We start from the raw sequence: 57,671 nt of genomic DNA on the forward strand, positions 1-57,671 counted from the left end.
ATCATGATCTTCTTCGTAGCAATGGGTCTTGTAGTTGGCTTAATGAACGTAGCTGTACCGCTTCAAATCGGTGCACGTGACGTTGCCTTCCCATTATTGAACTCTCTAAGCTTTTGGCTATTTGCTGGTGCTGCGGGTCTGATGATGGTGTCTCTGGCTCTTGGGGAGTTCGCTGCAACTGGTTGGATGGCATACCCTCCACTATCAGGCATTGAATATTCTCCAGGTGTTGGTGTTGACTACTATATCTGGGCACTTCAGGTTTCAGGTCTAGGTACGCTTCTTACTGGTGTTAACTTCTTTGTTACCATCATCAAAATGCGTGCGCCTGGCATGAAGATGATGGATATGCCGATTTTCACTTGGACTTCGCTTGTAACAGTTGTATTAATCGTTGCAACCTTCCCGGTGTTAACTGCAACACTTGCAATGCTGTCTCTTGACCGTTACTTCGGCTTCCACTTCTTCACAAATGACATGGGTGGTAGCCCAATGTTGTACGTGAACTTGATTTGGACTTGGGGTCACCCAGAAGTTTATATCTTGGTATTACCAGCTTTTGGTATTTACTCAGAAGTAACTTCAGTGTTCTCACGCAAAGCATTGTTCGGCTACAAATCTATGGTGTACGCAACTGTAGCAATTGGTGTTCTTTCACTGGTTGTTTGGGTTCACCACTTCTTTACAATGGGTGCTGGTGCCAACGTTAACGCGTTCTTCGGTATCATGACCATGATTATTGCGATCCCGACTGGTGTAAAAATCTTCTCTTGGTTGTTCACCATGTACAAGGGCCGCATCACTTACACCACTCCAATGCTATGGACACTTGGCTTCCTTGTGACTTTCGGTATCGGTGGTTTAACAGGTGTATTGATGGCAGTTCCACCAGCGGACTTCCTGGTACATAACTCTTTATTCCTGATCGCTCACTTCCATAACGTAATTATTGGCGGTGTAGTATTCGCAATGTTCGCAGGTATCATTTACTACTGGCCAAAAATGTTTGGTTGGAAGCTAAATGAAACTTGGGGTAAAGCAGCGTTCTGGTTCTGGTTCTTCGGTTTCTACTTTGCATTCATGCCACTTTATATCCTTGGTTTCATGGGTATGACTCGTCGTCTGAATACATTTGACAACCCAGAATGGGACCCATATGTAAATATCGCGATGTTCGGTGCGATTCTTATTGCACTAGGTATTGCCTGCTTCGTTATGCAGATCGTTGTTGGTTTCTTGCAACGCGAACAAAATATGGACTATACAGGCGATATCTGGGATGGTCGTACACTTGAGTGGGCTACTTCGTCTCCATCTCCATTCTATAACTTTGCTTACCTTCCAAAGATCAATGGTATTGATACTTTCTGGACTGACAAAGAGAATGGTGTTGCATACGCAAAACCAACCAAGTACGAAGACATCCATATGCCGACTAACCGTGCTGCTGGTTTCGTTATCGCCATGTTCATCACTGTTATGGGCTTCGCGTTAATCTGGCACATCTGGTGGTTAGTAGTTGTTACTTTCGTTGCATCTATCATCAGCTTCATCGTTTCTTCTTTCACCAAGAAAGTGGATTACTATGTCCCAGCTGCTGAAGTTGAGCGTATCGAAAGTGAACGCTATGCGATCCTTGAAAAACACTTGAAGAAGGACTAAGACCATGGCTGAAGTACTTCATCACGACAACCACGGACACGATGAGCATCATCATCACGATGATACTGACATCACTGTCTTTGGTTTCTGGACTTACTTGATGAGTGACCTTGTCCTTTTCGGTACACTCTTCATTGCATTCGCTGTTTTGAGTAGCCACATTCCTGTGGGCACTCCAAGTGCGAAAGATCTGTTTGGCGATTCTTTAGGTTTCGTTCTTACTGAAACCTTCGCCCTTCTGATCTCTTCTGTAACCTTTGGTTTTGCAGTTCTTGCTGCATACAAAAAAGACGTTGCAAAAGTACTGACTTGGTTAGCGATTACTTGGGTATTCGGTGCTATCTTCATCGGCATGGAACTATATGAGTTCAATCACTTAGTTCATGCGGGTCACGGTCCAAGCACAAGTGCGTTCTTATCTGCGTTCTTTACTTTGGTAGGTACGCACGGTATTCACGTAACTTCTGGTCTGGTCTGGATGATCGTGCTTATGATTCAAATCAAGAAATATGGTTTGACTCTTGCAAACACGCGTCGTCTAGCTTGCCTAAGCTTGTTCTGGCACTTCCTTGACATCGTATGGATCTGTGTATTCAGCGTAGTTTACTTGATGGGAGTTCTGTAATGAGTCATGATCATAACGCTGCTGGCGAATCACACGGTAACGTGAAGCAATACACTATCGGCTTCATCCTGTCTGTTATCCTTACTGTAATTCCATTCGGTATGGTTATGGCGGGCGGTTTTGGCCGTGGTATCTTGATTACTGTCATCGCGATCACTGCGGTTGCTCAGATTCTTGTACAGCTGATTTACTTCCTGCACATGAACTCTTCTTCAGAGCAACGCTGGAACGTAATTGCATTTGTGTATACCATCTTAACCATTGCTATTCTTTTAGTAGGTTCTGTATGGATCATGAACTACCTTCACTACAACATGATGATCTAAACTGGTTGTCATGCTGAAAAAGTATTTATTCCTGACTAAGCCAGGAATTCTCTTTGGTAACTTTGTTACCACTTTGGGCGGCTACTTTGTAGCCGCTCAAGGTTCTGTAGATTTCCTTCTCCTGCTCCTTACCCTTTTTGGTACTACATTCGTTGTAGCATCAGGATGTGTGGTCAATAATGTAATTGACCAGGACATCGACCAGAAAATGCAGCGCACACAAAATCGTGCTCTTGTTAAAAAAACCATTTCTGAACCTGTCGCACTTGCCTTTGCTTTTGTATTAGGCCTGGTCGGTTTTAGTGTTCTCTGGTTTTGGGTAAATGCATACGCTTTCCTATTCGCAGTTATTGGTTTTGTCGTATACGTTGGTTTTTACAGCTTATGGACAAAACGAACAACTATTCACCAGACTCTGGTAGGCAGTATTTCCGGCGCAGCTCCGCCTGTGATTGGTTATACCGCAGTTGCAAATCAGTTTGACTTAGGTGCCCTGCTGATCTTCGTTGGGTATGCCTTCTGGCAAATGCCTCACTCGTGGGGAATTGCAGTTTACCGTTTTCAAGATTACAAAAATGCAGGTATTCCTATTCTACCTGTAGCACGTTCAATTCACCGCACCAAGGTCGAATCGCTGATTTATGTGATTCTGTTTGGGGTTGTCATGAATGGCCTATTTTTCTTTGGCTATGCCAACTGGCTCTATATGGCGGTGTTGAACATCTTAACCTTGTACTGGATTTATTTAAGTATTCAGGGCTTTAAGGCTAAAGATGATGAGGCGTGGGCCAAGCAGTATTTTATGTATTCTGTGAAGCTGATTACTGTGATCAGTATTCTGTTCTGCTTTACATCGACTGCTCCCCAAATGCCATACATCATTTTTTAAAAGATAGAGTTTTACTCTATCTTTTTTTATTTAAGCCTGTTATTTCCCTCGACTCTCTTTTAAATACTTCTACTCTTGCCTTTTAAAATCCTGTCTTTCTGAAACCAACTGCAAAAATACACTTCAATCTTTCTAAAGTGCATTTAACGCATAAAATAAGAATTCTACTTGAGTAAAAAGATACTCATTATGGCGAGATGGCGAGATGGCGAGATGGCGAGATGGCGAGATGGCGAGATTAGAATTATCTCATTACCAACCATCATTAAATCACCAATTAATTAATCTCAGTCAATTTTCTCTTCTCTTTTCTGTGCTACTCATTCCAGCCCGTACAAAACCGCTGTTTAATTATGCAATTCTTGCCAATCTGGTTGTATTTCTCCCCAAAACCCACTAAACTTCACGCTTCGCAAATATTGCGACACAACCTTGGTTGTGACTCCTTGCTTCAATTGACTTAAAAATTGGGGCTGTTTAAACCGTAAGGAGCTGACAATGCGTCACTACGAAATCGTACTATTGGTACATCCAGACCAAAGCGATCAAGTTGTGGGTATGGTAGAACGTTACCTAACTCACATCAAAGAAGCTGAAGGTCAAATCCACCGTCTTGAAGACTGGGGCCGTCGTCAATTGGCTTACCCAATCAACAAGATCCACAAAGCTCACTACATTCTTATGAATGTTGAGTGTGGTCAAACTACTCTTGATGAGCTTGAAGAATTATTCCGTTATAACGACGCAATCATTCGTAGCCTTATCATCCGTCGTGAAAACGCTATCACTGAAGAGTCACTATTGGCTAAGAGTGCTGAAGAAAAACGTGCGCGTAAAGCTCAACGTGAAGAAGCACAACACGCTCAAGACTCTGCTGAAGCATAAGGAGAACCTAACATGGCACGTTTTTACCGTCGTCGCAAGTTCTGCCGCTTTACAGCTGAGAACGTTACGTACATCGACTACAAAGATATCGACACTTTAAAACAGTACATCACTGAAAACGGCAAGATTGTTCCTAGCCGTATTACAGGTACTAAAGCTCGTTACCAACGTCAATTAGCGCTTGCTATCAAACAAGCTCGCTACTTGTCTTTGATCCCTTACACTGACAATCATAAGTGAGGTTGAGCTGTGGATATTATCTTATTACAACGCATTAAAAACCTTGGTAAACTTGGTGATAAAGTTTCAGTTAAAGCTGGTTACGGCCGTAACTTCTTGATCCCACAAGGTATGGCAGTTGCTGCTACTGAGTCAAACACTGCGGCTTTTGAAGCTCGTCGTGCTGAACTTGAGAAAGCTGAAGCTGATATTTTAGCTGCTGCTCAAGCACGTGCTGACCAATTGAACGAAGTAAATATCGTAATCACTGCGAAAGCTGGTGATGAAGGTAAACTGTTCGGTTCTATCGGTACTCGTGATATCGCTGACGCGTTGACAAATGCTGGTCTTACAGTTGACCGTGCAGAAGTACGTCTTCCAAATGGCGCACTTCGTAACACTGGTGAATTCAACATCGCAATCCAATTGCACCATGATGTTGTTGCAGAAGTTCTAGTTACTATCGTAGCTGAGTAATTTCTCACCAAGAAAAAGAGCATGCTTTGGCATGCTCTTTTTTTATCTAAAATAATTCGAAGATATGGTATATCTCACTTTCATTTTATTATTCGCGTAATTTTAAAAATACACTTCGCATTTTTTAACGGAACGCGTATTATTTCACTTCGTAGTTGATAGTTGCTATCCATCTCCGAGAATATTTAAATCATTGTATTAAAATTCAGGGCTTTATATGTCACAGGCGAATGCCAGCACTAAGCACAACAGCGCTAAACCAGAAATTGTTGCTGATACTCAGCTCAAGGAGTTTCGCACGCCTCCACACAATTTAGCGATTGAACAAGCTGTACTTGCTGCCTTAATGACGGTTGCCGAATCTTTTGAACAAGTCGGTGATGTGCTTACTGAGAACGATTTTTATGCAACCCGTCATAAATATATCTTCCGTGCGATTGATCAGCTGTCCAAGGACAACTCTCCTTACGATGCCGTACTGGTGCATGACTGGCTGATTAAACAGAATCTGCTGGATGCCATCGGGGGTGAAGAATACCTGATGCAGCTCATGGCTGACTCGCCATCAAGTTTCTACAACCTGGAAACCTACGCCAACAAGATCAAGGAATTCTCGACCTTACGCAGCATGATTAAAGTCAGTTCGGAAATCCTGCAAAATGCCTATGACACCAAAGGTCGTAGCGTCAGTGAAATTCTGGATCTGGCAGAAACCAATATTTTTTCGATTGCCGAGCAACATAATAATAATGCCAAGGCACAAGGGCCGAAGGCAATCAATACCGTCGTTGCAGATGTTTTTGATAAATTGAATGAACTTTCACAAATGGAAGGTTCGATTACTGGTCTCACCACCGGCTTTGTCGAACTCGACAATAAAACTTCCGGCATGCAATCCGGTGACCTAATTATTGTCGCAGCCCGTCCATCGATGGGCAAAACCACGTTTGCCATGAATCTGGTCGAAAGTGTACTGTTTAACAATAACCTGCCTGCCCTGGTTTACTCGATGGAGATGCCAGCCGATTCGATCGCGATGCGTTTGATTTCATCGTTTGGTCGTGTGCATCAGGGTCATTTACGTGCCGGTAAAATGGACAGTGATGAATGGTCTAAAGTCACCAGCACTATTGTGCATTTGCAGGAAAAGAACCTATATATTGATGACTCTTCTGCTCTACCACCAACGGAAGTTCGTGCGCGTGCGCGTCGTATTGCCAAAATGCATGGCGGTAAGCTCGGCTGTATCATGGTCGATTACTTGCAGCTCATGAAAGTCCCGGGCATGGGTGATAACCGTGTCGGCGAGATTTCGGAAATTTCCCGTAGCTTAAAAGCGCTCGCTAAAGAAATGCAGTGCCCTGTCATTGCCTTATCGCAGTTGAACCGTTCTCTGGAAAACCGTCCAAACAAACGTCCAGTTATGTCTGACTTGCGTGAATCTGGTGCGATCGAGCAGGATGCCGATTTGATCATGTTTATTTACCGTGATGAAGTCTATAACAAGGAATCTAAAGAAGCCGGGACTGCCGAAATTATTATCGGTAAACAGCGTAATGGTCCAATTGGTACTGTGCGTCTGGCTTTTGAAGGTCAATACACGCGCTTTAGTAACCTCTCTCCTGAGTTCTATGCGCAGTATGATGATGAAGAGTAAATATTCTGCTTAAACCTGATTAAAAAAAGAGACTCAAATGGTCTCTTTTTTATTGCTTAAGCATACCTTGGAGGAAATTATATAAATGAGCATGTCCATTTGTGGCGGATAGGACTACAATATTTACAATTTTGAAATGACTGATTTTGTTTTATCAATACAGTTATTTCTCTCCCTCTTTTGTGTATTTCACACAACATCATTTTGTCATCCCGAAGGAGTATCTAGGGTGCGCCAAGCAACAGTTTATATTGACAGTACAGCACTGCAATATAATTTAAACCGTGTCAAACAACTTGCCCCAACCGCTAAAATCGTCAGCATGGTTAAAGCCAATGCTTACGGACATGGAGTTAAAGACTGCTTAGCAGCCTTAAAAGATAGCGATGCCTTCGGTGTCGCCTGTCTTCAGGAAGCACTGGAAATTCGTGAACTCGGCTATCAGCAACCGATTACGCTGATTGAAGGTGTTTTCTCTGCTGATGAAATGCAGATCGTGATCAATCAGAATATCGAAGTTGTGGTGCATCATCAGGTGCAGCTTGACTGGCTACTGGCTCATAAAGATGCTTATATCACTAAAGGCCTTAAAGTCTGGGTGAAACTGAACAGTGGCATGAACCGTCTAGGCTTTAAAATTGATGTGATTAAACAGGTGATCAATCAACTCAAAGCTGAAGGTTTTACTTGTGTACTTGCGATGCATTTTGCCAATGCAGATGCTGATCACCCATTGAATGAACAGCAAATCCAGCAGTTCCTTGAAGTGAAAAATGACTGTGCCCCACTCATGGGTTCATGCTGCAACTCAGCTGCGATTTATAAATATCCTGAACTGCATTTTGACTTTGTCCGTCCAGGTATCATGCTCTATGGCGCGACTCCATTTGCAGATAAAACGATTCATGATCTGGATTTAAAACCAGTGATGACTTTCACAGCTGAAGTCATTACGCTGAATCATATTAAAGCGGGTGAACACGTCGGTTATGGTTCGACTTTCACCGCAGATCAGGACATGACATTGGCCATTGTTTCAATTGGCTATGGTGATGGTTATCCACGCGCCTTCCCGAAACAGAATTATGTCGCAATTAATGGACAACAGACTCGCGTGATTGGTCGTGTCGCAATGGATATGATCGCGATAGATGCAACTGATCTCAATCTGCAGCTTGGCACTGAAGTAGAACTATGGGGTAAAACCCGTCTGGTCGATGATGTCGCTGAAGCAAATGGCACTATCGGCTATGAATTGCTGTGTCGTATGTCTGCACGTCCAGTCCGAAAACTGGTTTAAAATACCGTGCATTAAAAAGCCCAATATTAATTGGGCTTTTTAATTTAATTTTCTGTAGTTTCTTCTTGGTCTTGAGTTTGTAGCTGAGTTAACAGCGCATCTACATGCACTTGTTCAAAACTATGTGGTGTAAAGTCATTAAAACCCATATTCGTACAAAAGTCCCGGATTTCATCGCATCGTGAAATATACTTCATCGACCAGCCGGCAAAATTAATCTGCTCAAGCGGACGCATTTCAAAACGTTTGATATTCTCATGCCGTGGATCTTTGCTCAGCTTTTCAAATAATACATTCAGATGTTCCAATTTGCCTTCAAGACATTGAAAAAAATAGCCATCTGCAAAATATAACGCCCCAGTAATATCGTGACGATAATTAAAATCTCGTGCCTCGGCCAGAATATCCGTTAAGTCATCGAGCAAATTCGACTTATCAGAGGTACTCTGACTGGCATAACAAAAATGATGCATGCTAACCTCTGTAATTTAAATTTTCTTAAATTTAGCATGCCACTGTAACGTGATATCAAACAGATAGATAGTTTTATTGAAAATAATCTAAAGTTGGCTTAGGTAATTCCTGTAAACCTTTCTTCAAAGTATCCGACCACTGCTTACTGATTTTGGTGAAATATTCATCATCTTCCTGAATGCGTTTACCTGCCGGAATTTCAAATGTGTCTTTATGATAAACCAGCACATCCAACGGCATACCTACGGAAACATTGGAACGTAAAGTCGAAGCGAAAGAAATCAGTGAACATCGCAGTGCTTCATCTAGCGGCATATCATAGCTGAGTGCCCGATCCAGAATCGGCTTGCCATATTTACTTTCCCCGATCTGGAAATATGGCGTATCACTGGTTGCACAGATAAAGTTGCCTTGTGGATAAATATGATAGAGCTGCATATCTTGTCCGGCAATCTGACCTCCCACCAATAAGCTGCAATAATAGTTGCTTTGCTCCATGGTATCTGTAGTTACACTTTCAATCACATGCTTCAAGGTACGGCCGACCAGTTCCGCGACTTCAAACATGGTATGCAAGCTGAGAATATTAGGTTCCTGATTCAGTTCCAGCTGATTTTTAATATGCCCGATCACCGCTTGTGTCGTAGCCAGATTTCCTGATGCCTGAATAACAATGACGCGCTCACCCGGAATACCAAAGGTATATAATTTGCGAAACACCGATATATGATCTACACCCGCATTTGTCCGAGTGTCACTAATGAACACCATCCCCTGCTCCAAACGAAGCGCACAACAATAAGTCATTTTTTGTCCTTACTAACAACTTAGAACCTGGACGATGGAATGCATGGATTCCACTCCGCCCTTTTCTCTTACCCCACGTACCGGCGCGACGTCCCAATAGTCGCGCCCAATGGCAACATAAATATGTGCACTAGGTACAAATAACTGATTACTTACATCAAAGCAATACCAAGCTTGGTCAATAAATACCTCTGCCCAGGCATGACTGGCCAGATGAGAAGTATTTTGAGCATACAAATAACCCGAAACATAACGTGCCGGTAAGCCCAGATATTTGCACATGGCAATGAAAATATGAGCATGATCCTGACAGACACCCTGTTTCGCCTCAAAAGCATCAATGGCGGATCCATGTACCGAGCTACTATTTGTTATATACGGTACATGCTCCAATACCGCCTGAGCCAATGCGATCAGATTTAGACGCGTTGGAACTGGCACATACTGTTTTACAAAGTCCTTCATCTCCTCATTACACTGAGTAGTTGAAGTTGGCTGCAAGAACAAGTTTGGATTGATCTGGTCATTCATTCCCTGATCATTATTCAAGGGATTTAAATCGACTATACCTTGCGCCATAATGGTTAAGTACTGATAAGGTGTGCGTTGAGTACTGGTAATCCACAAATTATGAAAGGCATCCCGGCTCAGCTCCCGACTGCCCGGCACGCTGACATCCCAGGAATGCACTTGCTGATGTACATTACTGGAAGGCATCATCTTAATGTACTGAATACTACTGGTGACAGTCTCGGTATAGCTATAATGCGTTTGGTGATTCACCATCAACTTCATACATTAATCTCGAACATATGATGAATATAATCACTGAATTGGTAAAAATTGATCAGGTCAGTATGGTCACGTAGCTGGTTCCAGTATTCATTCAGATCTGACCATCCCATCTCAACCAAGGATTCAATCACATAATCAATTTTTGCAATTGTAGTGGTGGTGTCTTCACCTAGACGTAGCTCCTGATCAAGCTTTTCCAGACATTGACCCAGACTAAAAAACAGAAACACATCCGGAGCTTCACCTTCCAGAATATCCTGACAATCTGTCACGACATCACAGATATAACCGGCATTCTGATCAGCAGTACGAATCAGGCGGTTCAGTTCTGCATAAGCTTTGGCAGACAGTACACCACGTAGTTCCTGAATATTGTCACGGGCCACTTTAAACTGTTGATGGAATGAATAAGGTTGAGCCGGATCCAGCACCAGTTCATTTAGCGAACTGGCATCAAAGGCTGGCAGGCAGAATGCATGCGCATACGCGACTGCCGCATCATCTTCTAAAAATGGAAAATGGGCACATAAAAACTGTGTTCTTGATAAGTAGCGACCCAACCAAAAAATATGTTGCGCATTGGAATTAAGTAAAAGCATGACAAATTCCTTCTTTGCTATTTTTATGAATGGAGATTATCGACAATCCAGGTATCCTTAATGCCACCGCCTTGGGAGGAATTCACGACCAGCGAACCTGCTTGCATTGCTACACGTGTCAGTCCACCCGGTACGATTTCAGTACGATAGGGTGAGCTGAGTACAAATGGACGCAAATCAATATGACGTTCTGCAATGCCATAATTGGTTAAAGTTGGGCTGACAGACAGATCCAGCGTTGGTTGGGCAATATATAAATGTGGCGCAGCCATGATTTTCTCTCTAAAGGTTTCAATCTGCTGTCTAGACGCCTGTGGACCGATCAGCATGCCATAGCCACCTGAACCTTGGGCTTCTTTCACAACCAGCTCATCAAGATGCGCCAATACATAACCAAGATCTTCAGCTTCACGGCATTGGTAAGTGGGAACATTCTTCAGAATGGGTTGTTCGCCAAGGTAGAAATTGATCATCTTATCCACATAAGGATAGATTGACTTGTCATCTGCTACACCGGTTCCCGGTGCATTCGCAATAACAACGTTGTGCTGCAAATAGGCAGACATCAGGCCTGGTACGCCAAGGGTACTATCAGGTTTAAAACAAAGCGGATCGATATAGGCATCATCGACACGTCTATAAATAACATCTACCTGCTGACGACCACGTATAGTTTTTACATAAACTTTCGCGTTCTCTACATAAAGGTCACGTGATGTCACTAATGGCACATCCATTTCCCTTGCCAGGAAAGCATGTTCATAGTAAGCACTATTGAAACGGCCCGGAGTCAGGACCACGATAAACGGATTATCGACAGCTGAGTTTTCTGCCAGAATTTCTTTGAGTAAATGTGGGTATTGCTCTACACCAGCAATAGGTGTCTGTTCAAACAGGCCTGGCATCAACTTTTCACTGATCTTACGGCTTTCCAGCATATAAGACACACCTGAAGGGGTCCTGAGGTTATCTTCAAGTACATAGAACTCACCCTTTGAGTCACGGATAATATCAATACCACTGATCTGACTATAAATGCTGCCTTTCAGACTATGCTGATACATGTGTGGCTGATAAGCCTCATGGGTCAGCACTTGCAGCTCAGGCACAATCCCAGCTTTGAGGATGTCCTGCTGATGATAGATGTCATGCAAAAACAGGTTCAGGGCTTTAACACGCTGTTCACAACCGAGTGCCACCATATTCCATTGCTTGCGTGCAATCACGCGTGGAATAATGTCAAAAGGGATGGTACGTTCGATGCCTTCTTCATCTCCATAAACCGTGAAGGTAATTCCTTCATAAAGAAAATGTTCTTTTGCCAATTTATTCAGGGTGTTAAGCTCATCTAAAGTATGCTTTGACAGCCACTCTTCGATTTTTTGCCCAGCCAGACCATTCATATTCTGGTCATCACGCATTTCATTAAAGAATTTAGATGCCATCTGCTGCAGCACTTGTAGAGGTTTGCCTGTGTGAGTTGCTACCGTGTCCTTCGATTCTGTAAAATTAGTGTTAATCGCCGTTGTTGTAAAATTTTCTATAGTCGTTGTGATATTTGTATCCTGGGTTTCTTTTAGCATACAAACCTCGTCGTATTGTAATCAAATTGTATATTTAACAAAGCAATATCCATGCCATGCGGTATTTTTGTACTTACCATTAATCCCTTTAATTCCAAGTGACTCAATGGCATTTTTGCACCAATGTGTATCTATTCTGCTATTCTCGATTACTTAAAATACTTGCGAAAAAAATAGAGATTTTTTATTGTGTTAATGATTTTTTCTCAATTTGCAGATCTTGATTTCAGCTTATGACCGCACAAGAAAAAGAAACTTCGAATAGCCTTTATCGCCAATGGCAGATTTTATCGCGCCTGACGACCGGGAAATGGATGGGCACTCGCGAATTGCAGGAAATCCTGGAACGTGAAGGTGTGGAAATCAGTTTGCGCACTATTCAGCGTGACCTGAATCAGATTGCGCAGCGTTTTCCCATTGAAAGCAGCAAGACTATTCCACAGGGCTGGCGTTGGCGTTCCGATGCACCGATTCAAAGTCTGCCGCACATGACCAGTTCACAAGCAGTGACGTTTATGATGGTTGAGGAACACCTCAAACATCTGTTACCACCCAGTCTGATTGAGGAAATGAATCCCTGGTTTGATCTGGCACGTCGCAGCCTGTCAACCCAGAACAATGTACGACAATGGATTAACCGGGTCCGTATCGTTCCTGCGACTCAGCCGCTGATTCCGCCTGTCGTAGACCGTCAGGCACAACAGGCGGTTTATGAAGGGCTGTTACAGGATAAGCAGCTGGAATGTATCTATCAGGGTCGCGGGCAAAATAGTGAAGAAAAAACCTATATTCTCAACCCACTGGCATTGGTACAAAAAGGTTCGATCATTTATCTGGTATGTACCCGGCATGACAAATCCGATATTCAGACCTTTGCCCTGCATCGCTTTAAATCTGCGAATGTTTTAAATACGCGTGCCCTGCATCCGGTGAACTTTGATATTGATGAATATATTGAATCCGGTGCTTTGGGCTTCCGGGTCAACTTTGACCAGCCTACTGAAAATGTCATGCTGAAGCTGCACATGCCTGAAGCAGATGCACACTATTTTGAAGAAAGCCAGCTCAGCCGCGATCAACAGATTGAAAAACTTGATCATGGTATGGCTCTCATTAGTGCAACGGTACCTTTTACTTCACAGCTGGTATGGTGGCTACGCAGCTTTGGTAACAAGATTCAAAAAATTGAACCTGAGCACGTTTCCCGAGCCGTATATCAAGAAGACGAAGCATAAAACAGACATAAAAAAAAGCCCCATTCCCGGGACTCATAATTTTTTATATTGTTTTTGTCATTGTTCTGATTAATCGGCTGCTGATCCTGCATATATCTGTGTTGTTCCCCCAGATATATGCAGTAAGGAAGTTTCATAGTTAAGGTCATTACATACATGAGCACGCCAGCTCTGCAGTATTGAACCGGATTGATTTCTTCGTCATACCTTCTCCTTCTCTACTAGATAAAATCACTTTAAGCCTGCTCTGCCTACATGTAAAATAAGAAGAAGCGATGCCTTTTGCAGATTTTTTCCATAGGATTTTTCCTGCTAAACATATCTATTCGGGTTAATTTTTAATCTAAACTATCTTTCCAAGTTAAACCTATAAAATCCAATAACAATTTTGTTCTTGTATAAAACCGCCAAGCCTTGAAAATCTGAAGGTCTGATAAGAACAACAGGGAATCAAGATTTTATGGCAAATCCAGCTCAACTTGTCCGGCATAAACTGCTAAATACCTTCTTTTCACGCTATTCCATCTGGTTCCTTTGTATCTTTATTGCGTTGGTATTTACCGGCTTTCATATCGGCTATTCGCCCCGCTATATTTACTATTTCATGCCTCAAACGCTGGTCAATACGCTGTGGATTATTAGCGCTGTCCTGAGTGTGGTGGGGCTCTATGATGTACTGCAACAACGGCATTCTATTCTCAGGAACTATCCGATTATGGGTCATTTCCGCTTCCTCTTTGAAGAGTTCCGTCCTGAAATTCGCCAGTACTTTATTGAAGCCGATCAGGATGCCCTGCCTTTTTCCCGTATGCAACGCAGTCTGGTTTATCAACGTGCCAAAAATGAAAATTCTGACAAACCTTTTGGTTCGATTATCGATGTCTATAACCATGACTATAAGTTTGTCACGCATTCGATTATCCCTTGCCCACCCGCAGATCCAGCAACTTTCAGGATTACGATTGGCAATGAACAATGCAAGCAGCCTTATAGTGCTTCAATCATGAATATCTCCGCCATGAGTTTTGGCAGTATGAGTGCCAATGCCATCCGCGCGCTTAATCTGGGTGCCAAAATGGGCAATTTCTACCATGATACGGGTGAAGGCAGTATTAGCCCTTATCATCTGGAAAATGGCGGAGACCTGGTTTGGGAAATTGGTAGTGCTTACTTTGGTTGTCGTACACTGGACGGCCAGTTTGATCCGGTCAAATTTGCGGAGAAAGCCAAAATTCCACAAGTGAAAATGATTGAAATCAAGTTGTCTCAAGGTGCGAAACCAGGACATGGTGGGATTCTTCCAAAAGCCAAGATTTCTGAGGAAATTGCGGAGATTCGCGGAGTTAGCCGCGAACATGACTGTGTTTCACCAGCCAGTCATCCTGCGTTTGGCACACCAATTGAAATGATGGAATTCATTCAGCAATTACGTGAGCTGTCTGGTGGCAAACCGGTTGGCTTTAAGCTATGTCTGGGGCAGCCCTGGCAATTTATGAGTATCGTCAAAGCGATGCTGCATACCAAAATCCTGCCGGACTTTATTGTGGTCGATGGTTCAGAAGGCGGTACAGGTGCAGCACCGATTGAGATGATTGATAATATTGGCGTTCCCCTGCGTGAAGGCTTATTGTTCGTTCATAACACATTAGTGGGTGCAGGATTACGCAAACAGATCAAAATTGGTGCAAGCGGCAAGATCATTAGTGCATTCGATATCGCCAGTACGATCGCCATTGGTGCAGACTGGGTCAATTCAGCACGTGGTTTTATGTTTGCTATTGGCTGTATTCAAGCACAAAGTTGTCATACCAACCAGTGTCCGGTTGGTGTCACTACTCAGGATAAGAGCCGCCAAAAGGCGCTACATGTGCCAAGCAAGGCGGAACGGGTCTATAATTATCATAAAAGCACCCTTAAAGCCCTCTCCGAAATGATTGCTTCTGCTGGTGTTTGTCATCCATCTGGTATTAAACCTCATCAGCTGGCTCAACGCATCAACAGCCATGAGATTAAAAACTATGCACAATTGCACTTCTGGATGAAAGAAAATGAGCTCCTTCACTGTGAAAATCGTGATGAAGAAAACTTTTATTATCGTATGTGGAATATCGCAACTGCAGAAAAATTTTAAATATATCTAAATGAAAAAGGCGATTCTTTAGAATCGCCTTATCTACTATTCATCATCTGAACTTAATAATAAGTTCGACCCCCCTGCGCATGCAGAAAGGCAGGAATCAGACCGGTCAGTGCCGCACGAATATCAGCTCGCTCATTAATCAGCTGATGCGAACCTTCCTCTAACATCAACAACGTCTGCAGGCGGAATTTACGCCGAATAAATTCGATGTTATAACGCCAATCCACCGTCTGATCCTGCGCCCCCTGCGCCAGCCATACCGGAATACGGCAAGCTGGCCGGTCTTCCATCTGCTGCATCCAGCGTGACATCGCCAGAATCCAGTCCATGCCCATCATACGGGGTTGTAATGGATCTTTTAAACGCACAAAGCGCAGGAATTCAGGGTTATGGTTATTACGTCTGAAATGGCGTGGTACTTCACGCTTAATCCGGCGAATAATCCCGAGACCTACAGAGTTATGCCACCATGCCGTTTTAGCTGGACGAATCAGTGGTGAAAGTAGCAGTACGCGATCTACAAATGGATTTTCACGACGTTCTGCAAACTCCAGCAAATGATGCATCCAGATTGCACCACCAGTACTTTGTCCGATACCTAACCATGGTTTTGGCAACTGCGATGCATGACGCACATAACGGTGTACTGCATGCAATACTTGCTGGTAATGGTCAAAGTTCTGAATATTGGCCGATGAACCATTACTCAGGCCGTGCCCCGGCAAATCAAAGGTGAGTACACTAAACCCTTCTTCCAGTAGCTCTTTGACAATTGGCTGATAGATCCCGCTATGTTCCAGATAGCCATGCAACAGAAACACCGTTCCCTGAATTTTATCAAAACGGCTTTCGGTCAGATCCGGCTCAAAGACTTGCACATGCAATTTAAACAATGGCATTTGCACATAACCTTGCCAGTGTTTCGCATTGAGCAGGTCAAAACCATACAGTTTCCGGTAAGCCTGTAATTCCAGCGTAGACTGCATGTCCCGATTCAGATTTAATGGTTGCAACAGCTGTGGCGTAATATCCCGGTTGGGGACTGGTAATTCCAGCTGTTTGAGAATTGTCGGGTTTAAAAATGGGATATCTGACATTAAGGTACCTCCCGACAGTCACTTGATCCAAACCACACATCCCGAAGTGTTGCTAAGAGTTCATAGTTAGCCCGTCGGCTATGATCATAGTTTTTAACACTTGGACGCCATGTAGTAAGTGAATTTGGCATTGGCGCTTCCACCGGAATGGTCTGAATACCGTTAAGTGCGAACAGACGGCGTGTACGCGGCATATGATAGCGGTCCGTGATCAGGATCACCGTAGGGGCTCCACCCTTCTTCTGTAACAGCAATGAGCTGAAACGGGAATTCTCACAGGTATTCATACTGCGGTCTTCAAGCAGTTTGGCATCCACATCATAGGCTTGTAACCAGCGTTGCATATACGGTGCTTCTACTCCACTCAAAACAATCGGCAGATCATACTGTTTTTCGGTTTCCAGGGTTTTTTCCAGGCGCAGACGAGTATAGTCATTGACGATAATATCTTTACCATTTTCATGCAGGGTCAAACCGCCGCCCAAGACCACAATAGCATAAGGTTTGGACATCTCATCCTGCACTGGCTGAGTTTGGTCATGATTTAAAGTTGCGAGGTCTTCGGCAAATTCCACATTGGTCATTTGCGCAATATTTTGCTGATGCTGTTCAACATCATAGCTTTTCAGGAATTCTATAAACTGTCCCATCTGGGCAGCATTTTCATCACTGCTCAAGCTTAACAATTCAGTCAGATCATCTGGTTCTACTACATCAGCTGCTTCTGTTTCAGTCACCAGCAATGGTACCTGAACTTTCTGCTGTTCAGATTTTTCTGCCTCAGCTTCACGTTCATCTTCAAGTAACTGCTGTAAAGCTTTATAGCGTGCCTGAATCAGTGACAGGTTCTGTGACTGATTTTTGGAAATATCTTCTTCCATCACCTTGAGATAGGCCTGGCGTGCAATCCATAACTCAGAACCTGGCTCCAGTGTTTCATTGACACTTAAGGAGGCCTGTTTCTGGCTTGCAGCCGCGATCTGATTGACCTCGACCGGAACAAAATAGTTCAGTCCTTTGACCACCAGATGTGAATAAAACGGCGAATAAAGAAAGACTACGAACAGTGCGCACAGCACAAATAGTACTGAGACTACTTGAACTATTCGAACCATCCAGTGTGCTTTATCCATCTATTTATCCTTTAATCCTGATGTGAGCGGATCATGCCATTTTCAGCAAATAAAACTGGCTCCGGTTCAAGCAGAACACCAAATTTTTCCTGAACGTCCGCCTGTACGGCCTGGTAGGTTGCACGCACGTCCTTGAGCGAGGCATTGGCATAATTCACCAGCACCAGCGCCTGCTTATGGAACATACCGACTGAACCCAGCTGTTTACCTTTCCATCCGCTTTGGTCAATCAACCAGCCGGCTGCCATTTTAACTTGATTATTTGGCTGTGGATAATGAGGTAAATTCGGAAATTGTTGAGCAATTTGGTCAAAGAATTGTAAATCAACTACTGGATTTTTAAAGAAACTACCCACATTTGGATATTCTTTAGGATCAGGCAATTTGCTCTGACGAATCTGAATCACTTGGCGCTCCAGATTTTCTGGCGTCTGTTCCTCACCCACTGCTGTTTTCAGGTCACCATAATTGAGTTTAAGCTCCGGCTGTTTCAACAGACGGAAGATGACATGGGTAATGATGTAACGGCCCGGATGATCTTTAAAGATACTATGACGGTAGGCGAAGTCACAATCTGCTGCTTTGATTGAGCTAAAACTGTGATTTTCACGATCATAGACTTCAACGCTTTCAATAAATTCCCCGACCTCTACCCCATAGGCACCAATATTTTGTACTGGCGAAGCACCAACAAGACCTGGAATTAAAGCCAGATTTTGCAGGCCATAAAAGTCTTGCTGTGTGGTCCATAATACAAAATCATGCCAACTCTGGCCTGCTCCAACACGAAGGCGTTGCACCTGATCATCCGCATCCAGCAGTTCAATGCCCTGAATGTCCATATGCAATACCAGTGCATGAATCTGTTCCGGTAAAAGCATATTGCTACCACCAGACAGAATCAGAACATTCAGCTGTTGCTGTTTGGCAAAATCCAGAGCCTGAATCAGATCATCATTTGATTGAATTTTGCAGTAATGTGATGCAATTGCATCCAGACTGAGAGTATTAAAAGGTTTAAGTTGAACCTGTGTTTGGATTTGCATGACTTAAACCTTAAGCTCTTTTTGTTGCATTTTAAAGACATCGATCCACGCAAGACTGCTGGATTCACACTGATTGAGTACACGTTCAAAACCCTCAGCACCGCCATAATAAGGATCGGGTACTGCCTGTTTTGGATAGTCAGAATCATATTCACTCATCAGGGCGACTTCAGCACGTAATTGGCCAAGTTGTTGTTGAGCACGTTTCTGAAGTGCAAGAATATCCCTAAGATTGTCTTCATCCATCGCGAGCATCAGATCAAAATCAAGGAAATCCTGTAGAGTCAGCTGACGGGCACGCAATGCAGACAGATCATAACCCCGCTTTAAGGCATGTTCCTGACTGCGCAGATCAGGCGCTTTACCCGGGTGATAATTACTGGTTCCCGCCGAATCAATCATGATATTGAGATTATGTACATCGCAATAATGTCTGAGGACCACCTCTGCCGTGGGAGAACGACAAATATTTCCCAGACAAACACATAACACCTTAAATGGCGTTCTGGATGACATAAACAACCTCAGCACTACTTTATTTTCAGGATTCTTATGTTAAGTTATTTGTATAGTGAATCCTATATCACAACGCCACAATAATATGAATTTGGATAAAAATTAAGGAAGCAGCCATGCAAAGATTTCAATTTCAGACTGTTCCCAACATCATTGCCGGACTTGGCACGATTCGTGAGCTGCACCAAATTCTACAGAAAGGCAAATATGTCCGCGTGCTACTGGTGACCGATCAAGGCATGATTGCGCAGAATCTGCATGAGGAAGTTTTATACATTATCAATGAAGCAGGTCTGGATTATGCCATCTATGCCGATGTGCAAGCAGATCCACCAGAACATATCATAGCGGATGCCATTTCTTTCGCCCGTCAGGAACAGATCGATGTGGTGATTGGTTTTGGTGGTGGCAGTTCACTGGATGTGGCCAAGATTATTGCGGTCTTGAGCCATCCACAGCAAACCCAATGCCTGAATGAACTCTATGGTATCGATCAAGTTGAAGGCCCACGTCTACCACTGATCCTGATTCCGACTACGGCAGGAACCGGTTCGGAAGTCACCCCCATTTCAATTGTGACCACAGGTGAAACCACCAAAACCGGAATTGTTTCGCCTTTGCTGTTTGCTGATATTGCAATTCTGGATGCCAGCTTTACCCGTGGTTTACCTAAACATATTACGGCAGCGACTGGCATTGATGCGATGGTGCATGCCATAGAAGCGTATACATCGAAAATCAAGAAAAATCCCTATTCGGATATGCTGGCCAAACAGGCATTAAAGCTCCTGAACAACAATCTGACTCGTGTTCTGGATAATGGAGATGACCTGGAAGCACGCCAGAATATGCTGGTCGGTTCCATGCTGGCTGGTCAGGCTTTTGCCAACGCACCTGTTGGTGCGGTACATGCACTGGCTTATCCACTTGGCGGGCATTTTCATCTGTCCCATGGGCATAGCAATGCGATTGTGCTGACAGAAGTACTGAAGTTTAATGCCCCTGCTGCCAAACAGAAATATGCCGAACTAATGACCTGGCTCGATCCCCACAGTAAAGGCTGTCATGATGGCTTAACTGATCTGTTTATTGATCATTTTAATAATCATCTGCAACGCAGTGGTTTACCTTTAAAACTTGCTCAGCTGGATATTCCTGAGCATATGTTAATGATGCTGGCTGAAGATGCCATGAAACAGACTCGACTACTGCAAAACAACCCACGTGATATGACTGTAGAGGATGCTTTACAGATCTATCAGGCGATTTATGCCTAATGTTTACCAATTAGAAGCTTAAATTAATCTCAATTTTTATAAGAAATGATTCATGAGCAAAGCACCTGTCAAAACCCGTGAGCAATATACTTTTTTCCTCAGCATCCAGACCCGCTGGGCGGACAATGATTTATATGGTCATGTCAATAATGTCACCTATTACAGCTATTTTGATACCGCAGCCAATGCCCTGCTGATCCAGCATGCCGGTTTTGACCCACGAACGTCTCCGAATATCGGTTTGGTGGTGAATTCCTGCTGTCAGTTCAATCAGGAACTGTCTTATCCTGAAGTGATTGAAGTTGGTGTCAATATCGCCAAGCTAGGAGGCTCTTCCCTGACTTATGACCTGGCTATTTTTAAGCAAGGCAACGACCAGGCTGCTGCCCAAGGCAGTTTTGTACATGTTTTTGTCGATCGTCATACACGAAAAAGTACCCCGATTTCAAATAAAATGCGAGATGCCCTATGTCCATTTATGCACAATAGCTGTGAAATCTAGAACTTATTTCAGCTGAATGTTTTTCAATTCTGCATCGAAGTTTTGTACCAGATCTTTCACAGCGGGCTCTGCATGTAGCAATTCCTCAGCGCGTTTAAATGCACGCACTTTACGTTCACGCTGCATGGTATAAGGTGTCAGTTCATTGACATCTTCAAACTTCACCTTGAATTGCGTACCTGTCCATTGCTGTTTTAAAGCTTCTTCTAGGGTATGTTGCAACTGACCGAGTAATTGCTGGTAACGCTCCGGAATATGAAAAACTGATTCTCCATCAATCTGCCCGGTCATAATACCGTACTGTGCCAGCTCCTGTACCGCTGGTGAAAGCTGGCTATTGCGGAACCAGAATTCCCATTTTTCTACAGTCCATTCACCCTGCATGTCCTGTACCGGAATTTGCAGGATATCCTGTGGCATCAGATTACGATCTGTTGAAATATCTGTATTTGCTGTCTGGATATGTACAACTTCTGTCGGAGCTATAGGCTCTGCTTGAGAATAAACTTCAATATTTTCAACATTTTTTGTTTCAGGTGTTGCTGCAGACAAACTGAATTCAGGCTCATTCTGTTCTACAGGCGCAGCAGTACGATTTTCAGGAAGATATTCTTCTAACAGGAAATCATCACTACTGGCTTCTGTGCTTGCTATAGATGACTCTGCCGGCACATCATCAAAACCAAACAGTCCATCTTCCACACTTGGATCAAACATAATCTGATCCGGACTTGGTTGCTTAACTGTCGTAGGTTCTGCTGCCTGTGCTTCGACAGGCGCAGTATGTAAATCTGGTTCATCTTCCACATCGAGAAAATCATCAGAAGATGATTCAGACTGCGCAGTGGCTGAGCTATATTCTGGCTCATCCTCATAACCATCATCTAATGGAAAATCTTCGATCACCGGTGGTGCAACTGGAGCACTTTCCTGTTGGGGTACAATACTTGGCTGTGCAGCTACAGGTGCCACTTGTTTTACTGGTACAGTATTGGCTGGAATCTCATTTGGCTGTAATGGACGGAAAGCCAGCAAGCGCAGCACCGTCATTTCAAAACCCTGCTCCTGCGTTACTGCCATTTGCAGATCAGCACGACCCTTACAGGCAATTTGATAATACAGCTGCAGATCTTGTGCTGAAATCAGTCCTGAGAGCTGCATGATTTTCTGGTTAATTTCAGCACTATATTTCAGACTTAAATCTGGCAAATATTGTAAAAGTGCCAGTTCATGTAAGGTCGAAATCAGCTGATCTAGTACTAAAGATACATCTAATGCCTGCTGCCGGAACTGAAATAAAAGTTCACTGACACGTGCTTTCTGATTCTGGTGAATCGCCAAAATCAGGTCATAGATAATGGTGCGGTCAATCAGACCCAGCATCTCTTTTACGTCCTGATGCTGAATTGCGCCCTGACCATAAGCAATGGCCTGATCGGTCAGCGACAGTGCATCACGCAATGAACCTTGTGCAGATTCAGCAATTTGCCAGATTGCATCCTGGTCAGCCTGAATACTTTCTTTTTGTAAAATATGCCCCAGGTGATCAGTAATTTCATCGACTGCTAATGGACGTAAAGTAAACTGTAAACAGCGCGAAATAACCGTAATCGGAAGTTTTTGCGGATCTGTGGTTGCAAACAGGAACTTCACATGTTCAGGTGGTTCTTCCAGCGTCTTTAACAAGGCATTGAAAGAATGGGTGGAGAGCATGTGCACTTCATCGATCAGATAGACCTTGAAGCGCCCTTGAGTCGGTGCATAGGGAACGTTATCTAACAGTTCACGTGTATCTTCAACTTTTGTACGGGAAGCTGCATCGATCTCGATCAGGTCAATAAAGCGGCCTTCATTCACGGCAGTACAGGTTGGGCAGACCTCACACGGCGTTGAAGTTACACCTGTTTCACAGTTCAGGCATTTTGCAAGAATACGTGCAATCGTCGTTTTACCCACACCGCGCGTGCCCGTAAACAAATAGGCATGATGCAGACGACCGCGTTCGAGCGCACTGGTTAAGGCACGAGAAACATGGTTTTGACCCACCAATTCATTGAAATTACGAGGACGATATTTTCGTGCAAGTACCTGATACATGTATGCTCCTTTTTACAGGTCTAAGCATACTGTTTTTTTGATAAATAGTGAAATAAATGCAGGAATTGAATAAATAAAAATCCCTTTTCTATTCAGATAAAAAAAGGGATATAAAACAAAAACTTTTATCAAGAATTTAGGCTTTCAGCTAAAATAAAATCACTTTGCATCTGATAGCGTTTGCCTGTTTGATCTTCACGAATTTCGAGTAAACCCCTTTCCAGATCAACAAACAGTAAATTTCGTTTAGCGACGTTGAGCAATTCAATCTTCTGTCGACTGTCATCCTGAAAACGGATTTTACCGCTAATCGTTTCAATCTCATTATGACCGCTCAGACTCTCACGTGCCAGCACAAAGGTTTCATCTTCATTTAGTCGAAGTTTTACAGCCATTCCCGGACAATCTTCACAACTGGACAAACATCCCATACACGGTGTTGTGCCCTGATATTCACCCGCCCAGGCCATTTGCATCGCCTGAGCTTCAATTGCAGTTTGGGCTTTATCCTGTTTGGTATCCTGACAACCCCATAGTGCCGCCGTTGCCACGATTGGAATCAAAATAACTTTCTTCATGACTTTAGATTCAGCATGTTGATTATGCGGCAACATACCATAGTGAATACCGTGAGGTAAATTGTATTAATTTGTCGGGAATCTCAAAACCAGCCCTTACGTCCGGTCTGGATCTGATCAGCGCAACGTAAGGCTTCCTGAGTTAAGCCCCACAGACGGTAATCTCCAGTAATGGAAGCAGTAGGAAAATTATGGGTATAAGCAAAACTCAGTTTACGTTCCGGATCACACCAGGCTCCAGAGCCATTAAAACCGACATGACCAAAGCCTTTTGTTGATTTTCCTAAGGTCAGGATGCGGTGATAGCCTAGACGCCAATGCATCGGAAACGGCATAATCCGGTCACGATGGGTATATTGCACCGTACTTAAACGTGTAAAAGTCTGTTGGGAAATAAGGTCTTGTCCCTGCCATTGGCCTTGTTGTGCCAGCATGGCATAGACTTTTGCCAGACTCTGAGCAGTAAATACCCCAGTTGCTGCTGGAATAATGGCTTTAAGCCCTTCGTCACTAAAGAAGTTGAGATGCTTCATACCTTTAGGAATCATGGCATCCTGAAAATCCTGCGGATTTTGACCACTCAGCTCTAAGGCGCGTTCCATCAGATTAGGCTTCCTTGGTTGATGAGTTTGATCTGCGCGTGACCGAGTCTGTTCTTTTTTCCGGTGAATCGGACGAGCAACACGTAGCAATTCATGCTCAGGCACACCAAAGTAAGCACCATCTAGCTGTAATGGTTGCACCAGATATTGCTCCATCAACTCAGCAAGTGTTTTGCCAGTCGCTTTTTCCAATGCTCCACCGACCTGCCAGCCAAAAGTGAGTGGCTGATAAGCTGCATCCGTTCCTAAAGCAAAACGTGGTCTGGCTGCGGCAACGCGTTGCAGTATATGCGACCAGTCCACCATTTCCCGGGCATCCTCGATGATATTGCGAATATCATACAAACCACTTTGATGGCTGAGTATATGTGCCAGCGTGATCTGGTCTTTGTCTTGCTGGGCAAACTCTGGCCAGTATTCTGCTACAGGTGTGTCATAGCTGATCAGTCCATGACTGACCAGGATATGTGCCAAGGTCGCTAAGACACCTTTGCCAGTGGAATAACACACTGACAGCGTATCCGGTTGCCACAGTTCCTGTTCAGATTTTTTGCCGGTATAAATATCCAGGACTTTTTCACCCTGATGATAAACCACCAGTGCAGCACCCCCCTGTTCGGCACGTGCATCCTGAAAACGACTAAACTGCACGGCCAGATCCTGAAAGCGAGGATCAACATAACCTAGATAGTTTTCGGTACTGGCAGATAGATATTGTTTAATCGGTTTCATGCGTCCTTCCTTGATACATGTTTCAAATGAGATCTAATATTTATACAGGCTGAAATAAAAAAAGCCTAAATCAAGTTTAGGCTTTTTAGATCATTATAAAGCTTTGATGCTACCTGAAACATGCGGTTTCTGGCTTTTCGCATTACGGATCAGGAATTCAGTATCATTGCCTGATTTCGCAGTCGTGAACTGCACTTTAGATGGCAAGTACATCGGTAGCTTAAACCACACATCCGCTTCATAGGCATCTGGCAGGGTCAGGCTGGCCAACGCTCTTGCCTTACTCCACATACCATGGGCAATCGCCTGTTTAAAACCGAAAGCTTTAGCTGTTAGTGCATGAATGTGAATCAGGTTAAAGTCACCTGAAGACATGGCATAGCGACGACCAGTATTTTCAGAAATGTCCCATTCAGCATTCACTTCATAATTCGGTATTTTGCTTTCTATGGTTTTTGCAGATGCTTTTGCATCAGTTTTTTGACGGGACAAATAAGTGGTTAATGCTTCAACCACGACATCATTACCGACTTTCACTGTAGTAATGAAATCAAACTGTACGCCTTTGTCATGTGGCTGCAACTCACCGAACGTGCAAGATAAAGTCAGCTGTTCATTCACACCCACTTTACGGTATTGCTTGACCTGATTGCGGATATGCACCAATCCTAAAATTGGGAATGGGAAAGCTTCCGAGGTCATCATATGCATTTGCAGGCTTTGTGAAAGTACTGCCAGATAGATCGCCGGGATATAACCATTGTTCTTAAAACCACAGACGGCGTTGTAAGCTTTTAAATGCTTTTGATCGACCTTGAATGAATCTACCACGTATTCAACTTGCGGCAGGACCTTTTCACCCTTTGGCTTTTTTGAAATGATGCCCTGAATGATTTTTGGATAAGCAAGATACGGCTTTGGAAGTTGATTAAAATGGCGAGTATGCATACTGAACCTTTGGAATATTTTTATTTCAATTTGGATTGAAAGCCCCTTCTCCCTTTGGGAGAAGGCTGGGATAAGGGTAATATCTCATCCTGCCTTCTATTTAATTTATTTAACCTTTCCCTACCTCTCTCCTACGAGGAGAGGAAATTCTTGATCTACTCTACGGGTTAACGTAGAGAGAGAAAAGAACTTTTCAGAAAGAATTAAGCCCCTAACAGGCTCTGACCACAGACACGAACCACGTTGCCATTCAAGCCTGTAGATGCAGTTGAAGCGAACATTGCAATCGTTTCAGCGACATCGACTGGTAAACCACCTTGACTCATTGAATTCATACGGCGGCCAGCTTCACGAATTGCGAAAGGAATTGCAGCAGTCATTTGAGTTTCAATAAAACCAGGAGCAACGGCGTTAATGGTAATACCATTGCTTAAAGTTGGAGCTGTATATTTCACAATACCGACTACACCTGCCTTAGAAGCTGCATAGTTAGTTTGCCCCAGATTACCTGCAATACCAGAGATTGAAGATACACAGATAATACGGCCGTTAGCGTTCAGACCATCATTATTCAACAGGTAATCATTAACGCGTTCAATCGCTGACAGGTTGATGTTAATTACCAGATCCCAAAGCTCAGGCTTCATGTTTGCCAAAGTCTTGTCACGGGTAATACCGGCATTATGCACGATAATATCTAAACCGCCCTGCGCAGCTGCCGCCACTTTGATTTTTTCACCAGCATCAGCTGCAGTAATATCAATTGCCAAGGTAGAACCACCGATCTCACCTGCTACACGGTCAAGATCTGCTTGCTGTTGCGGAACGTCCAGACAGATCACATGTGCACCATCACGTGCCAGTACATGAGCAATCGCTTCACCAATACCACGGCTAGCACCTGTGACTACAGCTGTCTTGCCTGCCAAAGGTTTAGTCCAGTCTACATCTTGAGTCGCTGCTTGAGATACGCGAATCACCTGACCAGACACATAGGCAGAACGTGGAGAAATCGCAAAGCGCAGTGCAGACTCGAGATTTGCTTCAGCCCCATTGTCCACATAGATCAGGTTCGCTGCGATGCCTTTCTTGAATTCTTTACCAACTGATTTTACAAAACCTTCAAGCGCACGTTGTGCAATTGCCTGCTTCACTGAAGTTGCTGATTCAGGAGTTGTTCCTACAATCACCACACGACCAGATGCCTGGATTTGACGCGCGATTGGATTAAAGAAATCATACAGCGCTTTTAAATCGTCCGAATTCTGAATACCAGACGCATCAAAAATTGCTACTTTAAATTTTGATTCTTTGTCGCCCTGGTTAAATGCACCCAGGTTCAGACCCGCTTGTGCAGCAGCCTGTTGCAGTTCAGCATTATTTCCCGCATAGCTATTGGCATGAATATTTGCCAAAACCTGTGCAATTGAACCAGTCAAAGTACTGCCAGGTGCAGCACCTACTAAAACGGCGCCTTTGACTACAGGAGTTGCAGAGTCATAGCGCTCAAGGAAGGTTGGGGATGGAAGACCTAGGTTTTTAATGACAAATTTACCAATAGGAGATTTTGCGAACGCTTGGTACTGGTCAGTCATGATTATTATCTCTCATACAAATTAATTTTTGATCGATCTAAAGTTATGCTTTAACTTCAATATGATGTCAGATACTTATAATTCAATAGATCCATCAGATTCCGGTCAATAATACTTGAGATAATAAACAGATGACTTGACCTAAGCGCACTCTGTAATGTCATTCTAGTCAATTCAGCCTATAGCCTTCTATGCTAATGTAGCGACCAAGAAGATGATCAATTTGCCTGGTAAAGCCTTATGAGCAAAACAACTCAAGAAAATCCAGCGGTCGAGAATCCTGTAGCCGAAAGCGTGTCAAAACCATCAACAGCACGCAAGCGCACAAGCAAAACGACGAGCGCAACGTCTGCAGAAAAAAGTCCGACGAAAACCACGCGCCCCCGTGCTGCGTCTAATCGTGCGGAAAATACGACTTCAAGCAATAAAACCTTAACACCAAAAACACAGATTTCTGTTCAACAGGACCAAGACATGAGCCAAAATACAGTTCGCCGCGTTGCTATTATCGGTGGTAACCGCATTCCATTTGCACGTTCTAACGGTGCTTACTTTACGGCATCCAATACTGATATGTTCACCGCAGCCCTGAATGGCCTGATTGAACGTTTTAATTTACAAGGTCAACGCCTGGGTGAAGTCGTTGCTGGTGCAGTATTGAAACATAGCCGTGACTTTAACATGACTCGTGAATGCGTACTGAACACTGCCCTTGCACCTGAAACTCCGGCTTATGACATTCAGCAGGCATGTGGTACTGGTCTGCAAGCTGCATTCCTGGTTGCCAATAAAATTGCATTAGGTCAAATCGAAGTCGGTGTGGCTGGTGGTGTAGATACTACCTCTGACGCGCCAATCGCATTTGGTGATGGTTTACGTAAAGCGTTACTTGAACTGAACATTGCTAGAACAGCAAAAGATCGTTTGAAAGCTTTAACCAAAATCAATGTGAAAGACCTGATGGATGCACCGAAAAATGGTGAGCCACGTACTGGCCTGTCTATGGGCGACCATCAGGCAATCACAACACTGGAATGGGGCATTTCTCGTGAAGCACAGGATGAACTGGCTGCATCTTCACACCAGAAAATGGCAGCAGCATACGAAGAAGGTTTCTTTGATGACCTGATCACACCATTCCTAGGTCTTGAGCGTGACAATAACCTGCGTCCAGATTCTTCAGTTGAAAAACTGGCAAAATTGAAACCTGCTTTCGGTAAGGGCGATGCACGTACCATGACTGCGGGTAACTCTACTCCGCTGACGGATGGCGCATCTTGTGTACTGCTAGCGTCTGAAGAATGGGCGAAAGCCAATGGTCATGAAGTACTGGCTTACTTAACTTTCCAGGAAACTGCGGCAGTTGATTTTGTAGAGAAGAAAGAAGGCCTGTTGATGGCACCTGCTTATGCCGTTCCACGTATGCTGGAGCGTACTGGTCTGAAACTTCAAGACTTCGACTACTATGAAATCCACGAAGCATTTGCATCGCAAGTACTTTCAACCTTAAAAGCGTGGGAAGATCCGAAATTTTGTAAAGAGCGTTTAGGCCTGGATGCACCATTGGGTTCAATCGACCGTGCCAAACTGAATGTAAAAGGCTCTTCACTGGCAGCGGGTCACCCATTTGCTGCGACAGGTGGCCGTATCATCGCGACTGCTGCGAAACTATTAAACCAGAAAGGTTCAGGTCGTGTACTGGTGTCGATCTGTGCGGCTGGCGGTCAAGGTGTAACTGCGATTATTGAAAAATAATCTTTACAGCTGATTTAAAAAAGCACCTCAAGTGAGGTGCTTTTTTATTAGTCACGCAATGCTTTAACACACATCAACTTTTAGCATATTCAGTGCGAATTCCCATTTTGATCTCAATCTGGTCATAGCACCACTGGAAAATAAAGGTATAGACCAGAATACATAGCGTTAAACTCAGATCTGTCAAAATTGCCTGCCACAAGCTCATCTCTAAGGCATATGCCACCATCGGAATGGTCGCCAGCATCAAGCCACCTTCAAAACCGATAGCATGCGCAATACGCACCTTAATGGTTCTTTTTAGCTGATGTTTCGCCTCGATCTTTTCAAAATAATGGTTAAACAGCATATTCCAGACTACGGATGTGACTGCCATGGCAACACCTAAAGTTCCGGTCACTTCCATTGGCAACTGAAAGATATAACTCAGGGTAATGGCAATGATGACCAACAGAATGATCTCATAGCTCAGCGCATGCACTATCCTTCTGCTTGAAATTAACATCTCTGCTTACTCAAATAGCTTAATAATAGTGCCTAGTTTATTTCCTATTATTTGATTATTCGAGTTAGAATCTTTCAAAAATATTGACAGATTAAAATATGAATATTAATCAGGAACAATTAATGCTGTTTAAAGCAGTGATAGAGACTGGCTCCTTCTCGGCAGCCGCACGCAAGCTTGGCAAAGTGCCCTCCGCGGTGAGTATGGCCATTGCCAATATGGAAATTGATCTGGATTTACAGCTTTTTAAACGGATTGGCCGTGAGCCACAGCCTACAACAGCAGCTCAAGTGCTGTATGAAAAGACTGAACAACTGTTGGTAGAAATGAATCAGTGGAAGCAACATGCTCAAGCATTAAGCTCAGGGCTAGAATCCGAACTGAATATTGTCATCGTATCTGAGCTCCTACACACGCGCTGGACTGATTATGTAGTCTTACTGGAACAGCAGTTTCCGGATTTACAAATCAATGTATTTTCTGCCCCGCAAGAAGATGCTCACCGACTGCTATTTGAAGGTGCTGCCCAACTCGCACTGATGTTTGAACGAGAGCAACTGGAGACCCGGGAGCAGTTTGTAGAACTGAAAAAAGAAACGCTGGTTGCCGTTGCCGCGAAATCCCATGCTTTAAGTCAGCTTGATCAGGTCAGCTATGAGCAGATTCTGAATAGTCGCCAGATTGTAGTCGCCAGCCGTGATCATCAGATCAAGCCAGAACTGTTATTTTCCAGAAACTATTGGCGTACCGATAACCATCACTCTGCCTATCGACTGATTAAACAGAGTCTAGGCTGGGGGATTTTACCGATGGAAATGCTGCATGAACATCCACATATTCAGGAACAACTGCATATTCTGGATCTGTATGATTTCACCCCAAAGTTTGATTATTTTGTCGATCTGGTCTGGAGTCGTGAAACAAAACTCGGTCAGGCTGCACATTTTTTGATTAATCACATCAGAAATCAACGCAAAAATACAGATTAGTTACTGAAAATAGTCGGTGAACACTTGGGAAATAAGCACTTTGTGATATAACAGAATGCATAAGCAATAACCTAAGAACTAGATCCAAATGACACAAAGTGCGTTAAACCAACTAAAACAATTCACCACCATTGTTGCGGACAGCAGCGATTTAGCTGCGATTGAAAAATTCCATCCACTCGATGCAACCACCAATCCTTCACTGATTACTACTGCAGCCAATCAGGCTGAAAACAAAGCTCTGATTGCAGACGCCTATGCGCAGGCTAAAACCGAAGGTTATGTGGGTAATGAACTGATTGAACGTACTATTGACATTCTTACGGTTAAATTTGGTGTGGAAATTCTTAAACTGATTGAAGGCCGTGTTTCCACTGAAGTAGACGCCTCCCTGTCTTATGATACTGAAGCGACGATTGCCAAAGCCAAAGAATTACTGGCACTGTACGCACAGTACGGCGTTTCTTCAGATCGTATCCTGATCAAAATCGCATCGACCTGGGAAGGTATTCAGGCCGCACGTGCGCTGGAAGCCGAAGGCATTCATACCAACCTGACCCTGCTCTTTGGTCAGCATCAGGCACATGCCTGTGCAGATGCCAAAGTTACTCTGATTTCGCCATTCGTTGGCCGTATTCTGGACTGGTACAAAAAGGCTGAAGGTGTAGATCAGTATCCGATTGAAAAAGATCCAGGTGTGTTATCGGTAAAAAGTATTTATAACTTCTACAAATCACACGGTATACAGACTGAAGTGATGGGTGCCAGCTTCCGTAGTATTGATCAGGTGCTGGGTCTGACTGGATGCGACCTGTTAACTGTTGCACCAAACCTGCTCGATCAGCTTGAACAGGATAACCGTGTTGTTGAGCCGCAGTTGTCTTCGGACCATGTTCCAAAGCAAGGGACTTTAACTCCAATTAGCCAGGAAGACTTTAAACAGCAGCTAGAACAAGATCCAATGGCTTCCCAGTTACTGGAAGCGGGTATTCAGGGCTTTATTAAAGCACGTGAACAGCTATCTACCCTGTTAAGCCAAAGTTTTACAACAGGTTCAGAAATTAAGGCTTAAATCTTAATTCAGCTATAAGCCGATGCAGGTATAATGCCGCATCGGCTTTTTTGTATGTGGATTTTGCGTGTTTGGTATCACTGATTTAACGACCTTTATCATTGGAACAGCGTTAATTGTGATGTTACCCGGACCAAATTCCCTCTACGTCATGTCGGTAGCTTCTCGCTACGGGATTAAAACCGGATATAGGGCCGCATTCGGTGTCTATGCTGGAGATATGGTTTTAATTTTCCTGACCGCCCTCGGTGCAGCATCTTTACTGCATGCTTTTCCGGTCCTGTTTACTATTCTGAAAATTATTGGTGCGGTGTATCTGAGCTATCTGGGTATTAAATTGTTGATTGCGGCTTACCACACCTGGAATACCATACATAGCAATGCACAGATCCAGCAAGCCGAGCAGAATCTGGAGCAATTACATCCCTTCCGTACCGCGATGACCATCAGCATTCTGAATCCCAAAGCGATTCTGTTTTATCTGTCTTTCTTTGTGCAGTTTGTTGATCCATCCTATTCATACCCTGCACTGACTTTTACGATTCTGGCAATTATTTTGCAGATCATCAGCATGTCTTATCTCAGTATTCTGATTTTTTCAGGTGCTACGCTGGCTCAATTTTTTGGGCATCGTTACCGTCTGACTTCACTTTGTGTAGCCAGTGTGGCAATCCTGTTTTGTGGCTTTGGGCTAAAACTTGCGACTTCAACTTTATGAAATGCATGATGTCCCAACAACTTATAACCCTACGTGATTTAGGTTGTTTTTGCCTTTAACAGCATTAGTGAAGCGCGTATCATAAGTGCACTTTTCACTCATACCGATTATCTCTGCAACGGATATGCAAAAATTCCTTCAAGACTTCTCCCTACCCGCAGTATTTGCCGGTTTTATTACTTTTTTAGTTGGGATCAGCGTTTCCTCTGTGCTGGTAATTCAGGCTGCACAGCTCTTAGGCGCGAACACAGCTGAAATTACTTCATGGTTCTGGGCCCTAGGGATCGGAATTGGTCTTTGCGGGCTTATTCTTTCCTGGAAGTTTAAATATCCAGTAGCAACCTCTTGGTCAACCGCAGGTCTGGCCTTAATCCTGGCAACCGGCACAGGCTATAGCCTGCCTGAAGCTTTGGGCGCTTTTCTGGTGTGCGGCTTTGTCACTGCCGTATTGGGGTTTTTAGGTATTTTTGAGAAAGTTCTGCATGCGATTCCGCAAAGTCTAACCAGCGCAATGCTGGCAGGAGTCTTACTTAAATTCGGGATTGGTCTGTTTGCCAGCTTGCAACATGAGCTGGGCTTTATCCTGTGTCTACTGGCTGCCTATATCATTGCCAAGCGGCTATCGCCCCGTTATAGCATTGTGGTTACCGTGATTGCTGGTGTCGCCCTATGTCCCATATTTCTGGACTTTAATCCACCGAGCCTGCATTGGTCACTAGCTCATCCAGTCTGGGTGAGCCCTGAATTCTCCTGGACTGCGATTCTTGGTCTGGCCTTGCCACTCTTTGTTATTAATATGGCATCGCAATATTTACCAGGCTTGGCAATGATTAAAAGTTATGGTTATACGCCACATGTTAATCAGCTGATTGGCTGGACTGGCACTGCTCAAACCTTACTGGCTCCTTTTGGCTGTTTCGCCGTCAATATTGCAGCGATTAGCGCAGCGATCAGCCTCGATGATCAGGCCCACCCGGATAGCAAGAAACGTTATATCGCTGGTATGAGCTGTGGTTTCTTCTATATCCTCATGGGCTTATTTGCAGCCACACTGACCAGTATTCTTTTAGCTTTCCCCACCGTGTTTATTACTGCACTGGCAGGGATTGCTCTGTTTGGCACCATTGGACATAACATTACACTTGCTTTCAGCCACATGGATGAACGCGAGGCGGCATTATTAACCTTCCTGTTTAGTGCTTCAGGAGTGCAATTCCTAGGCATCGGTTCAGCATTCTGGGGACTATTGTTTGGCCTGGTGGTACATTTGTTCTTTAAATGGCGTAAAACTTATTAAGATCTTTATCTCAATTAGGGGTGGATAACATATCAGTAGGTGATTGCAGAAATTGAAGTGTCTGTTCAAAGGTCTGCTGGCTTTCTTTTTTCCCCATATAAAACTGATATTCATGGATCAGCCATGTTTTTGATTCTGGATAAAAGATCTCCTTTACCGGCACCTGATTCGCTTTCAAGACTTGCACAAATGGATAGGACTGTGTTTCTGTGAGAAAGTCCTTGTTTCCACCACTGATTAGCACAGGTGGATAATTTGGAGTAATGTGCTGAATAGGTGAGATCTTTTTCAGGAAATCCGCATCATGCCGGCGATCACCTGTATAGGCCTGCACCATATTATGAACTCCCCATTCAATCAGTTTGATTTTTTCTGGTGCCGTATCCACAAACGCGTTCAGGTCATAAATGCCACAGTGTAGAATCAGCCCTTTAAGCTGTGCAGGCTGGATTGATGACACAAAGTCAGAGTTGCGGGCAAAAACCGGATTGGTTAACAAGGCCGCATAATGACTGGCGAGATTGGCACCGGCAGAATCGCCAGCCAGATAAAGCTGATCTGGATCAATCTTGTATTGAGAAGCATGCGTCTGGAGATAAGCTAATGCCATATTAATTTGCTGTAGCTGGCTTGGATAAGTTGACCGAGGAGCAAGCTGATATTGCACAGACACCACGTTATAACCTTTTGATGCCAGCAGTTTAAAATAACCCCGTGCATGTTCCCGAGATCCGGAAATCCAGCCACCGCCATGAATCCAGATCACTGTTGGGCGTTGTTCTAGTTGAGTCATATTTTGTGGCTGGTATAAGTCCAAACCCAACCGCCGATCAGAATCATAGAGAATATTTTGCTGCACAATGACATCATCCGGTGCATAACGATCCATGATTTTCTGCTGTACAGCTGTCGTCATATTAAAAGCAGTGGCAATAATTTTACTGTTCTGTGCCGTACTCTGACAGCCATATAACCCACATAAAAAGATTAAGCCTAATAACCCTTTTCCAGCTTTAACTATATGTGTATTCACCATATCTTGAATATTTCCACTAATAATTTTCCAAGTTTCAACGTTCTATATATTTTAACCCAACCAGCTTAATAGAGATTGAGCAAACCTGCTTAAAATCCGGGTATTCCAGTCTGTTTTATCTGCCAATCAGTCTACAGTTTTTTGTAAATATATCACTGTAATTTAATGAATTTTCAGATTTTTTTATATTTTGCAATTGAACCCCCTCCGTCACTGTGCTATCAATAGTTTAAAGCAAGACAAAAACGAAACCGGAGTATAAATAAGATGGCCTATCAACATATTTTAGTCCCTGTGGACGGTTCAGAAATTTCCTTTTCAGCAGTACGTCATGCTGCAAAAATTGCGAAAGCTTTTGGTAGCAGACTGACACTCGTGAGTCTGATTGCAGAAAATCCTTTTACTGAGGCAGATTTCTACTATAGCTCTGCCATTATGAAAGAATATTTTGTTGAAGCACATGCCAATGCCAAAAAAGCATTGAAACAAGCAAGCATCATTGCCCAAGAGGAAGGTGTGGAAGCCGAAACACATATTGTGACTGGTTTGGTCAATGCCGAGCATGTCGCAAATACTGCAGAAGAAACTGGTGCAGATTTGATTGTGATGGGTTCACATGGTCGTAAAGGCTTCCAGAAGATCATTCTGGGCAGCTTTGCACAAGATGTTCTGGGTGTGTCGGAAACTCCAGTGCTGATCATTAAAAAATAATCTGGTTCTGCGCATCCCTTGATGCGCATGACAATAAATCATGCTTTAAAGCACTGCTATTATTCATCACGCCAGCTACAGCTGTATCCTGTTTCCAAGCGTGCATCATTATCAGGAATTTTTATGAAGCATTATCAACATATCCTGGTCGCAATTGATGAATCGCCTATCTCTTATGCGGCTGCAGAACATGCGCTCGATATTGCAAAAGTTTTTGGCAGCAAAGTGACCTTAATCAGCGTCATTGCAGTTGATCCTTTTTCTGGAGTAGATTTTTATAAGGTTGCCCCAGCTGTCACCGATTATTTTATGCAGGCCGAGCAAAATGCACTGGATAGGCTTAATGATCTAAAACATACCTTTACGCGTGAAGGTATAGATCTGGATATTCGGATTCTACACGGCATGTCACCCTCGGAAGGCATTCTGCAGACCAGTCATGAATTACCTGTAGATTTGATTGTGATGGGTTCACATGGGCGTAAAGGATTACAAAAACTGATTTTAGGCAGCGTGGCACAAAATGTACTCGGCTTGGCTGAAACTCCAATACTAATTGTCAAAGAATAAATACCCTTGCTCATCAAAAAGCCTGTCTTAATGACAGGCTTTTTGATTTTCTAGAAACTAGCGAATTTTCTGGTTCAATTGGTTGAGGAACATTTCCGCTTCCAACTGGGAGCTGAACACTTTGATATATTCACCAGATTTCTGTACCGAATTTGGAGTGTATTCCAGATGAAGTTCGAATACTCCACGCGCACTGTCCTTGATGACTCGCACAGCAATAATGTGTTGAGTATTTAAATAAAATCCATCCTCAATTTTAAATAACATTTCAATTCGCCCAATTATCAGATCATCTTGATCTTTACATTGTGAGCGCCTGAAATTGGCGTCACACATACTTCGATATGTGTTGCTATAGTAAAGCAAAATTTAATACATACTTTCTTTAATAACATATTGAATAAATATTACTGATGCTCTAAATAAAAAAGCCGGATATTAAACCCGGCTTTTTCAACAAGGTTTAATTAAACACTGAGCATACTGTTCAAGGTTTCACAAACATTTTTAGATTTTACCAGGGGTTTCAGAGCTTCAAGTTGAGCTTTCACTTCACTACGTTGTGGTTCAGCCAGAGTATACCAACGAGAGAGAACTTGAAGCAGACGTGAACCGACAATCGGGTTTTTCTCATCCAGATATTTCGCCAAAGTAATATAGTGCTGTACACCAAAACCCCAGGTATTGACCGGATTTGCATTCAACCCCCCACTTACAGCACGAATACGGTTCGGCACAGCCAGATCATAATCAGGATGCTGTGTCAGATAAGCAATCGTTTCAGCAGTTGCTTGAGGATGCGCCGCCTGAACCATAAACCATTGATCTAAAGATAAAGCTTCATCTTCAAAACGGCTATAGAAGTCTGCTAGAACTTCTTGGGCTTGTGGTGCATCATTCCAGACCAGGACTTTAAGCGCTCCCAGACGTTCAGACATGTTCCCGGTATGATACTGCTCATAAGCCAAATCAAAAGCAGAGTCATCCCCTTGACGTGCGATCATGGTAAGCATGATATTTCTTAATGCACGGGTACCCATTGCCTGAGAGAAATCAGATTGCAGATCTGGATCAAGTGACAGGTAAATTTCTTTGGCAGTGTCAGCAAAAGCACGTGCCAATTTATTCAGCAAGGCGTTACGTTTTTCCTGAATCTTGCTTGGACGATAGTCCACATCAATCCGGCTGCCAAGATAACCCTCAGTTGGCACATCAAACAGACGAGATGCCAATAACGGATCCTGTTCAATTACCCCCGGCAAGGTATTCAACATCGCCTGAACATAAATGTCCGCAGGCTGATCATTCAGGAGAATACGCTCAAGTAAAGTCTGGGTCGCCTGCCAGCGATTAAAACCATTGGTTTCATACTGTAGCAAGAAGGCCAGCTCTTTATCCGAATAGTTAAATTCCAGATTGACTGGTGCCGAGAAGTTACGCAGTAATGACACCACTGGTTTTGCTTTTACCCCAGTAAATTCGATACGTGACTGCTCCTGATCAAACAGGTATACCCCATCTTTGACACCATTTTCAAACAGCGCTGTTGAATTCAAAGTCAGTTGTTCACCACTCTCTGCATCAAACAGGGCCAATGCCACCGGAATCGGGACAGCTTGCAGATTTGGATATTTCGGGTGTGCTTTCAGGCTTTGTTTAAAGTTCAGGCAATAGGTCTGTGCTTCTGCATCATATTCACCATGCACTTCCAGCTTTGGGGTACCTGGCTGGTTATACCAGATCAGGAAGCTAGATAGATCGACACCAGAACCTGCGCTTATTGCTGCAACCCAGTCTTCCACCGTCACTGCCTCACCATCATGACGGCGGAAATATTCATCTGTACCCATACGGAATTTGGCTTTGCCGAGCAAGGTCGCCATCATACGGTTAATTTCCGCACCTTTTTCATACACTGTTGCAGTATAGAAGTTATTAATTTCTACAAAATGGTCTGGACGCGGTGGATGCGACAATGGACCTGAATCTTCAGGGAACTGATGCGCCTTAAGCACTGCAACATCGTCAATACGCTGTACGGCTGCAGACTGCAGATCTTCAGAGAAAGACTGGTCACGGAAGACAGTCAAACCTTCTTTTAAACACAACTGGAACCAGTCACGGCAGGTAATACGGTTACCGGTCCAGTTATGAAAATATTCATGTGCAATCACTGACTGTACCCGCATGATTGCAGCATCAGTGGTAAATTCTTCATCTGCCAGTACACATGAAGTATTAAAGATATTCAGACCTTTATTTTCCATTGCGCCCATATTAAACGCGCTGGTGGCAACAATCATGTAATTATCAAGATCATAAGGACGGCCATAGTGTTCTTCATCCCAACGCATAGAGTGCTTTAAGGCTTCCATGGCAATTTTACATTTTGGAATGTCTTTCTCTTCAGCATAAATTTCAAGTGCTACGTCACGGCCTTCAGAAGTGGTATAGCGATCTTTCATCACAGCCAGATCACCGATCACGCATGCAAACAGGTAACTTGGTTTTTTGGTTGGATCTTGCCAGATTGCATAGTGACGGCCTTCCCCCGCTTCACCCGTTTCAATCAGGTTACCATTGGCAAGAAGTACCGGGAATTTCTTGTCTGCTTCAACACGTGTAGTAAAAACAGACAGGACATCCGGACGGTCTGGATAGAAGGTAATTTTACGGAAGCCTTCTGGTTCATTCTGAGTCACAAACAGATCCGAACTGGCTTGATACAGGCCTTCTAATTGGGTATTGGATTCAGGATGAATACGAACAACAGTTTCAATCGTAGCCTGATCCGGTGCATTACCAATCACTAACTGTTCAGTATCAAGCTTGTACTCACTTTCAGAAAGTGGCTTACCATTAACATAAATTGATTGCAGTTCTAGATCACGACCAAGTAAAACCAGCTCACCTTCAGTCTGACGCTGCATTACCAGTGTAGCGTTGACCAGCGTATGATCTGCATAAACCTGAATATTGAGCTCAACCGAGTCAACGATATAAGAAGGTTTTTGATAATCTTTTAAATAAATGGTTTGATCTGCTTCGATCGCTGGATTAGCCGCAATATTCATATTAATGTCCTGATCTTTTTACACAGCTTATGTAAAGCAAAAAATGTTAATCATATTGATCATACGACAACTTATTCTGCCTGTCTGTGCATTTCATTGTGTTTTTATATATGGGACTAAACTGGAGTTATTTCAATTCAGGTATTTAAATTACTGAAAGTAATTGACTTATATTTAAACAATAAACAAAAATATGCCGTCTTAAGATATTACTAAAATAAATATGAAACAAATTCTAATGCTTGCCGGCTTTTCTGTTTTCCATATCGCTTCTGTTCAGGCTGCAAACTATTCAGGGAAAATGCCCTATCAATGTCTGGCTTCTACACAAACCAATACAATTCTAATGATCAGTGTCGCCAACTCTGAACCTGACCAGATTCAGGATGTGATGTATTTTCCACATTTAAAGCAGATTGATTTATCGTATGATTCTGCTATGGGTGTGGGGAATCCGCCCTCTCTCATACATTATAATTACTTTGAAATGCTCAGAGAAAAACAAACAGGTGAATATACTTTTGCTGTAAATAAAGACAATCAAATTCTTTTTGCAATATATACCAGCCCACAACTGAGTATGCCAATCTCGTTTGGAATACAGCTAAATCTGGCAAGAAAGGAAGCACTGAATCGCAAGCTAGCCAATCAGTTGCGTACATGTATTTAAGCCTATGTACATTTTCATGCGCAAGGCTGCATTGAAAAAGCACATTAATATGGAATTAAGTATCTCCAAGCCAGAAACCATTCATTTCAATAATGATTTTAAATATTTTTAATATTAAATAAATCAATATCCTACATTCAATTTATTCTGTATTTCAAAAGTTCAATACATAAAAACAGTTTTGTGCATACTTCTTGCTTTTATTTAAACGTGCAGATTACACAACTATATCTACAATAAAAAATGAGGTGAACTATGTATCTTAAAGAACATATCGTACGTGTTGAAAACATCAAGACCCTGCAAGCACTCGATCAAGCCAATATTGACCATAAAGTAATTGCACTGTTTATGAGCTGTGAGGGCATCAAGATGCAAGCCTATGAAGTGGGTGCTATTCTGAACAGCTATAATGCACTTGGTTCCAAAAAGGTTCAGCCTAAAAAAGTCCAGGCTTTAATTAATGCGAAACATCTGGGTGAAGAGGACGAAACCCTGCCTTGCCCAGTCTAAAGGCCATTTTCAACAATACATAGAAGGCCACTTAAGTGGTCCTCTTGCATGTTTGATTATCAGCTCATGATGAAAACTTTAGCCTGAACCACACTTGCTCAAGCTGCACTGTGTATAATGATTTTCCTTCTTCATTTTACGATTGCTAGTTGATATGACGCTTAATGTTTTGCAGAAACAGCTTGATGAAAGTACCGCATGTCCCTTGTGTCAGGCAGCAATGTACTGGGTCGAGGCAGAACAATTTGATCAGGAACTGAATTATCACGAATGCAGTCACTGTCATCATCAGCTTTATCCTGACCAAAAACATAATTGCTTCTGTGAAAAATGTCTGGCCAATCGTAGACGTCAAATGAAGGAAACACGTCTGCAGGAAAATCGCCAGCATCAAAGTAAAAAAGATGTACATCAATATGAATTAGGTCAGCTCAGCTTTTTAAACAAGTTATTTCTGTTAGCGATTCTGGATGATCATGTACATGAGCACAGTCAGCACGCTGAATATATAGACTGGGATCAGATCAAATATCACAACATCAGTCCAAATTATCTGATGCAAAATGCTTTGGTTAAACGCCTCAGCAAGGAAAATATTCTAAGTCTGAAAGACTTTAATGCCGATCAGCAGCACTATTATATTAATGTGCGTCTGGATGGTTATTCAGAGCCGAGCCTGTTCAGCATTACCCAGCAATTACGCCATTGGTTCTTTGAGAATTTAAGCAAAGGTGTGCCTTTTAAAAGTGCAGATGAAGTTAAAGAAACCCTATATTTTCTGCTGTATCAGGAAGTGATTCAATTTGCCCAGTTTTATTGTCGTAGCTGGGGCATTCAGATTGCGGGTAATAAAAGCTTTCAGACTTTCTGCTACCGTATGCTGGATGTATTGGCAGTCGGACAGATTTATTATCTAGTACAAACGGCGCTGGAATACTTATACAAACAGAAAGCCTTGCAAGCTCGCAATGAAAATTTCATCAATACCAATTTGCTGAAAAAAACCCTGCAGCAGTACCGTGAACGTGCCATCAACGAAAAATGGGAAACCTCTACCCTGCCGCGCCCATCACAATTGCCTTTAAGCAAAATGAGTGCAATTCTGTTCTTTCGTTTCCTTGGCTATGATGAAAATATTTTCTTCCAGCCAATCTGGCGTTCATGGCAGCAGATTGAGCCTCGTTTAAAATTCTATTCCAATAAACGCTGTATGCATTGTGGTTCCGAGGAACTGACCGTGGATTATGATGCCACGGACTACGTCAGTCTCTGCTGCCGCAACTGCAAACATCAAGACCATTATTTTACCCGCTGATGGATTCAGCCCAGACGCACTGTGAATATCAATATGAATACCAATCTTTCTCAACTGCACCATGACATTCTAGAAGGTGTTTGTGATGCCTGGATAGCATTACAACAACAGCAACCCTTAGTGCATATCATGACCAATGCTGTTGCCAGTAATTATGTAGCGAATGTTCTACTGGCTGCGAATGCTGCACCTGCCATGATTGACAATCCTTTTGAAGCTGAAAATTTTGCCCGAATTGCAGCGGCCGTCAGTTTGAATCTGGGAACACCAACATCTGAACAAGTTCAGGCTATGCTGATTGCTGCACAGACTGCGAATGCGATTAAAAAACCCTGGGTGCTGGATCCTGTTGGTTATGGTTCAATTCTGCACTGGCGCTCAGAAGTGACTGATCAATTAATGGCATTTCAGCCAACTATCCTACGTGGCAATGCCTCCGAGATCGGTACTCTGGCAGGCAAACAGGTTACAGGCAAAGGTGTAGGTACGACATTAGACAGCTCAGAAGTCTATCAACAAGCTAAATCATTGCTGGCACAATGCCAGTGCATCGCCATTTCCGGAGAATCAGATTACATCATCTCGCAGGATTATCCTGTGATTAAGGTGATGGGCGGATCAGAATTACAGCCACGTGTGACTGCAACAGGTTGTGCCTTGGGTGCATTGATTGCAGCTTATAGTGCTGTGGCTAACCCGGTAATTGCGGCAACTGCTGCACATCTGCATTTCGCGATTGCCGGTAAAAGGGCTGCTGAAATTACCTCTACACTGGGCAGCTTTAATGTTGCCTTTATCGATCAGATTCATCTGTTGAATCCTGAAATTATTCAACAATATGCTGATTTTGAGCTGCTTTGATTTATTATCATTAAGGAAAGCTATGTCTAGTGCACAGATTTCCCGAAAGCCAGATTCATAATTGTTTCAGAAATTGTTTTGAAATCTAAGCGGCAAACACACATCAATCCTTTCCCATCAAAATAGTCTGGCACGTGCTGCATAAAGAACTGGTAATGAACATCACTGCGTTTGCGCAGTCGAATCAACTGATCTGGCGTGACTTTAGGCATCAGTGCCGGTGCAACATAAATACCCTGCCCACGTTTATCTACCTGAGACTTGTATCTGTGCATCAGCTCAAGTACGGATTGATGAGCAGTCGGCATGGTGTAACCTTTTCTTGGATAGAAATAACGACTACGTGAGGCAAACAAGGTATAGACCTTCGGCTGCATCAAGGTAGTTACAAACCAAAGTGGAATGGCCGGATAACGTAAACGATAGCGCAAAGCCACACGAATGGCAGTCTTTAAAGTCAGATCACTGCGACGATACTGTTCCAGTACTCCGGCACGTGAAGTCACCACAAAAACAGGTTTGTCCTGCAACTGCAATTTGAGAATTGGCATAATATTCTGGCCAATCAGCCGCTCTCCGACGAAATACTGTATGACTGGTACAGAGACTGCTTCTGGATCATGTACATATTGATATAGCTGTTCAACAGGCGCAAAGGGAAAAATGAGTTGATCAAATTCCAGCATCTGCTGAAAAAAATCATGTTTCTGCTGGGCTGGCAAAGTTGCAAAATCAATGATGGTTTCTCTGATTTTCATGTATGTCATCCATTGAAGCGGCAGGCAGATCAGTTAATTCATGATACTTTTCTACTGATTCCGAGCTAAAAGCGTGTGATTAGTAAATCTTCTGATTTGGCAGATTAGCATAGGATTTTTAAGTTCTTATACACAATATCAGACTTATCAGTTACCAAATAGTTCACTATAAATTTAAGTTATTGAATTTAATAGTTATTATATATAAATTATGAGACCTGTATCAAGCTTTTATTTAATTATGTATTTTTAACCTCGATTTTTTTGAAGAAAATAAGCAATTTTTATATTTTTTAGCTGACTGACTAATTTCCAAGCTTAAAATTATTCTACTGTCTGTATCACAGTATTTAGGCATAAAAAAAGCCAGCAAGTAACTACTTGCTGGCTTTTCCTAGATAAACCAGTTTAAGTCAGAACATCAAACTTAACCTTGGTAATGGATATTCACCGACTTAATACGATTGTTTTCCATTTCAGTCACTTGGAAAGTAACCTGTTGATGCTCCAGTGTTGTACCAACTTCTACATGACCATTGGTTTTATCCAGAATCAGACCTGCAACACTGATATAACCAGCATCTTCTTCAATTAGATCCAGCATACCTAGCTCTAGTTCCAGCTGATACAAATCCAGCATGCCTGAAGCAATCCAATGCGTATCATCCACACGAACTAAATCCAGCTGTTCGTCTGCATCCGGGAATTCCCCTGCAATCGCTTCAAATACATCTAGTGGTGAAATCAGACCCTGTACATGACCAAACTCATCACTCACCAGAACCAAAGAACCTTTAGAAGTCCGCAAGGTATTAATTGCATCAATAACCTTCATATTTTCAAAGATAAAGATAGGACGATGACGCTTAATCAATGTTTTTAACGCTTCTGGTTCTTCCAGTACATCCAGCAATTCTTTGGCACGAACAACACTGATCACCTTATCCAGACTGCCACGACAGACTGGAAACAGACTATGCGGCACCGACAAGATTTTTTCACGAATCTGCTCTGGGCTATCATCAAGATTTACCCAAGAAATATGGCCCCGCGGTGTCATAATAGATGCTACAGAACGTTCCGCTAAAGTGAGCACGCCACCAATCATATAGCGCTCTTCATCTGCAAAGGTTTCTTGTGCTTCAGCATTCATATCTGGACTGCTGGTTTCTACTCGGCCACCCATCAATTTTAAAATTGAGTCGGCAGTACGATGACGTAATGGAATTTTTGCTTCATGTTTTGCAACATTGCGCTGACCAAACTGGTTAAACGCCTCAATAGCAATAGCAACACCAATACCTGAATAGATATAGCCTTTTGGAATATGGAAGCCAAAACCTTCTGCAATCAAGCTGATACCAATTAAGAGTAAGAAACTTAAACACAAAATCACGACGGTTGGATGACGATTGACAAAGGCAGTTAAAGGCTTAGATGCAAGCAACATCACCATCATTGCGACAACCATTGCCACCATCATCACATAGATGTTGTCGACCATACCAATTGCAGTAATCACCGAATCGAGCGAGAAGACTGCATCTAGAATCACAATTTGAGCAACAACGGCAGTAAAACCCGCATAGACGACATTCGTTGTGACTTTGACTTCAGGCTTGCCTTCCATCTTCTCATGCAGCTCTCCCACAGCCTTATAGACCAGGAACAAGCCACCACCCAAGAGAATCAGATCTCGACCAGAGAATGTTTTATCAAATATGGTAATTAAAGGTTCGGTTAAGGTAACCAACCAAGAGATTGCAAATAACAATCCTAAACGCATAAACAACGCCAGAGATAAACCAATCACACGGGCTTTATCGCGTTGTTCAGGAGGTAATTTTTCAGCCAGAATGGCAATAAAGACTAGGTTATCAATACCTAAAACGATTTCAAGAATAATAAGTGTAATTAAACCCACCCAGATTCCGGGATCTAATAAAAACTCCATTAGAGAATTACCCCGTTCGAGTAAGCTAGAAATAAAGATGGAAGATCAACGCACGGCGAGGGATCCATAATTTTAACCTTTTTGACTTAAGACTCTCTTATTATGCACAAAGCTTTTAATTTGTAATGGTCTTTTTATATTAATTCCGTAAATACTTGTTTATATAGAAGTCTATACAAACTGGTTAGTGATTAATAGCCAGGATTGTTCTTCAGTGCTTCACTTAACCCCTGTCGTCGTATTAATTTAGCTGATATGCGAAAAAAGCGTTGCTTTCCAAGTCACTCATCAGTTTTCGTAAACAATCACCCTCTCATCATCAATATCAGTACCAGCTTTTCTCAGATATATCCTTAAATAGAGATAATGCTTAGAGATATTTTCATAAATAGTTTTAGTAACAAATTTCTGAATAGCGGAATGAAGAATGACTTAATAAAGACGGCACTCCCTTCAAATCACTGATCTTCTCCACGCCTTCCTTATTTTATTTTAAAAATTAAAGTGACATTCATCGGGTTAAATACACCTTCAAGTTTAACTATTATTACTAAATCTTTCTTTCATATAATTTTATTTCTAATTGGATCAAAATTCATAACAAATTTCCCGATGTATGGCAGAAGTGAATAGGTAACAGATGAGTTAAAAATAGGTAAACTTAGGTCTTTCTCGACCAGTCGATAATTTGTGTCAATTATTAGCATTATTAAAAACATTGATTCACATTTTGTCGCATTTTTTAAAAATAATGGTTGAAACTTATATAAACATTTTCATAGAATGTAACTGCCTTACAAAAATAAATACAAGGAATCTACCATGACTAAAAAGTATGCGAAGTTTTTACCTTCAACTGAAGAATTTACTTTAGAAAATTTTCCCTACTATTGGGTTACTCAAGTCCACGCACAATATGTTTTAAATGTTGACCACGCGCTCAAGAAATATGGCGTTGACAACTCACGTCGCCGTATTTTGCTTGCCTTAAAAGCGAAACCACATGCAAGCGTGTCTGATCTTTCCGAGATGGTGGTTTCTAAAATGTCGACCACCACGAAAATCGTCTATCGTCTTAAAGACGAAGGCCTGGTTGATACTTATTCTTGTGAAGACGATGCACGTATTACGCGTGTGGTTCTTACAGAAAAAGGACATGAGATGTTCCATAAGATTAATGACCTGACTAACATTGTTCTGGAACAGTCATTTGAAGGCCTAACACCACTTCAAATCGAAAAAACTATGGAAAGTTTACGTCACATCTTCAAAAACCTTGCGCGCTGATCTAAAAACTATAAAAAACTGATCAGGCACTAGCGTGACTTAAGCAGAAAGATGAATTCATAGGCTAGCTTTATCTTTCTGCTTCTCCAGGAATCATTCAAAAAAATTCATTTGGGGACTGATTTTTTTGATCACCTCCTTGGGTACATGTGAACACTCAAACTCCTCTACGGGAAATCCCTCAACAAAAGACTGTATATTCGGTGATTTCAGATTTAGCCATTCATCCATACGCTGATGTGGAATCACAATAACAGAACGCTTGATATTTCCCGGTTCATGGAAATCCTTCATCATAGGATGATCAATTGCGTCCATGGTAATCATGGTGCTTGAACGTACGATCTCATCCTGCACGCGCGCAATTTCATATAGGGCAGCAATATAAAATGCTTTCCCATCCTTACGTCTTACACCCCAGCGCTGTGGTTTATTATCAAAATATTTAGACTCATAAAACTCTGTTACTGGGATTACGCCAAATTTACATTTCGCTGTTGCCTCGGCAAAACTAGGCTTCTGCAGTAAAGTTTCGTTACGAGCATTATAGGTGCGAGTTCCGATGGTTTTATCCTCCGCCCATTTTGGAATCAAACCAAAATTCACCGAGCGCCATTCCAAACCAAATTCTGACTTGAATAACAAAGGCAACTGATAATTGGGATAGACTTCTTCCGGATATTCAAACGGAATTTCAGGAAGATTAAGGTCATGCAGTTGCTGCAAAGTGAGCGGTTTAAAGTTAGCGCACATAAAGTCTTTAAAAACAGAAAATCACCGAAATATTATAATACTTCGGTGATCACAGACCTGTGTGTTTTTGCTAACAGGACTATTGTTTTGGCAAGGTCATCCAATGTGTGCGGGTAAATTCCTCAAAGATCCAACGTCCATTAAAACGCCCCAGGCCTGAGTTTTTCTCCCCACCAAATGGTGCATTTGGTTGGTCTGCAACCGTAATTCCATTAATGTGCGTCATACCCGCATCTATCTGAGCAGCAAAACGTTCACCGCGTTCAATATTTGAGGTACAGACTGCGCTGGAAAGCCCAAAGCGAGAGTTATTTGCCAAATTCACTGCATGTTCTTCATCATCTGCTTTTAGGATCGGTAGAATCGGACCAAAACTTTCTTCCTGAGCGATTTCAAAGTAAGGATCGACATGAGTAAAGATATGCGGTGCCACTACATTTCCTTCTATACCGCCTTCATAGACCAACTGTGCATCTAGTTGTTTGGCATGTTCGATAATCTTGCGATGCTTTTCAACTTGGCTCTGATTAATAATTGGTCCAATGATGGTTTCTGGCAAGTCTGGATTACCCACAGGGATGGTTTTCACCCGCTCTATCAGTTTATCTACATAAGCATCATGCAGGCTCTGATCAACAATGACCCGATTGGTGCTCATGCAGATCTGTCCTTGATGCATAAAGCGTCCCATAACAGTAAGTTCTACTGCCAGATCCAGATCCGCATCATCCAGAATGACCAAAGGTGCATTTCCACCCAATTCCAGTGCAAGACGTTTCATACGCGAACTTGACAGTGCTTTACTTCCCACACCCTGCCCAACTTCAGTTGAACCAGTAAATGAAATCATTTTTGGAATAGGATGTTCGACAAAATAATCACCGATTTCTTTACCAGCACCGACTACCACATTAAAGACGCCATGTGGCGTACCCGCTTCTTCGAATAATTTTCCAAGCAGTGTTCCACCTGTGACCGGCGTATCGCTGGCTGGCTTGAGCACGACCGTATTTCCGCAAGCGATTGCGGTAATAACTGAACGCATGGATAAATGAAAAGGGAAATTCCAAGGGCTGATTACTGCAATCACACCAAGCGGTTTACGTATCACAATACTTTGACGTGCAGGATCTCGACTTTCCAGCTCATCTGGCTGGATTAAATCCGGGAATTTGGCACTTTCCTGAATGATTCCCAGCGATGCATCTACTTCAAGATTTGCCTTAAAGCGCGTACTACCAGATTCCTGGATCAACCAGTCTACAATCTCTTCACGGCGTCGCTGAATGATATTGGCCAGGTTTTGGATTAGCCCTTTACGCACCTGAACCGAAGTTAAGACACCTTGCTCAAACGCTGCCAGCGCTGCCTGATAAGCAGTATCTACATCTTCAGTACTTGCTGCCTGCAAGGTAAAAATTTCCTGTTGAGTATAGGGATTAAAATTTTGAATCGTGTGGATCGAGCCGCCTTGCTGCCATTGCCCGCCAATAAATTGTTGATCTAGATTTTGATAGGCTGTCATTTCCATCCCTACAACTTGTGAATTTTTCTCTACTTTATCAGAACAATTTTATAGATCAGAGCTGAGCGACGAATTGTTACGCTTTTATCGACAAATTTATATGTTCTCTATTTTTAATAACTGATTCATTTTAGACAGCCAACAAAAAAGCCTCCGAAGAGGCTTTTTTAGATCAGACAGGATTAGTCACCTGTATAACCTTTCAATTTTAAACGCGCTGCATGAAGTAAAGGCTCTGTATAACCTGCAGGTTGCTCACCACCCTTGAAAATCAGGTCAGAAGCAGCCTGGAATGCAATATTGTTATCAAAGTCAGCTGCCATTGGCGTATAGAATGGATCATTGGCATTTTGCTCATCCACAATTTTTGCCATACGCTGCATCACTTCTTCAACCTGTTCACGAGTTACGATACCGTGACGTAACCAGTTTGCAACGTGTTGAGAAGAGATACGTAAAGTTGCGCGGTCTTCCATCAAACCTACATCGTTAATATCAGGCACTTTTGAACAACCCACACCCAGATCAACCCAACGAACCACATAACCCAGGATACCCTGACAGTTATTTTCCAGTTCTTTCAGTTTCTCTTCTTCTGTCCAGTTGGTGTTGGCCGCCAATGGTGGTGTTAACAAGTCATCAAGAGGCAATGCTTCAGTTGCAAGTAATTCTTGCTGACGGTTTGCCACATTAATTTGATGGTAGTGAATCGCGTGAATCACTGCGCCTGTTGGAGACGGTACCCATGCACAGCTTGCACCTGCTTCTGGATGCTCAGTCTTGGTTTTGTACATGTCTAATAGCATATCCGGTTTCGGCCACATACCTTTACCAATCTGTGCTTTACCACGTAAACCTGTTTGCAAACCGATCATTACGTTACGGTTTTCATAAGCCGGGAACCATTTTTGACCTTTGATTTCGCCCTTACGTACGAATGGACCTGCTTCCATGAAGGTATGGATTTCGTCACCAGTACGGTCCATGAAACCGGTATTAATGAAGATCGTGCGGTCTTTGGCCTGAGCAATACAGTTTTTCAGGTTAACAGAAGTACGGCGTTCTTCATCCATGATACCGATTTTCAGGGTTTTTTCAGGCAAGCCAAGCGCTTGTTCAGCACGCTCGAACAGTTCAACTGCAAATGCCACTTCTTCAGGGCCATGCATTTTTGGCTTCACGATGTACATCGAACCTTTGCGTGAGTTCTTGATCGTGTTTTCACCACGAATGTCAGCAATCGTAAGAAGCGGAGTAACCAATGCATCCATGATGCCTTCATAGATTTCTTCGCCATCTACCAAGATCGCCGGGTTAGTCATCAAGTGACCTACATTACGAAGTAACATCAATGAACGGCCATGAACTTTTGTCTCACCACCTTCAAGATTTTTGAAGGTACGGTCAGCATTCAGTTTACGGGTAACTGTCTTACCATTCTTTTCAATTGACTCTTCAAGCGTACCGCGCATCAAGCCTAACCAGTTACGGTAGCCTTCTACTTTTTCTTCAGCATCAACAGCTGCAACTGAGTCTTCCAGGTCTTGGATTGTCGTTACAGCAGCTTCAAGAACTACGTCTTTTACGCCAGCTGCATCAGTTTGACCAATTGCGCTTGCTGCATCAATTTGGATGATTGCATGTAGACCATTGTTTTTAAGTACAACTTCTGTTGGTGCAGAAGCTTCGCCGTTATAACCGACGAATTTAGATGCATCTGCAACAGTTGTTGTAGAGCCATCTTTTAAAGTTACAACAAGCGCATTTCCTTCAACCGCATATTTGGTTGCATCGGCATGTGAACCATTTGCCAATGGGAAAGTTTGGTCAAGATAGTTTTTCGCAAATGCGATAACTTTTTCGCCACGTTTTGGATTATAGCCTTTACCTTTTTCTGCGCCATCTTCTTCAGAGATAACGTCAAAACCATAAAGTGCATCATATAATGAACCCCAACGTGCGTTTGCCGCATTTAAGCAGTAACGTGCATTACGTACAGGTACCACTAACTGTGGGCCTGCCAATAGTGCAATTTCTTCATCTACGTTTTCAGTCGTAATTTGAAAATCTTCTACTTCTGGTAGCAAGTAGCCAATTTCAGACAAGAAAGCTTTGTAAGCTTGTAATTCAAATGTGTTATTGCGGTGCCATTCATCGATTTTCGCCTGAATGTCATCACGCTTAGCCAAAAGTGCTTTGTTTTTAGGGCTAAGATCAACAACGACTTGTTCAAAGTTCTTCCAGTATGTTTCGCTGTCCAAACCAGAACCTGGTAGTGCTTCATTTTCGATAAAATCGTAAAGTTCTTTAGCAATCGCTAACTTGCCTTTTTGAATACGTGCAGTCATTGTCTTTCCTGATATTGCTACTTTTTATACAAGAGATTCTAGTATAACGATTAAAATTTAGCTGAATAGTACTATCACATTCCTAAATAATGATCATTTTATTTAGCGTCACCCTCATGTCCGCTAATATTGATCGGAATGTTTCGTCATCAATTCACTAAATACCCTAATGACAGTGTATAAAGTTTTCGAAATGTAGAAATTAGACTTAAGTTCAGATTTTCGCGCAAAAATCACGCATTTCCATATACATTGTCATTCTTGAAGCTCGATTAAGCCATGAAATGTGCTTATTGTCGATAAACTGCCCAGTAATTTTGCATAAAAAAAGCGCCGGATAACCGACGCTTTTTGAAGCTTTATTCAGCATTGCTGGAGGCAATTTTCTCAATCTGGCGATGCTCCGAATGCAAGTATTCATCTGATTGCATTTCCAGCAGACGTGAACGGGTCCGTTCAATCTCGAAAGCCAGTTTTTCACCTTGGTAGATGTCAACGATATTGTCTTCAGAAGTGAGTAGCAATTTCACACCACGGTCATAGAATTCATCTACCAGGTAAATGAAACGGCGTGTACCATCATTCAAGAAGTCGGTCAGGTGCGGCACATTGCTGACCAGCACAGTATTATAGATATTGGCGATTTCAATAAAGTCAGCCGGACTACGCGGTTTCAGGCACAGTTCTGCAAATTCACACCATAATACATCTTCGGTATGTGCCACAGTTTCGACAATACGGTTATTGATGATGATCGGTTCATCAGAATGCTGCTGGGTCTGGGTCAGTGCGCTAAAACGCTGTGCCATCCAGTTTTTATTATCATGCGTTAACGGGAACTTGAATAACTGTGCCTGTTTGAGTACACGCAAACGATAATCCACACCTGCATCGACATTTAGAATTACACAATTCTTTTTTACCAGCTCAATGGTCGGAATAAAACGGTCACGGTGGATGCCATTTTTATATAGGCCATCTGGGGCAATATTCGAGGTCGCGACCAAGGTAATGCCGCGCTCAAACAGTTTCTGGAACAGATCACTAAGGATCATGGCATCGGTTACATTCGATACGAAAAATTCATCAAAACAGATGACCACGGCATCTTTATAAATCTGGTCTGCCACTAAATCTAGCGGGTTACGTTGACCGGATAATTTGTTCAGCTCACGATGCACATGCTGCATAAAGTGGTGAAAATGCATGCGGATTTTACGACGAAATGGAATGGAATCGTAGAACTGATCCATCAGCCAAGTTTTACCACGACCTACACCACCCCACATATACACACCTTTCGGTGAGGTTTGACGGCGGAAACGGCGGAATGCTTTCTTGGAAGCCTTAAAGCGTTGAATTAACTCCACCCAGACACGGTCTAGCTCATGTACTGCAATCGCTTGTGCATCATCCGGCATGAACTGACCCGAAGACAGTGCCTGTGCATAACGTTCTGCAGGAGATAAGGGGCTAAAGGCGTTGTGCTGATGTGAATTTAAGTCGGACATAAGGTTCATTACTATTGAGATTCATAAAAAATTATAGCGAAGATTTAACTTCAAGCCATAACACTTTGGCATTAGCAAACTTAGGCTATTTTACATATTGGCGCGGACTCTGACCAAACCAGCGTTTAAATGCGTGATTAAACGCCGCCGGTTCAGAATATCCTAGCAGTTCTGCAATCATTTCAATTGAATATTGTTTATATTCAATCATTCTTAAGGCTTTATCCTTAATGATATCCTCACGGATCTGCTTATAACTGGTATTCAGCTGCTGTAGCTGATGCCGTAAGGTCCGTTCCGGAATATTCAAGGCTTGCGCAGTTTCTGCCATGGTCGGCATTCCTCCACTTTGCAGCTCCAGATAGTCCTGCACCCGTTGGATTAATGAAGGTGTCTTTTCATCTTCACGCAATCGTTCCAGTTCAGCAATACACTTCTTTTCATACAGCTTGAAGGTCATCTCATCTGCTGAAGGAATCTTGACATTTAACACCGCTTCATCAAACCAGAAAGCGGCCTGATCGGCATTGAACTGTACTTGATGCCCATAATAATCATGGTAAAACTGTAACTGTTTTAACTCTTCCGGCTTTGGAAATGGCAATTCAATCCTTACTTCAGGCACCGAAAGCCCCATCATCTTGTACAGGTCCTGAATAAACTTGTAAGTCCCAGAGATTTCAGCCTGCGCGACCAGCTGACCTAATTGGTCCTGCACATTACTTGGACAATAGCAAAGTGCAATGCGATGCCCAGCCTGCTTGAAACTCATTTCCCCAGTCAGATGGGTTAACTGCTGAAAACGGATACCATGAATTAGTGCATCTCTCACCGTAGGGCTAGTCACCAGTAGCATGAGCAGCGGGCCATATCCTGCCAGTGCATAATGCTGTCCGATCAAGATCCCTTTTTCTGGTGCAACTCCCTCACCTACAACTTTGAGTACATCATATTCCAGACTGGGATGAATGATCGACGTAGGATCGAGGTCATCTATACGCAGCCCGATATTGTCCAGCTTATGCTCCAATGCAATGCCTGCCTTGCGCATCCCCTGAATCAAGTACATCAAACTGAGTATCGATCTCTTCATTGCGATTTGAATTTAATAGGATTGTTCCTGTTTTACTATAAATTTTACAAATTCTCTATTGCCGTTTTGATCAATTTTGTCGTCTTATTAATCATGTTTGATCTTAGAACTTTATAATATTCTAATAAATCTGGATATGCACGGATTGCACAGCATGAATACTACAAAGAAAAATAACACAACCAAAATTGCTATTATTGGTGCAGGTTTTGGCGGAATTGCAATGGCCATTCGTTTGCAACAACAAGGAATTACAGACTTTATAATTCTTGAAAAGTCCAATGATTTTGGCGGTACTTGGCGTGAAAATCAGTATCCAGGTGCAGCCTGTGATGTGCAATCTCACATGTATTCTCTATCTTATGCACCGAAAGCTGACTGGTCAAAAAGATATGCTGAAGCGCCGGAAATCTTTGCCTATATTCAACAACTGGTTAAAGAATTCAATGTTCCTGCATTTACTCGTCTGAATACTGAAGTTAAAGCTGCACATTATGATGAAAAGCGTTGTCGCTGGGCATTAACTTTAAATGAAGATGAACAGCTGGAAGCACAATATGTCATTTTTGCATCCGGCCCTTTGCATGTACCGCAAATTCCGAAGATTAGCGGAATCGAAAAATTTAAAGGTAAAGTCTTCCACTCCTCTCAATGGGATCACAGCTATGACCTCACTGGTAAAAACGTCGCTTCGATTGGAACAGGTGGCAGTGCCATTCAGTACATTCCAGAAATCGCTCCACAATGCAAACAGCTCTATGTGATGCAACGAACCGCAGCATGGGTGATTCCACGTGATGAGCGGCTGTATCATGATTTGGAAAAGAAACTTTTTGCACGCTTTGACTGGTTTCGAAAATTACATCGTATTCGTCTGTACTGGTCGAATGAATCCCGTGTCGTCCCTATCGTAAAACCGACCGTGATGAAATATACACAGAAACTGGCTGAAGCTTATATCCGCTATCAGGTCAAAGATAAGGAAGTTGCCCAAAAGTTAATCCCAGATTACATCATGGGTTGTAAACGGATTCTGGTTTCCAATAAATATTTTCCCATTTTTAATCGGCTTAATGTCGAACTGGTCACTGACACAATTCGGGAACTGACAGAAGACAGCATTATTACTGCAGATGGTAAAAAACGGCCGATTGACTGCCTGATTTATGGCACAGGTTTTATTACTGATCCGCGTATTTATCTGAAAAACTTTGAATGCACTGGTCTAAATGGCATCAAGCTCAATGAGGTCTGGAAAGATGGTGCGGAAAGCTATTATGGTATCTGTATCAAGAGTTTTCCGAATTTGTTCCAACTGCTTGGTCCAAATACTGTGCTAGCGCATAACTCGGTACTGTTTATGATCGAGTCACAAGTAGAATATATCCTGCAGTTAATCCAGATAGTTGAACGATCGCATACTGAGGCAATCTTGGTCAAAGATGAAGTACATGAGCAGTTTAACGCACAGGTACAACACATGATGGAGAATACTGTCTGGCAATCGGGCTGCGTGAGCTGGTATCAACAGGATGGCGGCAAAAATTTTGCCTTATGGCCCACCTACACCTGGAAATACTGGCTGAAAACCAAGTGGGCTAATCCATCAGATTACCACTTACTGAGTAAAGCCAGTTAAAGCAACAACATATTCGTTAAAGGGATGGCATAATATAGAAAATTTTTATTTTCCCCGATTATGCAATCCTTTTGGCTTATCTTCCAATTACTGTTCTGTCTGGCGATCGGCTTTCTGTGTGCCAGAAAGTTACCTCAAACTGTTGTTAAAGTATCTTTTGCGGTTCTACCCTATTTTAGTTATGTGCTACTGATCGCAATTGCTTTTGAGTTTTCACAACTTCTCGATGAACTAAAGTATCCTTATCAAATTCTGAGTACCTCTCTCAGTATTGCAGCGATCACTTCACTGGGTGCCTTTACCTGTTGTTATCTGCTGTTTAAGTGGGCAGGTTATCAACCTTCCTCAGGACGGGTTTCTACACAACTGGTAATTAAATCACTCATCAATATCGGTTATGCCTTTATTGCGCTCGGCATGGGTTATTTGCTGCATGCAGGTTTAGGTAGCTTAAATATTCAGGCACAAATCAGTACCTGGCATTTACTGCTAGTATTTATGTTCCTGATCGGACTCGATCTTGCCTATTCCCCACTCGACCGCTCATGGCTAAATTGGAAAATTCTGCTGGTACCACTCGGTTGTATTCTCGGTTCACTACTGAGTGTACTGCTCTATGGCATATGGCAATCTGATATCAGACTTCAAGACCTGATTATGTTATCCCAAGGTTATGGCTTCTACTCGATGAGCGGTATTGTGGTGACTGAACTCAGGAATGCTGAATTAGGCAGTATTGCACTGATGAATGATCTGTTTCGGGAGATCTTTGCAATTCTACTGATGTATTGTCTTGGCTGGCGCTATCCACGTGCTGCAATTGCAGCTGCAGGTGCAACATCTATGGATGTCACCTTACCGATGGTAAAACAGGCCTGTGGTAATGATTTTATTCCGCATGCCATGTTGAGCGGCTTTATTTTGTCGGTATTGGCACCGGTGATGGTCAGTGTTTTAGCAGCCATCTAATTCATTAGCTCTCTTTAAATCTCTCCCAAAGGGAGAGAAGCGAAGCTTTTAAAATAATAGAAGAAGCCCCCCTTGGGAAATGAAGAATCTCAAAATATATTTTGAGTTCGCAAAGGTGAGGGAAAATATTGAAGAATCATGTTCAAATACTTAAGCTAATCTCCCAATAGTTCTTCCACTGTATCAACCATCTCTGAAGCCAGCTCTACAATATCAACACCATCAAGACGTGCCATCCAATTCCATGAACTCGCAGAGTTATACTGTTTCTGAAGTGTTTGCTGTTCAAGCTGATCCGCTATTTTTTCCAATTCATGATTTTGTTCCAGTAATTTTTGTTCTCGCGTTTTCATTGTAAATTCCTTTTTTATTTTTATACTGTTTTTTCAATGTATAAAAAAAGCCTTTCGTTTGAAAGGCTTTTTATCGGATTGATAGAATTACAAGGTTGCCAGAATATCTTTTAAAGTCTGACGCATATTTTCAGATTTGGTAATCGGACGACCAATCACCAAATGTGTAGAACCATCCAACATTGCTTGTTTCGGTGTCACAATACGCTTTTGGTCGTCTGCATTTGAGCCTTCCGGACGGATCCCCGGCGTTACCAATGCAAAGTCTGCACCAAGCGTTTCGCGCAGCATTTTTGCTTCTTGCGCAGAACACACCACACCATCTAGACCACTGTCTTTGGTCAAAGCAGCAAGACGTTTCACATGCTCAAAGGGTTCAATATCCAGACCGATATCTTTTAAATCTTCACGGCCCATTGAAGTTAATACCGTTACCGCGATCAGTTGAGTATTATAATTCCCAGCTTTAAGACGCTCAACACAGGTTTCCATCATTTTACGACCGCCAGAAGCATGTACATTCACCATCCATACACCCAAGTCTGCGGCTGCACATACTGCCTGCGCAGTAGTATTTGGAATATCGTGAAATTTCAAAT

At 42.8% G+C, this 57,671-nt stretch carries 54 protein-coding genes (1 of these 54 running past the window's edge); 27 read left to right on the forward strand and 27 right to left on the reverse strand.

Annotated elements, in window-relative coordinates:
* The 9 genes from B3D47_RS13405 to alr form a co-directional block, all read left to right on the forward strand.
* A partial coding sequence (locus tag B3D47_RS13405) for a cbb3-type cytochrome c oxidase subunit I (protein ID WP_286862464.1) occupies positions 1-1,662 on the forward strand: 1,662 nt, incomplete at its 5' end.
* 4 nt (positions 1,663-1,666) lie between these two features.
* Positions 1,667-2,287: a cytochrome o ubiquinol oxidase subunit III gene (cyoC, locus tag B3D47_RS13410; RefSeq protein WP_004815698.1), complete on the forward strand. Its 621-nt coding sequence runs from the start codon at positions 1,667-1,669 to the stop codon at positions 2,285-2,287.
* Entirely contained in the window at positions 2,287-2,613 is a 327-nt protein-coding gene (locus B3D47_RS13415) for a cytochrome o ubiquinol oxidase subunit IV (RefSeq protein ID WP_004815696.1), read from the forward strand. The genes cyoC and B3D47_RS13415 overlap by 1 nt, the downstream gene beginning before the upstream one ends.
* A gap of 10 nt (positions 2,614-2,623) precedes the next feature.
* Positions 2,624-3,502, forward strand: a complete 879-nt coding sequence (gene cyoE, locus B3D47_RS13420; protein ID WP_005222432.1) for a heme o synthase — start codon at positions 2,624-2,626, stop codon at positions 3,500-3,502.
* Positions 3,503-4,000: 498 nt separating this feature from the next.
* Positions 4,001-4,387 (forward strand): 30S ribosomal protein S6, encoded by a 387-nt coding sequence (gene rpsF / locus B3D47_RS13425; protein WP_004278789.1) that lies wholly within the window; start codon positions 4,001-4,003, stop codon positions 4,385-4,387.
* 12 nt (positions 4,388-4,399) lie between these two features.
* Complete coding sequence (rpsR, locus tag B3D47_RS13430; RefSeq protein WP_004278792.1) at positions 4,400-4,627, forward strand: 30S ribosomal protein S18; 228 nt, start codon at positions 4,400-4,402, stop codon at positions 4,625-4,627.
* Between the two features lie 9 nt (positions 4,628-4,636).
* Entirely contained in the window at positions 4,637-5,083 is a 447-nt protein-coding gene (gene rplI, locus B3D47_RS13435) for a 50S ribosomal protein L9 (protein ID WP_004815692.1), read from the forward strand.
* Positions 5,084-5,300: 217 nt separating this feature from the next.
* Positions 5,301-6,740 (forward strand): replicative DNA helicase, encoded by a 1,440-nt coding sequence (dnaB, locus tag B3D47_RS13440; protein ID WP_004815691.1) that lies wholly within the window; start codon positions 5,301-5,303, stop codon positions 6,738-6,740.
* Between the two features lie 229 nt (positions 6,741-6,969).
* Positions 6,970-8,040, forward strand: a complete 1,071-nt coding sequence (gene alr / locus B3D47_RS13445; protein WP_286862466.1) for an alanine racemase — start codon at positions 6,970-6,972, stop codon at positions 8,038-8,040.
* Positions 8,041-8,084: 44 nt separating this feature from the next.
* Here alr and B3D47_RS13450 read toward each other — a convergent pair whose 3' ends face one another.
* The 5 genes from B3D47_RS13450 to B3D47_RS13470 form a co-directional block, all read right to left on the reverse strand.
* A complete protein-coding gene (locus B3D47_RS13450) occupies positions 8,085-8,513 on the reverse strand; it encodes a BLUF domain-containing protein (RefSeq protein WP_286862468.1) in 429 nt (142 codons plus the stop codon).
* Between the two features lie 73 nt (positions 8,514-8,586).
* Complete coding sequence (locus tag B3D47_RS13455; protein ID WP_005222442.1) at positions 8,587-9,321, reverse strand: proteasome-type protease; 735 nt, start codon at positions 9,319-9,321, stop codon at positions 8,587-8,589.
* A gap of 12 nt (positions 9,322-9,333) precedes the next feature.
* A complete protein-coding gene (locus B3D47_RS13460; protein ID WP_004892899.1) occupies positions 9,334-10,116 on the reverse strand; it encodes a transglutaminase family protein in 783 nt (260 codons plus the stop codon).
* The gene (locus B3D47_RS13465; protein ID WP_004892897.1) at positions 10,113-10,715 is read right to left on the reverse strand and encodes an alpha-E domain-containing protein; all 603 of its coding nucleotides are present in this window, start codon (positions 10,713-10,715) and stop codon (positions 10,113-10,115) included. Before B3D47_RS13465 ends, B3D47_RS13460 begins: the two co-directional genes overlap by 4 nt.
* A gap of 23 nt (positions 10,716-10,738) precedes the next feature.
* Positions 10,739-12,298 (reverse strand): circularly permuted type 2 ATP-grasp protein, encoded by a 1,560-nt coding sequence (locus tag B3D47_RS13470; protein ID WP_286862473.1) that lies wholly within the window; start codon positions 12,296-12,298, stop codon positions 10,739-10,741.
* Positions 12,299-12,531: 233 nt separating this feature from the next.
* Here B3D47_RS13470 and B3D47_RS13475 point away from each other — a divergent pair, with 233 nt between their 5' ends.
* Entirely contained in the window at positions 12,532-13,533 is a 1,002-nt protein-coding gene (locus tag B3D47_RS13475; protein WP_180185108.1) for a helix-turn-helix transcriptional regulator, read from the forward strand.
* A gap of 460 nt (positions 13,534-13,993) precedes the next feature.
* Complete coding sequence (locus B3D47_RS13480) at positions 13,994-15,664, forward strand: FMN-binding glutamate synthase family protein (RefSeq protein ID WP_286862474.1); 1,671 nt, start codon at positions 13,994-13,996, stop codon at positions 15,662-15,664.
* A 62-nt stretch (positions 15,665-15,726) separates the two neighbouring features.
* Here B3D47_RS13480 and B3D47_RS13485 read toward each other — a convergent pair whose 3' ends face one another.
* Genes B3D47_RS13485 through B3D47_RS13500 form a run of 4 tightly spaced genes read right to left on the reverse strand, consistent with a single transcriptional unit; the run spans position 15,727 to position 19,465 of the window.
* The gene (locus tag B3D47_RS13485; RefSeq protein WP_286862475.1) at positions 15,727-16,770 is read right to left on the reverse strand and encodes an alpha/beta hydrolase; all 1,044 of its coding nucleotides are present in this window, start codon (positions 16,768-16,770) and stop codon (positions 15,727-15,729) included.
* The gene (locus tag B3D47_RS13490; RefSeq protein ID WP_286862478.1) at positions 16,770-17,903 is read right to left on the reverse strand and encodes a YdcF family protein; all 1,134 of its coding nucleotides are present in this window, start codon (positions 17,901-17,903) and stop codon (positions 16,770-16,772) included. The genes B3D47_RS13485 and B3D47_RS13490 overlap by 1 nt, the downstream gene beginning before the upstream one ends.
* Before the next feature lie 11 nt (positions 17,904-17,914).
* On the reverse strand, positions 17,915-18,949 hold the full coding sequence (gene murB / locus B3D47_RS13495; protein WP_004815672.1) for a UDP-N-acetylmuramate dehydrogenase: 1,035 nt from the start codon (positions 18,947-18,949) through the stop codon (positions 17,915-17,917).
* Between the two features lie 3 nt (positions 18,950-18,952).
* Positions 18,953-19,465 (reverse strand): low molecular weight protein-tyrosine-phosphatase, encoded by a 513-nt coding sequence (locus B3D47_RS13500; protein WP_004892888.1) that lies wholly within the window; start codon positions 19,463-19,465, stop codon positions 18,953-18,955.
* Positions 19,466-19,581: 116 nt separating this feature from the next.
* Between B3D47_RS13500 and B3D47_RS13505 the strand changes: the two genes are divergently transcribed.
* Together B3D47_RS13505 and B3D47_RS13510 are read left to right on the forward strand one after the other, a co-directional pair.
* Positions 19,582-20,742 (forward strand): iron-containing alcohol dehydrogenase, encoded by a 1,161-nt coding sequence (locus B3D47_RS13505; protein ID WP_005222457.1) that lies wholly within the window; start codon positions 19,582-19,584, stop codon positions 20,740-20,742.
* A gap of 52 nt (positions 20,743-20,794) precedes the next feature.
* Positions 20,795-21,244 carry an acyl-CoA thioesterase gene (locus B3D47_RS13510; RefSeq protein ID WP_180185105.1) on the forward strand — a complete coding sequence of 150 codons (450 nt, stop codon included), beginning with the start codon at positions 20,795-20,797 and terminating at the stop codon, positions 21,242-21,244.
* Between the two features lie 3 nt (positions 21,245-21,247).
* Here the strand turns inward: B3D47_RS13510 and dnaX are convergent, their stop codons facing one another.
* The 5 genes from dnaX to B3D47_RS13535 form a co-directional block, all read right to left on the reverse strand.
* Positions 21,248-23,341 carry a DNA polymerase III subunit gamma/tau gene (gene dnaX, locus B3D47_RS13515; protein WP_286862482.1) on the reverse strand — a complete coding sequence of 698 codons (2,094 nt, stop codon included), beginning with the start codon at positions 23,339-23,341 and terminating at the stop codon, positions 21,248-21,250.
* A gap of 128 nt (positions 23,342-23,469) precedes the next feature.
* Positions 23,470-23,919 carry a copper resistance protein NlpE N-terminal domain-containing protein gene (locus tag B3D47_RS13520; RefSeq protein WP_286862558.1) on the reverse strand — a complete coding sequence of 150 codons (450 nt, stop codon included), beginning with the start codon at positions 23,917-23,919 and terminating at the stop codon, positions 23,470-23,472.
* 83 nt (positions 23,920-24,002) lie between these two features.
* The gene (locus B3D47_RS13525; protein ID WP_004892877.1) at positions 24,003-25,253 is read right to left on the reverse strand and encodes a serine hydrolase domain-containing protein; all 1,251 of its coding nucleotides are present in this window, start codon (positions 25,251-25,253) and stop codon (positions 24,003-24,005) included.
* 93 nt (positions 25,254-25,346) lie between these two features.
* A complete protein-coding gene (locus tag B3D47_RS13530) occupies positions 25,347-26,201 on the reverse strand; it encodes a MaoC family dehydratase (RefSeq protein ID WP_163165770.1) in 855 nt (284 codons plus the stop codon).
* Between the two features lie 203 nt (positions 26,202-26,404).
* Positions 26,405-27,796 carry a 3-oxoacyl-ACP reductase gene (locus B3D47_RS13535; RefSeq protein WP_071320065.1) on the reverse strand — a complete coding sequence of 464 codons (1,392 nt, stop codon included), beginning with the start codon at positions 27,794-27,796 and terminating at the stop codon, positions 26,405-26,407.
* Between the two features lie 240 nt (positions 27,797-28,036).
* On the opposite strand from B3D47_RS13535, the gene B3D47_RS13540 reads away from it, so the two are divergent.
* Positions 28,037-29,551, forward strand: a complete 1,515-nt coding sequence (locus B3D47_RS13540) for an acetyl-CoA C-acetyltransferase (protein WP_286862487.1) — start codon at positions 28,037-28,039, stop codon at positions 29,549-29,551.
* 73 nt (positions 29,552-29,624) lie between these two features.
* Here B3D47_RS13540 and aceI read toward each other — a convergent pair whose 3' ends face one another.
* The gene (gene aceI / locus B3D47_RS13545; RefSeq protein WP_286862489.1) at positions 29,625-30,056 is read right to left on the reverse strand and encodes a chlorhexidine efflux PACE transporter AceI; all 432 of its coding nucleotides are present in this window, start codon (positions 30,054-30,056) and stop codon (positions 29,625-29,627) included.
* Between the two features lie 98 nt (positions 30,057-30,154).
* Here aceI and B3D47_RS13550 point away from each other — a divergent pair, with 98 nt between their 5' ends.
* The 4 genes from B3D47_RS13550 to B3D47_RS13565 all read left to right on the forward strand — a co-directional run bounded on the left by B3D47_RS13550 (position 30,155) and on the right by B3D47_RS13565 (position 34,132).
* The gene (locus B3D47_RS13550; RefSeq protein ID WP_026056699.1) at positions 30,155-31,045 is read left to right on the forward strand and encodes a LysR family transcriptional regulator; all 891 of its coding nucleotides are present in this window, start codon (positions 30,155-30,157) and stop codon (positions 31,043-31,045) included.
* A gap of 88 nt (positions 31,046-31,133) precedes the next feature.
* Positions 31,134-32,117: a transaldolase gene (gene tal / locus B3D47_RS13555; protein ID WP_286862492.1), complete on the forward strand. Its 984-nt coding sequence runs from the start codon at positions 31,134-31,136 to the stop codon at positions 32,115-32,117.
* Between the two features lie 67 nt (positions 32,118-32,184).
* A complete protein-coding gene (gene leuE / locus B3D47_RS13560; RefSeq protein ID WP_180185098.1) occupies positions 32,185-32,835 on the forward strand; it encodes a leucine efflux protein LeuE in 651 nt (216 codons plus the stop codon).
* A 124-nt stretch (positions 32,836-32,959) separates the two neighbouring features.
* Complete coding sequence (locus B3D47_RS13565; RefSeq protein ID WP_286862495.1) at positions 32,960-34,132, forward strand: benzoate/H(+) symporter BenE family transporter; 1,173 nt, start codon at positions 32,960-32,962, stop codon at positions 34,130-34,132.
* A gap of 10 nt (positions 34,133-34,142) precedes the next feature.
* Here B3D47_RS13565 and B3D47_RS13570 read toward each other — a convergent pair whose 3' ends face one another.
* A complete protein-coding gene (locus tag B3D47_RS13570) occupies positions 34,143-35,168 on the reverse strand; it encodes an alpha/beta hydrolase (protein ID WP_286862497.1) in 1,026 nt (341 codons plus the stop codon).
* A 267-nt stretch (positions 35,169-35,435) separates the two neighbouring features.
* Between B3D47_RS13570 and B3D47_RS13575 the strand changes: the two genes are divergently transcribed.
* Positions 35,436-35,879 (forward strand): universal stress protein, encoded by a 444-nt coding sequence (locus tag B3D47_RS13575; protein WP_004892860.1) that lies wholly within the window; start codon positions 35,436-35,438, stop codon positions 35,877-35,879.
* A 123-nt stretch (positions 35,880-36,002) separates the two neighbouring features.
* A complete protein-coding gene (locus B3D47_RS13580; RefSeq protein ID WP_004815649.1) occupies positions 36,003-36,449 on the forward strand; it encodes a universal stress protein in 447 nt (148 codons plus the stop codon).
* Between the two features lie 57 nt (positions 36,450-36,506).
* On the opposite strand, the gene B3D47_RS13585 is transcribed toward B3D47_RS13580, so the two are convergent.
* Both B3D47_RS13585 and pepN read right to left on the reverse strand, forming a co-directional pair.
* Positions 36,507-36,716, reverse strand: coding sequence for a hypothetical protein (locus tag B3D47_RS13585; RefSeq protein ID WP_034434255.1), 210 nt, complete (start codon positions 36,714-36,716; stop codon positions 36,507-36,509).
* Positions 36,717-36,916: 200 nt separating this feature from the next.
* Complete coding sequence (pepN, locus tag B3D47_RS13590) at positions 36,917-39,523, reverse strand: aminopeptidase N (protein WP_286862500.1); 2,607 nt, start codon at positions 39,521-39,523, stop codon at positions 36,917-36,919.
* Positions 39,524-39,746: 223 nt separating this feature from the next.
* Here pepN and B3D47_RS13595 point away from each other — a divergent pair, with 223 nt between their 5' ends.
* The 4 genes from B3D47_RS13595 to thiM all read left to right on the forward strand — a co-directional run bounded on the left by B3D47_RS13595 (position 39,747) and on the right by thiM (position 42,882).
* The gene (locus B3D47_RS13595; RefSeq protein WP_286862502.1) at positions 39,747-40,193 is read left to right on the forward strand and encodes a hypothetical protein; all 447 of its coding nucleotides are present in this window, start codon (positions 39,747-39,749) and stop codon (positions 40,191-40,193) included.
* Between the two features lie 255 nt (positions 40,194-40,448).
* The gene (locus B3D47_RS13600) at positions 40,449-40,706 is read left to right on the forward strand and encodes a hypothetical protein (RefSeq protein ID WP_004815641.1); all 258 of its coding nucleotides are present in this window, start codon (positions 40,449-40,451) and stop codon (positions 40,704-40,706) included.
* 154 nt (positions 40,707-40,860) lie between these two features.
* Positions 40,861-42,021, forward strand: a complete 1,161-nt coding sequence (locus B3D47_RS13605) for a hypothetical protein (RefSeq protein ID WP_286862504.1) — start codon at positions 40,861-40,863, stop codon at positions 42,019-42,021.
* A 33-nt stretch (positions 42,022-42,054) separates the two neighbouring features.
* A complete protein-coding gene (thiM, locus tag B3D47_RS13610; RefSeq protein WP_163171193.1) occupies positions 42,055-42,882 on the forward strand; it encodes a hydroxyethylthiazole kinase in 828 nt (275 codons plus the stop codon).
* Positions 42,883-42,908: 26 nt separating this feature from the next.
* On the opposite strand, the gene B3D47_RS13615 is transcribed toward thiM, so the two are convergent.
* Together B3D47_RS13615 and B3D47_RS13620 are read right to left on the reverse strand one after the other, a co-directional pair.
* On the reverse strand, positions 42,909-43,640 hold the full coding sequence (locus B3D47_RS13615; protein WP_286862506.1) for a hypothetical protein: 732 nt from the start codon (positions 43,638-43,640) through the stop codon (positions 42,909-42,911).
* A gap of 427 nt (positions 43,641-44,067) precedes the next feature.
* Entirely contained in the window at positions 44,068-45,594 is a 1,527-nt protein-coding gene (locus B3D47_RS13620) for a TerC family protein (protein ID WP_286862507.1), read from the reverse strand.
* A gap of 822 nt (positions 45,595-46,416) precedes the next feature.
* On the opposite strand from B3D47_RS13620, the gene B3D47_RS13625 reads away from it, so the two are divergent.
* Positions 46,417-46,881: a MarR family winged helix-turn-helix transcriptional regulator gene (locus B3D47_RS13625; RefSeq protein ID WP_005222487.1), complete on the forward strand. Its 465-nt coding sequence runs from the start codon at positions 46,417-46,419 to the stop codon at positions 46,879-46,881.
* Positions 46,882-46,974: 93 nt separating this feature from the next.
* Here B3D47_RS13625 and B3D47_RS13630 read toward each other — a convergent pair whose 3' ends face one another.
* From B3D47_RS13630 to B3D47_RS13650, 5 genes are all read right to left on the reverse strand, one after another.
* Positions 46,975-47,634, reverse strand: a complete 660-nt coding sequence (locus B3D47_RS13630) for an SOS response-associated peptidase (protein ID WP_163171192.1) — start codon at positions 47,632-47,634, stop codon at positions 46,975-46,977.
* A gap of 79 nt (positions 47,635-47,713) precedes the next feature.
* Positions 47,714-49,159 carry an aldehyde dehydrogenase family protein gene (locus B3D47_RS13635; protein WP_286862510.1) on the reverse strand — a complete coding sequence of 482 codons (1,446 nt, stop codon included), beginning with the start codon at positions 49,157-49,159 and terminating at the stop codon, positions 47,714-47,716.
* A 182-nt stretch (positions 49,160-49,341) separates the two neighbouring features.
* Complete coding sequence (locus B3D47_RS13640; RefSeq protein WP_005222491.1) at positions 49,342-51,507, reverse strand: malate synthase G; 2,166 nt, start codon at positions 51,505-51,507, stop codon at positions 49,342-49,344.
* Between the two features lie 359 nt (positions 51,508-51,866).
* Entirely contained in the window at positions 51,867-53,018 is a 1,152-nt protein-coding gene (zapE, locus tag B3D47_RS13645) for a cell division protein ZapE (RefSeq protein ID WP_004815619.1), read from the reverse strand.
* Between the two features lie 85 nt (positions 53,019-53,103).
* The gene (locus B3D47_RS13650; RefSeq protein WP_286862513.1) at positions 53,104-54,111 is read right to left on the reverse strand and encodes a helix-turn-helix domain-containing protein; all 1,008 of its coding nucleotides are present in this window, start codon (positions 54,109-54,111) and stop codon (positions 53,104-53,106) included.
* 154 nt (positions 54,112-54,265) lie between these two features.
* On the opposite strand from B3D47_RS13650, the gene B3D47_RS13655 reads away from it, so the two are divergent.
* Together B3D47_RS13655 and B3D47_RS13660 are read left to right on the forward strand one after the other, a co-directional pair.
* Positions 54,266-55,750: a flavin-containing monooxygenase gene (locus tag B3D47_RS13655; RefSeq protein WP_180185092.1), complete on the forward strand. Its 1,485-nt coding sequence runs from the start codon at positions 54,266-54,268 to the stop codon at positions 55,748-55,750.
* Positions 55,751-55,810: 60 nt separating this feature from the next.
* Positions 55,811-56,719 (forward strand): lysine exporter LysO family protein, encoded by a 909-nt coding sequence (locus B3D47_RS13660; protein WP_180185091.1) that lies wholly within the window; start codon positions 55,811-55,813, stop codon positions 56,717-56,719.
* 155 nt (positions 56,720-56,874) lie between these two features.
* Here the strand turns inward: B3D47_RS13660 and B3D47_RS13665 are convergent, their stop codons facing one another.
* Positions 56,875-57,072 carry a hypothetical protein gene (locus B3D47_RS13665; RefSeq protein ID WP_008304023.1) on the reverse strand — a complete coding sequence of 66 codons (198 nt, stop codon included), beginning with the start codon at positions 57,070-57,072 and terminating at the stop codon, positions 56,875-56,877.
* Between the two features lie 87 nt (positions 57,073-57,159).
* Positions 57,160-57,671 carry the 3' portion of an orotidine-5'-phosphate decarboxylase gene (gene pyrF / locus B3D47_RS13670; RefSeq protein ID WP_008304021.1) on the reverse strand. 169 nt of this gene lie beyond the right edge of the window, so 512 of the gene's 681 nt are visible here — the last part of the coding sequence; its start codon lies beyond the right edge, outside the window — the gene reads right to left on this strand; the stop codon is at positions 57,160-57,162.

Source organism: Acinetobacter sp. UBA3461, assembly GCF_002381195.1.
Lineage (GTDB): Bacteria > Pseudomonadota > Gammaproteobacteria > Pseudomonadales > Moraxellaceae > Acinetobacter > Acinetobacter schindleri.

Bases quoted from the DNA above. Each gene is read 5' to 3' on its own strand.
- cyoC (WP_004815698.1), top strand. From the start codon at position 1,667: ATGGCTGAAGTACTTCATCACGACAACCACGGACACGATGAGCATCAT.
- pepN (WP_286862500.1), bottom strand. From the start codon at position 39,523: ATGAATATTGCGGCTAATCCAGCGATCGAAGCAGATCAAACCATTTAT.
- B3D47_RS13600 (WP_004815641.1), top strand. From the start codon at position 40,449: ATGTATCTTAAAGAACATATCGTACGTGTTGAAAACATCAAGACCCTG.
- B3D47_RS13415 (WP_004815696.1), top strand. From the start codon at position 2,287: ATGAGTCATGATCATAACGCTGCTGGCGAATCACACGGTAACGTGAAG.
- B3D47_RS13595 (WP_286862502.1), top strand. From the start codon at position 39,747: ATGAAACAAATTCTAATGCTTGCCGGCTTTTCTGTTTTCCATATCGCT.
- B3D47_RS13505 (WP_005222457.1), top strand. From the start codon at position 19,582: ATGCAAAGATTTCAATTTCAGACTGTTCCCAACATCATTGCCGGACTT.
- thiM (WP_163171193.1), top strand. From the start codon at position 42,055: ATGAATACCAATCTTTCTCAACTGCACCATGACATTCTAGAAGGTGTT.
- dnaX (WP_286862482.1), bottom strand. From the start codon at position 23,341: ATGTATCAGGTACTTGCACGAAAATATCGTCCTCGTAATTTCAATGAA.
- B3D47_RS13490 (WP_286862478.1), bottom strand. From the start codon at position 17,903: ATGGATAAAGCACACTGGATGGTTCGAATAGTTCAAGTAGTCTCAGTA.
- B3D47_RS13480 (WP_286862474.1), top strand. From the start codon at position 13,994: ATGGCAAATCCAGCTCAACTTGTCCGGCATAAACTGCTAAATACCTTC.
- B3D47_RS13470 (WP_286862473.1), bottom strand. From the start codon at position 12,298: ATGCTAAAAGAAACCCAGGATACAAATATCACAACGACTATAGAAAAT.
- B3D47_RS13475 (WP_180185108.1), top strand. From the start codon at position 12,532: ATGACCGCACAAGAAAAAGAAACTTCGAATAGCCTTTATCGCCAATGG.
- B3D47_RS13640 (WP_005222491.1), bottom strand. From the start codon at position 51,507: ATGACTGCACGTATTCAAAAAGGCAAGTTAGCGATTGCTAAAGAACTT.
- B3D47_RS13585 (WP_034434255.1), bottom strand. From the start codon at position 36,716: ATGTTATTTAAAATTGAGGATGGATTTTATTTAAATACTCAACACATT.
- B3D47_RS13650 (WP_286862513.1), bottom strand. From the start codon at position 54,111: ATGAAGAGATCGATACTCAGTTTGATGTACTTGATTCAGGGGATGCGC.
- zapE (WP_004815619.1), bottom strand. From the start codon at position 53,018: ATGTCCGACTTAAATTCACATCAGCACAACGCCTTTAGCCCCTTATCT.
- B3D47_RS13525 (WP_004892877.1), bottom strand. From the start codon at position 25,253: ATGAAACCGATTAAACAATATCTATCTGCCAGTACCGAAAACTATCTA.
- B3D47_RS13665 (WP_008304023.1), bottom strand. From the start codon at position 57,072: ATGAAAACGCGAGAACAAAAATTACTGGAACAAAATCATGAATTGGAA.
- tal (WP_286862492.1), top strand. From the start codon at position 31,134: ATGACACAAAGTGCGTTAAACCAACTAAAACAATTCACCACCATTGTT.
- B3D47_RS13510 (WP_180185105.1), top strand. From the start codon at position 20,795: ATGAGCAAAGCACCTGTCAAAACCCGTGAGCAATATACTTTTTTCCTC.
- B3D47_RS13450 (WP_286862468.1), bottom strand. From the start codon at position 8,513: ATGCATCATTTTTGTTATGCCAGTCAGAGTACCTCTGATAAGTCGAAT.
- B3D47_RS13620 (WP_286862507.1), bottom strand. From the start codon at position 45,594: ATGGAGTTTTTATTAGATCCCGGAATCTGGGTGGGTTTAATTACACTT.
- B3D47_RS13520 (WP_286862558.1), bottom strand. From the start codon at position 23,919: ATGAAGAAAGTTATTTTGATTCCAATCGTGGCAACGGCGGCACTATGG.
- cyoE (WP_005222432.1), top strand. From the start codon at position 2,624: ATGCTGAAAAAGTATTTATTCCTGACTAAGCCAGGAATTCTCTTTGGT.
- B3D47_RS13530 (WP_163165770.1), bottom strand. From the start codon at position 26,201: ATGCATACTCGCCATTTTAATCAACTTCCAAAGCCGTATCTTGCTTAT.
- B3D47_RS13605 (WP_286862504.1), top strand. From the start codon at position 40,861: ATGACGCTTAATGTTTTGCAGAAACAGCTTGATGAAAGTACCGCATGT.
- B3D47_RS13535 (WP_071320065.1), bottom strand. From the start codon at position 27,796: ATGACTGACCAGTACCAAGCGTTCGCAAAATCTCCTATTGGTAAATTT.
- murB (WP_004815672.1), bottom strand. From the start codon at position 18,949: ATGCAAATCCAAACACAGGTTCAACTTAAACCTTTTAATACTCTCAGT.
- B3D47_RS13660 (WP_180185091.1), top strand. From the start codon at position 55,811: ATGCAATCCTTTTGGCTTATCTTCCAATTACTGTTCTGTCTGGCGATC.
- B3D47_RS13630 (WP_163171192.1), bottom strand. From the start codon at position 47,634: ATGTGCGCTAACTTTAAACCGCTCACTTTGCAGCAACTGCATGACCTT.
- B3D47_RS13575 (WP_004892860.1), top strand. From the start codon at position 35,436: ATGGCCTATCAACATATTTTAGTCCCTGTGGACGGTTCAGAAATTTCC.
- B3D47_RS13465 (WP_004892897.1), bottom strand. From the start codon at position 10,715: ATGCTTTTACTTAATTCCAATGCGCAACATATTTTTTGGTTGGGTCGC.
- B3D47_RS13460 (WP_004892899.1), bottom strand. From the start codon at position 10,116: ATGAAGTTGATGGTGAATCACCAAACGCATTATAGCTATACCGAGACT.
- B3D47_RS13455 (WP_005222442.1), bottom strand. From the start codon at position 9,321: ATGACTTATTGTTGTGCGCTTCGTTTGGAGCAGGGGATGGTGTTCATT.
- B3D47_RS13550 (WP_026056699.1), top strand. From the start codon at position 30,155: ATGAATATTAATCAGGAACAATTAATGCTGTTTAAAGCAGTGATAGAG.
- dnaB (WP_004815691.1), top strand. From the start codon at position 5,301: ATGTCACAGGCGAATGCCAGCACTAAGCACAACAGCGCTAAACCAGAA.
- B3D47_RS13500 (WP_004892888.1), bottom strand. From the start codon at position 19,465: ATGTCATCCAGAACGCCATTTAAGGTGTTATGTGTTTGTCTGGGAAAT.
- B3D47_RS13580 (WP_004815649.1), top strand. From the start codon at position 36,003: ATGAAGCATTATCAACATATCCTGGTCGCAATTGATGAATCGCCTATC.
- B3D47_RS13485 (WP_286862475.1), bottom strand. From the start codon at position 16,770: ATGTCAGATATCCCATTTTTAAACCCGACAATTCTCAAACAGCTGGAA.
- rpsF (WP_004278789.1), top strand. From the start codon at position 4,001: ATGCGTCACTACGAAATCGTACTATTGGTACATCCAGACCAAAGCGAT.
- rpsR (WP_004278792.1), top strand. From the start codon at position 4,400: ATGGCACGTTTTTACCGTCGTCGCAAGTTCTGCCGCTTTACAGCTGAG.
- B3D47_RS13625 (WP_005222487.1), top strand. From the start codon at position 46,417: ATGACTAAAAAGTATGCGAAGTTTTTACCTTCAACTGAAGAATTTACT.
- B3D47_RS13565 (WP_286862495.1), top strand. From the start codon at position 32,960: ATGCAAAAATTCCTTCAAGACTTCTCCCTACCCGCAGTATTTGCCGGT.
- B3D47_RS13655 (WP_180185092.1), top strand. From the start codon at position 54,266: ATGAATACTACAAAGAAAAATAACACAACCAAAATTGCTATTATTGGT.
- B3D47_RS13635 (WP_286862510.1), bottom strand. From the start codon at position 49,159: ATGACAGCCTATCAAAATCTAGATCAACAATTTATTGGCGGGCAATGG.
- B3D47_RS13540 (WP_286862487.1), top strand. From the start codon at position 28,037: ATGAGCAAAACAACTCAAGAAAATCCAGCGGTCGAGAATCCTGTAGCC.
- aceI (WP_286862489.1), bottom strand. From the start codon at position 30,056: ATGTTAATTTCAAGCAGAAGGATAGTGCATGCGCTGAGCTATGAGATC.
- B3D47_RS13570 (WP_286862497.1), bottom strand. From the start codon at position 35,168: ATGGTGAATACACATATAGTTAAAGCTGGAAAAGGGTTATTAGGCTTA.
- B3D47_RS13615 (WP_286862506.1), bottom strand. From the start codon at position 43,640: ATGAAAATCAGAGAAACCATCATTGATTTTGCAACTTTGCCAGCCCAG.